Annotated in this window: 46 protein-coding genes and 3 pseudogenes (2 of these 49 only partly in view); 21 read left to right on the forward strand and 28 right to left on the reverse strand. The window is 70.7% G+C overall.

Annotation, left to right across the window (positions count from 1 at the left end; genetic code table 11):
• Positions 1-196 carry the 5' portion of a trypsin-like peptidase domain-containing protein gene (locus ACFW5B_RS20740; RefSeq protein WP_386441346.1) on the reverse strand. The gene continues 680 nt to the left of window position 1, outside the view, so the window shows 196 of its 876 coding nt (coding positions 1-196); it begins with the start codon at positions 194-196; the stop codon falls past the left edge of the window.
• A 247-nt stretch (positions 197-443) separates the two neighbouring features.
• Here ACFW5B_RS20740 and ACFW5B_RS20745 point away from each other — a divergent pair, with 247 nt between their 5' ends.
• Positions 444-1,793 (forward strand): M14 family metallopeptidase, encoded by a 1,350-nt coding sequence (locus ACFW5B_RS20745; protein WP_386441349.1) that lies wholly within the window; start codon positions 444-446, stop codon positions 1,791-1,793.
• 71 nt (positions 1,794-1,864) lie between these two features.
• On the opposite strand, the gene ACFW5B_RS20750 is transcribed toward ACFW5B_RS20745, so the two are convergent.
• Both ACFW5B_RS20750 and ACFW5B_RS20755 read right to left on the reverse strand, forming a co-directional pair.
• Positions 1,865-2,056 (reverse strand): hypothetical protein, encoded by a 192-nt coding sequence (locus ACFW5B_RS20750; RefSeq protein ID WP_386441352.1) that lies wholly within the window; start codon positions 2,054-2,056, stop codon positions 1,865-1,867.
• 10 nt (positions 2,057-2,066) lie between these two features.
• Positions 2,067-2,258, reverse strand: coding sequence for a hypothetical protein (locus ACFW5B_RS20755; protein ID WP_386441355.1), 192 nt, complete (start codon positions 2,256-2,258; stop codon positions 2,067-2,069).
• A gap of 19 nt (positions 2,259-2,277) precedes the next feature.
• Between ACFW5B_RS20755 and ACFW5B_RS20760 the strand changes: the two genes are divergently transcribed.
• A complete protein-coding gene (locus ACFW5B_RS20760) occupies positions 2,278-2,784 on the forward strand; it encodes an ATP-binding protein (protein ID WP_386441358.1) in 507 nt (168 codons plus the stop codon).
• On the opposite strand, the gene ACFW5B_RS20765 is transcribed toward ACFW5B_RS20760, so the two are convergent.
• The 4 genes from ACFW5B_RS20765 to ACFW5B_RS20780 form a co-directional block, all read right to left on the reverse strand.
• Entirely contained in the window at positions 2,768-4,282 is a 1,515-nt protein-coding gene (locus tag ACFW5B_RS20765) for a GntP family permease (RefSeq protein WP_386441360.1), read from the reverse strand. The genes ACFW5B_RS20760 and ACFW5B_RS20765 overlap by 17 nt on opposite strands.
• A 160-nt stretch (positions 4,283-4,442) precedes the next feature.
• A complete protein-coding gene (locus tag ACFW5B_RS20770) occupies positions 4,443-4,853 on the reverse strand; it encodes a RidA family protein (protein ID WP_386441362.1) in 411 nt (136 codons plus the stop codon).
• 5 nt (positions 4,854-4,858) lie between these two features.
• Positions 4,859-5,638 (reverse strand): IclR family transcriptional regulator, encoded by a 780-nt coding sequence (locus ACFW5B_RS20775; protein WP_386441365.1) that lies wholly within the window; start codon positions 5,636-5,638, stop codon positions 4,859-4,861.
• A 99-nt stretch (positions 5,639-5,737) separates the two neighbouring features.
• On the reverse strand, positions 5,738-6,844 hold the full coding sequence (locus tag ACFW5B_RS20780) for a sugar kinase (protein WP_386441507.1): 1,107 nt from the start codon (positions 6,842-6,844) through the stop codon (positions 5,738-5,740).
• Between the two features lie 264 nt (positions 6,845-7,108).
• On the opposite strand from ACFW5B_RS20780, the gene ACFW5B_RS20785 reads away from it, so the two are divergent.
• Both ACFW5B_RS20785 and ACFW5B_RS20790 read left to right on the forward strand, forming a co-directional pair.
• Positions 7,109-8,398, forward strand: a complete 1,290-nt coding sequence (locus tag ACFW5B_RS20785) for an amino acid deaminase (RefSeq protein ID WP_386441367.1) — start codon at positions 7,109-7,111, stop codon at positions 8,396-8,398.
• 170 nt (positions 8,399-8,568) lie between these two features.
• On the forward strand, positions 8,569-10,203 hold the full coding sequence (locus ACFW5B_RS20790) for an amidohydrolase family protein (protein ID WP_386441371.1): 1,635 nt from the start codon (positions 8,569-8,571) through the stop codon (positions 10,201-10,203).
• 24 nt (positions 10,204-10,227) lie between these two features.
• On the opposite strand, the gene ACFW5B_RS20795 is transcribed toward ACFW5B_RS20790, so the two are convergent.
• On the reverse strand, positions 10,228-12,105 hold the full coding sequence (locus tag ACFW5B_RS20795; RefSeq protein ID WP_386441373.1) for a P-loop NTPase fold protein: 1,878 nt from the start codon (positions 12,103-12,105) through the stop codon (positions 10,228-10,230).
• Positions 12,106-12,263: 158 nt separating this feature from the next.
• Between ACFW5B_RS20795 and ACFW5B_RS20800 the strand changes: the two genes are divergently transcribed.
• Together ACFW5B_RS20800 and ACFW5B_RS20805 are read left to right on the forward strand one after the other, a co-directional pair.
• The gene (locus ACFW5B_RS20800; protein ID WP_386441376.1) at positions 12,264-13,475 is read left to right on the forward strand and encodes a pyridoxal phosphate-dependent aminotransferase; all 1,212 of its coding nucleotides are present in this window, start codon (positions 12,264-12,266) and stop codon (positions 13,473-13,475) included.
• Positions 13,476-13,560: 85 nt separating this feature from the next.
• The gene (locus ACFW5B_RS20805; RefSeq protein WP_386441379.1) at positions 13,561-14,025 is read left to right on the forward strand and encodes a hypothetical protein; all 465 of its coding nucleotides are present in this window, start codon (positions 13,561-13,563) and stop codon (positions 14,023-14,025) included.
• Between the two features lie 178 nt (positions 14,026-14,203).
• On the opposite strand, the gene ACFW5B_RS20810 is transcribed toward ACFW5B_RS20805, so the two are convergent.
• Positions 14,204-16,039 (reverse strand): phosphoenolpyruvate carboxykinase (GTP), encoded by a 1,836-nt coding sequence (locus ACFW5B_RS20810; RefSeq protein WP_386441382.1) that lies wholly within the window; start codon positions 16,037-16,039, stop codon positions 14,204-14,206.
• A 239-nt stretch (positions 16,040-16,278) separates the two neighbouring features.
• On the opposite strand from ACFW5B_RS20810, the gene ACFW5B_RS20815 reads away from it, so the two are divergent.
• Together ACFW5B_RS20815 and ACFW5B_RS20820 are read left to right on the forward strand one after the other, a co-directional pair.
• Positions 16,279-16,995, forward strand: coding sequence for a hemolysin III family protein (locus tag ACFW5B_RS20815; RefSeq protein WP_386441385.1), 717 nt, complete (start codon positions 16,279-16,281; stop codon positions 16,993-16,995).
• A gap of 370 nt (positions 16,996-17,365) precedes the next feature.
• Positions 17,366-17,992: a TetR/AcrR family transcriptional regulator gene (locus ACFW5B_RS20820; RefSeq protein WP_386441388.1), complete on the forward strand. Its 627-nt coding sequence runs from the start codon at positions 17,366-17,368 to the stop codon at positions 17,990-17,992.
• A 75-nt stretch (positions 17,993-18,067) separates the two neighbouring features.
• On the opposite strand, the gene ACFW5B_RS20825 is transcribed toward ACFW5B_RS20820, so the two are convergent.
• The 3 genes from ACFW5B_RS20825 to ACFW5B_RS20835 form a co-directional block, all read right to left on the reverse strand.
• Positions 18,068-19,438, reverse strand: coding sequence for an amidase (locus tag ACFW5B_RS20825; protein WP_386441391.1), 1,371 nt, complete (start codon positions 19,436-19,438; stop codon positions 18,068-18,070).
• 95 nt (positions 19,439-19,533) lie between these two features.
• Positions 19,534-20,541 (reverse strand): zinc-binding dehydrogenase, encoded by a 1,008-nt coding sequence (locus ACFW5B_RS20830; protein WP_386441394.1) that lies wholly within the window; start codon positions 20,539-20,541, stop codon positions 19,534-19,536.
• A gap of 149 nt (positions 20,542-20,690) precedes the next feature.
• The gene (locus ACFW5B_RS20835; RefSeq protein ID WP_386441397.1) at positions 20,691-22,724 is read right to left on the reverse strand and encodes a thioredoxin domain-containing protein; all 2,034 of its coding nucleotides are present in this window, start codon (positions 22,722-22,724) and stop codon (positions 20,691-20,693) included.
• Between the two features lie 330 nt (positions 22,725-23,054).
• On the opposite strand from ACFW5B_RS20835, the pseudogene ACFW5B_RS20840 reads away from it, so the two are divergent.
• The 3 genes and pseudogenes from ACFW5B_RS20840 to ACFW5B_RS20850 form a co-directional block, all read left to right on the forward strand.
• Positions 23,055-23,475 (forward strand): annotated as a pseudogene (locus ACFW5B_RS20840) (IS701 family transposase); the annotation flags it as partial.
• Positions 23,476-23,588: 113 nt separating this feature from the next.
• Positions 23,589-28,349 carry an RHS repeat-associated core domain-containing protein gene (locus tag ACFW5B_RS20845; RefSeq protein ID WP_386441401.1) on the forward strand — a complete coding sequence of 1,587 codons (4,761 nt, stop codon included), beginning with the start codon at positions 23,589-23,591 and terminating at the stop codon, positions 28,347-28,349.
• A gap of 497 nt (positions 28,350-28,846) precedes the next feature.
• Positions 28,847-29,437, forward strand: coding sequence for a hypothetical protein (locus tag ACFW5B_RS20850; protein WP_386441404.1), 591 nt, complete (start codon positions 28,847-28,849; stop codon positions 29,435-29,437).
• Positions 29,438-29,486: 49 nt separating this feature from the next.
• Here the strand turns inward: ACFW5B_RS20850 and ACFW5B_RS20855 are convergent.
• Positions 29,487-29,788: pseudogene (locus ACFW5B_RS20855) on the reverse strand (IS701 family transposase); the annotation flags it as partial.
• Positions 29,789-30,182: 394 nt separating this feature from the next.
• On the opposite strand from ACFW5B_RS20855, the gene ACFW5B_RS20860 reads away from it, so the two are divergent.
• A complete protein-coding gene (locus ACFW5B_RS20860) occupies positions 30,183-30,851 on the forward strand; it encodes a LuxR C-terminal-related transcriptional regulator (RefSeq protein WP_386441407.1) in 669 nt (222 codons plus the stop codon).
• Between the two features lie 47 nt (positions 30,852-30,898).
• Here ACFW5B_RS20860 and ACFW5B_RS20865 read toward each other — a convergent pair whose 3' ends face one another.
• The 9 genes from ACFW5B_RS20865 to ACFW5B_RS20905 form a co-directional block, all read right to left on the reverse strand.
• On the reverse strand, positions 30,899-31,744 hold the full coding sequence (locus ACFW5B_RS20865) for a UbiA family prenyltransferase (protein WP_386441410.1): 846 nt from the start codon (positions 31,742-31,744) through the stop codon (positions 30,899-30,901).
• Between the two features lie 131 nt (positions 31,745-31,875).
• Positions 31,876-32,958 carry a hypothetical protein gene (locus ACFW5B_RS20870; RefSeq protein ID WP_386441413.1) on the reverse strand — a complete coding sequence of 361 codons (1,083 nt, stop codon included), beginning with the start codon at positions 32,956-32,958 and terminating at the stop codon, positions 31,876-31,878.
• 2 nt (positions 32,959-32,960) lie between these two features.
• Positions 32,961-34,256 carry an ATP-grasp domain-containing protein gene (locus ACFW5B_RS20875; RefSeq protein WP_386441416.1) on the reverse strand — a complete coding sequence of 432 codons (1,296 nt, stop codon included), beginning with the start codon at positions 34,254-34,256 and terminating at the stop codon, positions 32,961-32,963.
• 82 nt (positions 34,257-34,338) lie between these two features.
• Positions 34,339-35,817 carry an FAD/NAD(P)-binding protein gene (locus ACFW5B_RS20880; RefSeq protein WP_386441420.1) on the reverse strand — a complete coding sequence of 493 codons (1,479 nt, stop codon included), beginning with the start codon at positions 35,815-35,817 and terminating at the stop codon, positions 34,339-34,341.
• A gap of 35 nt (positions 35,818-35,852) precedes the next feature.
• Positions 35,853-36,539 carry a thioesterase II family protein gene (locus ACFW5B_RS20885; RefSeq protein ID WP_386441423.1) on the reverse strand — a complete coding sequence of 229 codons (687 nt, stop codon included), beginning with the start codon at positions 36,537-36,539 and terminating at the stop codon, positions 35,853-35,855.
• 41 nt (positions 36,540-36,580) lie between these two features.
• Entirely contained in the window at positions 36,581-38,347 is a 1,767-nt protein-coding gene (gene asnB, locus ACFW5B_RS20890) for an asparagine synthase (glutamine-hydrolyzing) (RefSeq protein WP_386441510.1), read from the reverse strand.
• Positions 38,348-38,352: 5 nt separating this feature from the next.
• A complete protein-coding gene (locus tag ACFW5B_RS20895) occupies positions 38,353-40,077 on the reverse strand; it encodes a non-ribosomal peptide synthetase (RefSeq protein ID WP_386441426.1) in 1,725 nt (574 codons plus the stop codon).
• A 4-nt stretch (positions 40,078-40,081) separates the two neighbouring features.
• Positions 40,082-40,930: a fumarylacetoacetate hydrolase family protein gene (locus ACFW5B_RS20900; RefSeq protein ID WP_386441429.1), complete on the reverse strand. Its 849-nt coding sequence runs from the start codon at positions 40,928-40,930 to the stop codon at positions 40,082-40,084.
• Positions 40,931-40,985: 55 nt separating this feature from the next.
• Positions 40,986-42,011: a hypothetical protein gene (locus ACFW5B_RS20905; RefSeq protein ID WP_386441432.1), complete on the reverse strand. Its 1,026-nt coding sequence runs from the start codon at positions 42,009-42,011 to the stop codon at positions 40,986-40,988.
• 301 nt (positions 42,012-42,312) lie between these two features.
• Here ACFW5B_RS20905 and ACFW5B_RS20910 point away from each other — a divergent pair, with 301 nt between their 5' ends.
• The 5 genes from ACFW5B_RS20910 to ACFW5B_RS20930 are packed head-to-tail and all read left to right on the forward strand — an operon-like array spanning position 42,313 to position 47,385.
• Positions 42,313-43,788 carry a PqqD family protein gene (locus ACFW5B_RS20910; protein ID WP_386441437.1) on the forward strand — a complete coding sequence of 492 codons (1,476 nt, stop codon included), beginning with the start codon at positions 42,313-42,315 and terminating at the stop codon, positions 43,786-43,788.
• Between the two features lie 16 nt (positions 43,789-43,804).
• Positions 43,805-44,782, forward strand: a complete 978-nt coding sequence (locus ACFW5B_RS20915; protein ID WP_386441441.1) for a DMT family transporter — start codon at positions 43,805-43,807, stop codon at positions 44,780-44,782.
• Positions 44,782-45,555, forward strand: coding sequence for an SDR family oxidoreductase (locus ACFW5B_RS20920; protein ID WP_386441446.1), 774 nt, complete (start codon positions 44,782-44,784; stop codon positions 45,553-45,555). Before ACFW5B_RS20915 ends, ACFW5B_RS20920 begins: the two co-directional genes overlap by 1 nt.
• A gap of 53 nt (positions 45,556-45,608) precedes the next feature.
• The gene (locus tag ACFW5B_RS20925; protein WP_386441451.1) at positions 45,609-45,857 is read left to right on the forward strand and encodes an acyl carrier protein; all 249 of its coding nucleotides are present in this window, start codon (positions 45,609-45,611) and stop codon (positions 45,855-45,857) included.
• A 19-nt stretch (positions 45,858-45,876) separates the two neighbouring features.
• A complete protein-coding gene (locus ACFW5B_RS20930; RefSeq protein WP_386441455.1) occupies positions 45,877-47,385 on the forward strand; it encodes a hypothetical protein in 1,509 nt (502 codons plus the stop codon).
• Positions 47,386-47,429: 44 nt separating this feature from the next.
• Here ACFW5B_RS20930 and ACFW5B_RS20935 read toward each other — a convergent pair.
• Positions 47,430-47,492 (reverse strand): annotated as a pseudogene (locus ACFW5B_RS20935) (thymidylate kinase); the annotation flags it as partial.
• Between the two features lie 160 nt (positions 47,493-47,652).
• Between ACFW5B_RS20935 and ACFW5B_RS20940 the strand changes: the two are divergent.
• Positions 47,653-50,931, forward strand: coding sequence for a tetratricopeptide repeat protein (locus tag ACFW5B_RS20940; RefSeq protein ID WP_386441460.1), 3,279 nt, complete (start codon positions 47,653-47,655; stop codon positions 50,929-50,931).
• A gap of 248 nt (positions 50,932-51,179) precedes the next feature.
• On the opposite strand, the gene ACFW5B_RS20945 is transcribed toward ACFW5B_RS20940, so the two are convergent.
• Together ACFW5B_RS20945 and mca are read right to left on the reverse strand one after the other, a co-directional pair.
• Entirely contained in the window at positions 51,180-51,431 is a 252-nt protein-coding gene (locus tag ACFW5B_RS20945; RefSeq protein WP_386441463.1) for a hypothetical protein, read from the reverse strand.
• A gap of 4 nt (positions 51,432-51,435) precedes the next feature.
• On the reverse strand, positions 51,436-52,308 hold the full coding sequence (mca, locus tag ACFW5B_RS20950) for a mycothiol conjugate amidase Mca (protein WP_386441466.1): 873 nt from the start codon (positions 52,306-52,308) through the stop codon (positions 51,436-51,438).
• A 149-nt stretch (positions 52,309-52,457) separates the two neighbouring features.
• Between mca and ACFW5B_RS20955 the strand changes: the two genes are divergently transcribed.
• Both ACFW5B_RS20955 and greA read left to right on the forward strand, forming a co-directional pair.
• Complete coding sequence (locus ACFW5B_RS20955) at positions 52,458-52,868, forward strand: DUF4307 domain-containing protein (RefSeq protein ID WP_386441469.1); 411 nt, start codon at positions 52,458-52,460, stop codon at positions 52,866-52,868.
• A gap of 334 nt (positions 52,869-53,202) precedes the next feature.
• Positions 53,203-53,700 (forward strand): transcription elongation factor GreA, encoded by a 498-nt coding sequence (greA, locus tag ACFW5B_RS20960; RefSeq protein WP_386441472.1) that lies wholly within the window; start codon positions 53,203-53,205, stop codon positions 53,698-53,700.
• A gap of 150 nt (positions 53,701-53,850) precedes the next feature.
• Here greA and ACFW5B_RS20965 read toward each other — a convergent pair whose 3' ends face one another.
• The 3 genes from ACFW5B_RS20965 to ilvA all read right to left on the reverse strand — a co-directional run bounded on the left by ACFW5B_RS20965 (position 53,851) and on the right by ilvA (position 57,368).
• On the reverse strand, positions 53,851-54,729 hold the full coding sequence (locus ACFW5B_RS20965) for an ABC transporter permease (protein ID WP_386441475.1): 879 nt from the start codon (positions 54,727-54,729) through the stop codon (positions 53,851-53,853).
• Positions 54,726-55,823 (reverse strand): ATP-binding cassette domain-containing protein, encoded by a 1,098-nt coding sequence (locus ACFW5B_RS20970; protein ID WP_386441478.1) that lies wholly within the window; start codon positions 55,821-55,823, stop codon positions 54,726-54,728. The genes ACFW5B_RS20965 and ACFW5B_RS20970 overlap by 4 nt, the downstream gene beginning before the upstream one ends.
• Before the next feature lie 273 nt (positions 55,824-56,096).
• Positions 56,097-57,368 carry a threonine ammonia-lyase gene (ilvA, locus tag ACFW5B_RS20975; protein WP_386441481.1) on the reverse strand — a complete coding sequence of 424 codons (1,272 nt, stop codon included), beginning with the start codon at positions 57,366-57,368 and terminating at the stop codon, positions 56,097-56,099.
• A gap of 207 nt (positions 57,369-57,575) precedes the next feature.
• On the opposite strand from ilvA, the gene ACFW5B_RS20980 reads away from it, so the two are divergent.
• On the forward strand, positions 57,576-57,671 hold the beginning of the coding sequence (locus tag ACFW5B_RS20980) for a MarR family winged helix-turn-helix transcriptional regulator (protein WP_386441484.1). Its footprint extends 405 nt past the window's final position; 96 of the gene's 501 nt are visible here — the first part of the coding sequence; its start codon is at positions 57,576-57,578; its stop codon lies off the right edge, out of view.

Here is a 57,671-nt window from a genome sequence, read left to right on the forward strand (position 1 = left end):
ATCCGGGCATCCGGACGATCGAGCCGGAGCAGTTGTTCAGCGCGACACTGCCGGCGAAGTCCACCGCCTTGGTCTTGTGCCGGGCGGGGTGCTGGACGCCGTCCTGCGGCGCGGCGTGTGCCGTTCCGACGGTGCCCAGCAGGGTTGCGGCGCCCATGACGGCCGTGGCCAGGGTGCCGACGAGAGGTCGGTTCATGTGGGGGTCCTCTCAGCGTCTGTCACCGAAGTCCTTGCGGGGAACTTCGGCTTTGTCGTGCGCATTGTTGGCGACTCGACACCGCCTGGCAATCAATTTCCGCCCCTCGGGGCGAAGTTGAGGGATTCGCCACTTCCGGTGACCGATTCCCGCGCACCCCACAAATGACCGTCAAACCCCTTGTCCCGGCCATGACATCGTCCAAAACTGGCGCCGTCGCTTCGCCTCACACCCCACAGGAGACCGCATGCGACCACATCTCCGCGGCGGACGCACCACCGTCCTCGCCGCACTCCTCTCCCTCGCGCTCGCCGCCCCGATCGCCGCCGCCCAGGCGCAGGACGCCCCACCTCCGGGTTCCGCCGCGGGTGCCGCCCAAAGCACCGAAGTCCCCCGCCAGTACGAGGTGACCGGCCCCGCCACCCGCGCGGAGCGCACCGCCCTCGCCGCGACCGGCGTCAGCATCGACGAGGTCCACGCCCGCGCCGTCGTCATCACCGCGACCCGCGCCCAGGCCGCCGCCGTGCGCCAACTCGGCCACACCCTGCGCCGGTTGCCGGCCCCGCCGACCGCGGCCCCCTCCCCCCACAAGCCCCGCGGCAAGGACTTCCCGGCCGGCTACACGAACTACCACACCTACGACGAGGCCACGAAGGAGATCGACGCCCTCGTCGCCAAGTACCCGGACATCCTGAGCAAGCAGGTCATCGGCACCTCTCATGAGGGCCGCAACATGCTCGCCCTCAAACTCAGCAAGAACGTCACCAAGGACGAGAAGGAACCCGAGGTCCTCTTCACCGCCCACCAGCACGCCCGGGAACACCTCACGGTCGAGATGGCCCTCTACCTCCTCAACGAGTTCACCTCGAAGTACGGCAGCGACGCCCGCGTCACCAAGATGCTCGACTCCCGGGAGATCTGGATCATCCCGGATCTGAATCCGGACGGCGGCGAGTACGACATCGCCTCCGGCGACTTCCGCAGCTGGCGCAAGAACCGCCAGCCCAACACCGGAACCGACGAGGTCGGCACCGACCTCAACCGCAACTGGGACTTCAAGTGGGGCTGCTGCGACGGCTCGTCGACCGATCCGGCCGACGAGACCTACCGCGGCGCCTCGGCCGCCTCCGCCCCCGAGGTCCAGGCCGTCTCGAAGTTCGTCAAGAGCCGCAACGTCGGCGGCAAACAGCAGATCAAGGCCGCCATCGACTTCCACACCTACAGCGAACTGGTCCTCTGGCCCTTCGGCTTCACCAACGACGACACCGGCCCCGGCATGACCCAGGACGACCACGACGCCTTCGCCACCATCGGCAAGAACATGGCCGCCACCAACGGCTACACGCCCGAGCAGTCCAGCGACCTGTACATCACGGACGGCGCGATCGACGACTGGCTGTGGGGCGACCAGAAGATCTTCGCCTACACCTTTGAGATGTACCCGTCCTCCGCGGGCGCCGGCGGCTTCTACCCGAAGGATTCGGTGATCCCGAAGGAGACGTCACGGAACCGGGAAGCGGTGCTGCAGTTCCTGGAGATCGCCGACTGTCCGTACCGGGCGATCGGCAAGGAGGGGCAGTACTGCAAGGGGAGCTGACCGCCCGGCTATGAGAGAGGGGCGCCCGGCCCGGATCGAGGCTTCGGGTGCCCCTTTCGCGTGCACGGGGGCTACAGCAGATGGTCGGCCTTGCCCGCCTTGATGTCACGGATGAGTGTGCGGAGGGCGTCGTGGGTGTCGGTCACGTAGGCGTCCTCAGCCCCGGCTACGGCGATGTAGGCGTTGCCGTCTTCGTCAGTACCGAGACGGAAACACGCCGAGCCTTCGGCGCAGAACGGCTCTTCCCAGCGGATGTCTCGCATGGCGACTCTCCTAGAGCAGGTGGTCAGCCTTGCCGGCCTTTATCTCGCGGATGAGAGTGCGGAGGGCTTCGTGCGTGTCGGTGACGTACGCGTTCTCGGCACCTGCCACCGCGATGTAGGCGTTGCCCTGATCATCGGTGCCTATGCGGAAACAGTTGTTTCCTTCGCCGCAGTAGGGCTCTTCCCAGTTGATGTCTGTCATGCGACCTCCCTAGAGCAACATGCACGCAGCCGTGACCGTCTGCCCACACCCGCTCGACACCCGCACACCCCGCGTACCGGAAAACCTGGCCTACAGCCTCACGCTGCCCGCCGCGCTCGCGAGTCCCGCCGTCGCGCGCTCTGCCACCCGCACGATCCTGGAGGCGCACGGCCTGTACGACGTGACCGCCGCCGCGCCCCAGGTGATCGGCGAACTCGCCGCCTGCGCCTGCCTGTTCACGCCGTCCGACAGTGTCTACCTGTCGCTGCGCTATCGCGACGACGCGCTGCGCATCAGCCTCTACGACGGGCACCCCCGCCATACCCACCGCCGGCTCGCCGCGGCCTGCGACGGCAGGCGGCGGTCGCTGCTCCTGCTGCTGGCCTGTGTGATGCATGCCTGTGACGGTGAGTGGGGATTCGGGGAGTCGCCGGAGCCTGGCGACGGGACGCGGTTGTGGGCCGTGCTGCCGGGCGCCCGGCTCCGCCACGTACAGCGGGGCACCAGCGCTATACGAAGAGGCTGACCACCCCCGCCACCGCGAACCCCACCACCGACAGCACCGACTCCAGCACCGTCCACGACTTCAGGGTGTCCCGTTCCGAGATGCCGAAGTACTTGCTCACCATCCAGAAGCCCCCGTCGTTCACATGCGAGGCGAAGATCGACCCCGCCGAGATCGCCATGATGATCAGGGCCAGATGGGCCTGCGGCATGCCCTGGCCCTCCACGAGGGGGACGACGATGCCGGCCGTGGTGACGATGGCGACCGTGGCCGAGCCCTGGGCCACGCGGAGGACGAGGGAGAGGAGGTAGGCGAGGACGATGACGGGGAGGCCGACGTGGTGGAAGGTGTCGGAGAGGGCGGTGGCGACGCCGCTGCCCTTGAGGACGGCGCCGAAGACGCCGCCGGCGCCGACGACCAGGATGATGTTGCCGACCGGCTTGAGCGAGGCGGTGGAGACCGTCTCCAGGGACTTGCGGGACCAGCCGCGGCGGAGGCCCAGCAGGTAGTACGAGAGCAGCAGGGCGAGCGTCAGGGCGACGAAGGGGTGGCCGAAGAACTCGATCACCGAGCGGCCGGGCGAGGGGGCCAGGGCGATGGAGGAGAAGGTCGCCAGGAGGATGAGGAGCAGCGGGGTGCCGATGATGGTGAGGACGGTGGCGAGGGAGACCGGCTTCTCGTCGGACGCGGCGCCCAGGGAGACCGGCGCCTCGTCGGACGTGTCGCCGGCCGCGGCCTTCTCCGCGGTGACCGCCGCCTTGGCCTCGTCCGCCGCATCGACCATGTCCTGGGGGACGGGGACGAAGAGCCGCCTGCCGATCCAGGTCGCGTAGCCCCAGGCGGCGAGCACCGCGGGGATGCCGCAGACCAGGCCCATGAGGATGATCCAGCCCAGGTCGACCGTGAAGAGGCCGGCGGCGGCGACCGGGCCGGGGTGCGGCGGCAGGAAGGCGTGGGTCATGGACAGGCCGGCGAGGAGCGGCATGCAGTAGAGGAGGATCGACTTGCCGGACCTCTTCGCCGCCGCGTAGACGATCGGAGCGAGGACGAAGATGCCGACGTCGAAGAAGACCGGTATGCCGAAGATCAGGCCGGTCAGGCCCATGGCGAGGGGTTCGCGCCGTTCGCCGAAGAGGTGACGCAGCCGGGAGCTCAACACCTCGGCGCCGCCGGAGACTTCGAGGATCGCGCCGAGCATGGTGCCCAGTCCGATGATGATGGCGACGTGTCCGAGGACGCCGCCCATCCCGGTCTCGATCAGCGAGACGGCGTCGGACTTCTGGACCGTGCCGAAGAGTTCGGTGACCGAGAGCCCGGCGGCCAGGCCCACCGCGAGGGAGACGGTCAACAGCGCCACGAACGGCTGCAACCGGACCTTGATGATCAGGACGAGGAGCAGGGCGATACCCAGGACGGCGACCGTCAGCAGGCCCGCGGTGCCCGGTATCAGGGCGAGCAGGCCACCGGTGGGGAGTGGCGCCGGTGGAGCGGGGGCGGCGGTCGTGGCAGCGAGGTGCATGGGTGAACTCCGTTGGCAGACAGCGGCTTTCCGGGCAGGGGGGACCGCGGCAGGGCGCCCCGTCGGTGCGGGGTGCCCTGCCGTGCGGCGGATGGTGCGGACGTTCTAACGGCACAGTGGTCGGCTCACCAGTCGGATCACTAACGGCACAGCGGGCGGCTCAGCTCAGGACGGCGAGGGCGTCGATCTCGATGAGGAGGCCCTGGGGCAGACCGACGTAGACGGTGGTGCGGGCGGCGGGGGCCTCCTTGAGGCCCTGCTCCTCGAAGTAGGCGTTGTAGATCTCGTTCATCTCGGCGAAGTGCGCCACATCGGTGAGGTAGACGCGGATCATCATCGCGTCGTCCCAACTGGCGCCTCCCTCTTCGAGGACGGCCTTGACGTTGGCGAGGGTCTGGAGGGTCTGTTCGCGCAGGGTGGGGCCGGCCGGGGTGGGGGCCTGGCCCTCGACCGCGGGCAGGAAGCCGACCTGGCCCGCGACCTGGAGGACGTTGCCCTTCCTGACGCCGTGGGAGAACCTCGCGGGCGGGGTGGTGTGGGTGGCCGGGGTGAGCGCGGTCTTCTCGGTCATGGTGTTCAGGCTTCCTGTCGGGGGCCGGTGGCTGACGGGGGGACGGCGGTTCCGGAGTACTCCCGGCTGATGGCGTCGGCGGTGCGGCGGACCAGCGGGAGCAGCCGGAGGAGTTCGTCGGCGCTGACGACGACATTCGGCGCGGAGACGGACATGGCGGCGACCAGGCGGCCGTCGGCGCCGCGGACGGGGGCCGCGACGCAGTTGATGGACTCCTCGTGGCCACCGAGGTCGGTGGCCCAGCCCTGTTCGCGGACGGTGGCCAGTTCGGCGAGGAACGCCGTGGCGTCAGGGGTTGAACGGGGCGTGTAGCGGGGGTAGTCGAGCTTCTCGGCGAGGGCGCGGCGCTCGGGTTCGGGAAGGTCGGCGAGGAGCAGCTTGGCGACCGCGGCGACGGTGATGGCGACGGGTTTGCCGATCCGGGAGTACATCCGGACCGGGTAGCGGCTCTCGACCTTGTCGATGTAGAGGACCTCGTTCTCCTCGTGGACCGCGAGGTGGACGGTGTGTCCGCACTTCTCGTTGAGTTCGACGAGGTGGGGGTGGGCGATCTCGCGTACGTCGAGGCTCTCGACGGCCTGCTGGGCGAGGGCGAAGAGCCGGGCGCCGAGGCGGTAGCGCTGGTCGGACTGCCGGTAGACGAAGCCGTGTTCGTGGAGGGTGCGCAGCAGCCGCAGGGCGGTGGACTTGTGGACGCCGAGCCGGTCGGCGACCTGGCCCAGGTCGGCGGGCCCCTCGGCGAGCAGCGGCAGGATGCTCAGCGCCCGGTCGACGGTCTGACTCATGCCGGAACCTCGCTTCGCTCGCTCATGCGGGTGCCTCGCTTCGTTCTGTCCCGTCGTCAGCCGGGGCACACCTCGCGGGGGTTCTCTCGCGTCGCTCGTTCACTGAGTGGTTACCTCCTCATGGGCCCTGCGGCCGGATGCGTCGGCGTCGGTCCAGCCGGGAGCGAGGTGCAGTCTCTCCCAGGCCGGGTCCTCCAGGGCGGCCAGGCGGTCGGCGTACGGCCGGCCCGGCGGGGTGGCGAGGTCGCCGGGGACGGTGAGGGCGGCGGCGGCCCAGAGATGGCCGTGCCGGAGCCGGGCGCGGTCGGGCAGACCGCGCAGGATGGCGGAGAGGAAGCCGGCGGCGAAGGCGTCGCCGGCTCCGGTGGCCGCCACCAGGTCGACGTCGAGGGCGGGGACGAAGGTGGTGGTGGCGGAGGCGTCGCGGCGGTCGTCCGGCTCCCCCGTACGAGGGAAGTCCGTGGCGTCGTCGCGGTGGACGAAGCCGGCGCTGCCGGTGGGCTCGTCGCGGCGGCCCCCCGGCTCCCCCGTACGCCGGAACACGGTGGCCCCCGTCCTGCCCTGCTTGACGACCAGGGTGTGCGGCTCCGGCAGCGCCCGGCTGATGGCTTGCGGGCCGTGCAGGCCCCAGGCGTCCCGGGCCTCGTCCTCGCCCACGAACACCAGGTCCGCGCCGCGCGCGAGGTCGAGCAGCACCCGTGCCCGCGCGGCGTCCGGCCACAGCCCCGGGCGGTGGTTGACGTCGAAGGAGAGGAGCGGGCGCCCGGGGCGGCGGGTGGTCAGCTCCCGCAGCAGGGCGAGGCAGTCCGCGGACAGCGCCGCCGTGATACCGGACAGATGCAGGATGCGGCCGGCGCGGAGGGCGGCCGGGTCCACATCGGCCGCCGTCATGGCGGAGGCGGCGGAACCGGCGCGGTAGTAGGCGACTTCATGGCCGTCGGTGGCGCGGTCGCCGGCGGTGCGGAAGTAGACGCCGGTGGGGCGCTGCGGGTCGCGCCGGACGTGGCGGACGTCGACGCCGCAGCCGGCGATGGCGTCAAGGAGGTGGTCGCCGAAGCCGTCGGCGCCGACCCGGGAGATCCAGCGGGTGGTGTGACCGGCGCGGGCGAGGGTGCAGGCGACGTTGGACTCGGCGCCGCCGATGGCGCGGTCGAAGGAAGGGACATCGGCGAGCCGCCCGGGATGACGCGGCAGGAAGGTGACCATGGACTCACCGAGGCAGACGACATCGACGTCCGGGACGGGCGCGCCGTCCGGACCGGTGGTGCCGCCGGCGTCCGAGGGCTGGATCACGATCGGTTCCGCTCCTTCGCTGCGGGGCGTGCCGGGCCGGGAACCGCGTGGTGATCCGGCCGTTTCCCGCCGCGTATCCCACCATTGACCGGGCAATGCAGCGGATGTTAGACAGCGGTTAGCGATACGCGCAATGAGCGTTGCAGATAGCGCAACACGATCTTCTGAGGAGGCCCCATGGCCGGCGAGCGGCTCGCGCAGGGACTCAAGGGACTCGCGGACGAACGGGTCGACCACCGCTTCAAGGGCCTCCCCCCGGACGCCGAGGGACGGACCGTCGGCGAGCTCGCCGCCGAGCGCCGCAACCTCTTCGACGGTGGCTTCACCACCCCGGTCCTCGCCCTCTCCGCCGAATCGGTCGAGCACAACCTCGCCCTGATGGAGACCTACGCCGACCGGCACGGCCTCGCCTTCGCCCCGCACGGCAAGACCTGTATGGCCCCGCAGCTCTTCGCCCGCCAACTGGAGCACGGCGCCTGGGGCATCACCGCCGCCGTCCCCCACCAGGTCCGCGTCTACCGCGCGTACGGCATCCAGAAGATCTTCCTCGCCAACCAGGTCGTGGACCCGTCCGCGCTGCGCTGGCTCGCCGCCGAGCTGGCCGGCGACCCGGACTTCCACCTCATCTGTTACGTCGACTCGCTGCGCGGCATCGAGCTGATGGACCGCACCCTGCGGGAGGCCGGCGCCACCCGCCCGGTGGACGTGGTCATCGAGCTGTGCGCCGGGGAGGGCGCCCGTACCGGCGTCCGCACCGAGACCGAGTGCCTGGAACTCGCCGACGCCATCGCGGGGGTGGACACCCTGCGCCTGGTGGGCGTCGCGGGCTACGAGGGCGAGGTGCCCGAGGCGACCCCGGAGCGGGTGACCGCCTATCTGCGCCGACTGGTCGCGCTGGCTGTGGAGTTCGACAAGGCGGGCCGGTTCGCCGACCTCGACCAGATCGTGGTCAGCGCCGGCGGCAGCGCCTGGTTCGACTCGGTCGCCGAGGTCTTCGCGGACCTCCCCGGGCTGTCGGCCCCCGTGCTCAAGCTGCTGCGCTCGGGCGCGTATGTCTCGCACGACGACGCCCACTACCGCCGGCTCACCCCGTTCAACCGCATCCCGGAGGAGGGCGCGCTGCACCCGGCCTTCCGCCTCTGGGCACAGGTCGTCTCCCGCCCCACGCCCGAGCAGGCGTTCCTCAACGCGGGCAAGCGCGACGCGGCGCACGACCTGGATCTGCCGCAGGCCCAGGTCGTACGGTCCGGCCGGGACGGCAGCGAGCGGCCGGCGGACGGCCTGACCGTCACCAAGCTGTCCGACCAGCACGCCTGGATCGCCACCGAGCGGGCCGGCGACCTGGAGGTCGGCGACTGGGTCGGCCTCGGGCTGTCGCACCCCTGCACCATCTTCGACAAGTGGCAGCTGATCCCGCTCGTCGAACAGGACGGCACGGTCACGGACTTCATCCGGACCTTCTTCTAGGACCTGCCCGGCGGGGCCGCCCCCGGCCCCGCCGGCTCCCCGGGCCGGAGTTCCGCTCCGCCCCCGGACGCCGGCGGTGCGCGCCGATCCCCCGCGGCGCGCGCCGCCGGCCCCATGTCCCCGAGGACCGAGGACCGAGGCTCCACGGCACCGAGAGAGGCAGACCCGTCATGGACACCGTGTTCCGCGACGTACGCGTCATCGACGGGTCCGGCGGCCCGTCCTTCCCTGCCGATGTCGCCCTGGCCGGCGGCCGGATCGCCGAGATCCACCGCGCGTCGGACGGCGGGCGACGGCCGGGCGCCGCCCGCGTGGTGGAGGGCCACGGCCTCGTCCTCTGCCCCGGCTTCATCGATATGCACGCGCACAGCGACCTGGCGCTGCTGCGGGACCCCGGGCACGAGGCGAAGGCCGCCCAGGGCGTCACCCTCGAAGTCCTCGGCCAGGACGGCCTGTCGTACGCACCGGTCGACGACCGCACCCTCGCCGAGGTCCGCGCCCAGATCACCGGCTGGAACGGCGGCGCGCCCGGCGACACCTCCGTCGACTTCAGCTGGCGCACCGTCGGCGGCTACCTCGACCGCCTCGACCACGGCTTCGACGGCCGTGGCATCGCCGTCAACGCCGCCTACCTCGTCCCGCAGGGCACCGTACGGATGCTCACCCTCGGCTGGGAGGACCGCGCGGCCACCCCCGAAGAACTGGCCCGGATGCAGCAGCTGGTCGCCGAGGGCATGGAGGAGGGCGCGGTCGGGATGTCGTCCGGGCTGACCTACACCCCCGGCATGTACGCCTCCGACGCCGAACTGACCGCACTCTGCCGGGTGGTGGCCCGCTACGGCGGCTACTACTGCCCGCACCACCGCTCCTACGGCGCCGGCGCCCTCCAGGCCTACGAGGAGATGCTGGCCCTCACCCGCGAGGCCGGCTGTGCGCTCCATCTGGCGCACGCCACCATGAACTTCGGCGTCAACGAGGGCCGCGCGCCCGAGCTGCTCGCCCTCCTGGACGACGCGCTGGACGCCGGCGCTGACCTCACCCTGGACACCTATCCGTACACCCCCGGCTGTACGACCCTGGTCGCCATGCTGCCGAGCTGGGCGAGCGAGGGCGGACCCGGGGTGATTCTGGCCCGCCTCCGGGACGACGCCGAGGCCGCCCGTATCCGGCACGTCATGGAGGTGGAGGGGGCCGACGGCTGTCATGGGGTGCCCATCGACTGGGACACCATCGAGATCTCCGGGGTCTCGCACCCCGAACTTGCGGACCACGTCGGCAAGACCGTCGCCCGCACTGCCGCCGAGCGCGGTGAGGAGCCCTGGCAGACCGCCCGCCGGCTGCTGGTCGAGGACCGGCTGGGCTCGACGATCCTCCAGCACGTCGGCCACGAGGACAACGTCCGCCGGATCATGCGCCACCGGGTGCACACCGGCGGCAGCGACGGCATCCTCCAGGGCGACAAGCCGCATCCGCGCGCGTACGGCACCTTCCCCCAGTACCTCGGCAGGTACGTCCGCGAGCTGGGGGTGCTGTCGCTGGAGGAGTGCGTGGCACACCTGACGGGCCGCCCGGCCGCCCGGCTGCGGCTCCCCGACCGCGGTCTGGTGCGCGAGGGCCACCGTGCCGACCTGGTCCTCTTCGACCCGGACACGGTCGCCGCGGGCTCCACCTTCGAGTCCCCGCGCACTCTGCCCACCGGCATCCCGCACGTCCTGATCGACGGCCGGTTCGTGATGGAGGACGGGCGGCGGACGGACGTCCTGGCGGGGCGGGCGGTACGGCGGGCGGGCTCGGGTCGGGGTTGAGGTCAGCCGGGCCAGGGGTCGAGGTCAGCCGGGCGAGGGCAGGTCCCCTTCGGCCACGCGCAGGACCAGCCGCTCGATCTCGGCACCGCTGCTCGTCAGGTGGGCCCCCAACTGCTGGGTCAGGGTGACCCGTTCCGGGGTGACCCGGCCCGCGTAGAAGGCGACCGGGCCGGTGAAGCGGCCCTCGCTCCGCAGCCGTCCGATGTGCTCCAGGCCCTCCCGCGGATTGGTTCCCCGGGCGATATCGGAGACGATCAAGGTCGGCCGCTCGACGGCGAGGGCGGCGTCCGCGGCCGCCGAGTCCTCGGCGATCCGCACCACGGCGCCCGCCGCCCGGAAGGCGTTGACCAGCGTCTCGTTGTTCCGTGGATGGTCGTCCACCCACAGGATGTGCACCCCGCGCAGCACCGCGTCCGGCTCCCGTTGCACCGCGGTCCCGGGCGGTGACTCCGTGGCGTACGGGCGCGGTGGGCACGCCTGGAGGTACGGCGCGGGCTCCGGCTCCACCGGGGCCGGGAGCGCGGCTCCCTCGCGCAGCCGGCGCAGCAGCTCCTCGGAGCGGGGCAGCGCCACCAGACCGTCGATCAGCGAGGTGAACTCCTGGTCGGTCACCATCTCCGGGAAGCCGCTGGGGAGATGGCGCTCCAGCCGGCTGAGCGTCTCGGTGCCGGCGGCCCCGGTCTGTTCCGGCAGGTCGTGTTCGCGGAGAAAGCGGTTGACGCGGGGCAGCTCGGCCGGGGGGACCGCTTCCGGTGACCGCAGCAGCCGGCGCACCTGCTGGTAGCCGCGGAACTCGGCGATCACATCGCCCGCGGCGGGCCCCTGCGCACCGGCCACCATCCGGTAGAAGTCGGGGTAGAAGTACTGCAGCAGCAAGGTCCGGACGACCGCCTCGGGCGGGAAGTCCTCCCACATCGGATTGAGCGTCGCCTCCAGCACGAAGCCGTTCACCAGCCGCTTGATGCGGCGCGGATTACGGGCCGAGCGCTCCGCGAGCAGGGTGGTCAGCCGCTCGTCGAGGAGCTGGTCGATCCCGACGGCGCGGGCGCACCGGTCGATGTACTCCCGGACACCCTGCTGGTCCGCGACCGGGATGCGGTAGCTGGTCTGGAAGATCTTTTCCATGAACGCCGAGGCGGCGGGCGACAGATCGCGCAACAGCCCGTTGGGCGCCAGCGCCGACCGGTCGCAGCCGATGACGAACGCCAGCCCCGGTACGTCCAGATAGACCTTCACCGCTTCGCAGACGGCGAGCACCGTCTCCTCGGAGCAGCGGTCGAGGTCGTCGATGAAGACGACCAGCAGGCGGCGCGGCCGGAATGCAGCGGTCTCCGACCACTCCTGCACCAGCGCGCCGATGGCCTCGCGCATCTCGTTGCGGGCCTGGGAGTTGACGGACAGCGTGCGCCACAGCTCGTCGACCAGTCCGGCCACCCCGAGCGGCCCGGCGGCAACCGTCGTCACGGCCCGGACGGCCCGCAGCAGCGCCCGCCGCTCGGAGACCCGCTGGAGTCCGCGCCGCAGCACCCGCCGGTCGAACCGCATCAGTACGGATTTGATCAGCCCCTCCAGCGCGTCGGCGCCGGTCGAGGTCCAGGCGTTGTACCAGACGGTGTGCACCTCGGGGGCGGCCGCCAGCTCCGCGTCGACCAGCCGCATCAGGCTGCTCTTGCCCATGCCCCACCCGGCGTCGACGGCGAGCGTGAAAGGGGTGGCATTCCGGGAGGCGACCAGGAGCCCGGCGAGCCGGCGGGCGGCCCGGCCGGCGCCGAGCAGATCCGCGCCGGGCTCGTGCACCGGTTCGTCGTTGAGCAGCGCGAAGGGGCGGTGCGACGGGGGTGCGTCCGGCGGGGGCACGGCCTGCGACGGTACGGCCGGGGGTAACGGTGCCGAGGGGGACATGTGCCGGAGCGTAGCGGCGCGGGCACCGGTCCGAGGGGGGCTCCGCGGAATCGGCATCACCGCCTCCGTCACCAGGCGTGAGGAAGTCCACACCGTCCGCCGACGAACGTGGGGAAAAACACCGGGCGGCCGCCGAAACACGCCCGTAAGGTGGCGACATGCAGGTGATCCAGTCAACGAAGCTCGCCAACGTCTGCTACGAGATCCGTGGCCCGGTTCTTGAGGAGGCGATGCGGCTGGAGGCTGCCGGTCACCGCATTCTCAAGCTCAACACCGGCAACCCGGCGGCGTTCGGCTTCGAGTGCCCGCCCGAGATCCTGGAGGACATCCTCCGCACGGTCGGGACGGCACACGGCTACGGGGACGCCAAGGGCCTGCTCTCCGCCCGCCGCGCGGTGATGCAGCACTACCAGACGCAGGGCATCGACCTCTCCGTCGACGACATCTACCTGGGCAACGGCGTCTCCGAGCTGATCCAGATGTCGATGCAGGCGCTGCTGGACGACGGCGACGAGGTGCTGGTCCCGGCCCCGGACTACCCGCTGTGGACGGCCTCCGTCTCGCTGTCCGGCGGCACCGCCGTGCACTACCGCTGCGACGAGCAGGCCGACTGGATGCCGGACCTCGCCGACATCGAGCGCAAGGTCACCGACCGCACCAAGGCCATCGTCGTCATCAACCCCAACAACCCCACGGGTGCGGTCTACGACGACGAGCTGCTGCGCGGTATCGCGGAGATCGCCCGCCGGCACAACCTGATCGTCTGCGCCGACGAGATCTACGACAAGATCCTCTACGACGGCGTCACCCACACCCCGTTCGCCTCGCTCGCCCCCGACCTGCTGACTTTGACGTTCAACGGGCTGTCGAAGTCGTACCGGGTGGCGGGCTACCGCAGCGGCTGGATGGCGGTCTGCGGCCCGAAGGCGCACGCCGCCTCGTACATCGAGGGGCTGACGATCCTCGCCAACATGCGGCTGTGCGCCAACATGCCGGCGCAGCACGCGGTCGCCACCGCCCTCGGCGGGCGGCAGTCGATCAACGAGCTGGTGCTGCCCGGCGGCCGGCTGCTGGAGCAGCGCGACACGGCGTACGAGCTGCTGACGCAGATCCCGGGCGTCAGCTGCGTCAAGCCGAAGGGCGCGCTGTACGCCTTCCCGCGGCTGGACCCCACGGTCTACAAGGTCAAGGACGACCGGCAGATGGTGCTGGACCTGCTGCGCGCCGAGAAGATCATGATCGTGCACGGCACCGGCTTCAACTGGCCGGAGCCCGATCACTTCCGCCTGGTCACGCTGCCCAGCAAGGACGATCTGGCGGATGCGGTCACCCGGATCGGCTCCTTCCTCGACGGCTACGGACAGTACTGACCCGGAGCAATTTTCTGTACAAGCCACAACTTTAGACAGCGTCTAAGCTAGGCTGGTCTCCTGAACGTGGTCAGGAGGCCGTCCCATGTACGAACCGATCCGCACCAAGTCGGTCCACACCATGGCCGCCGCCCCGGAAATTCCGCACCGCTCGCGCGAGCAGGAGCTGGACATCCGGCTCGCCGGACAGCTCACCGCGCTGCTCACCGTCACCGATGAGCTGCATGCGCTGGCGACCCGGGCGGACGGCGCTGCGGACCAGGACACCGGGCCGGACGGTGCCGCGCTGGACGGTGCCGCCCTGGCCGCCGCTGCCGAGCGCATCGCCGAGCAGGTGGCGCGGCTGAGCGGCGGCCACTATCCGCTGCGCGCCGAGCCCACCGAGGGTGGCACCCCGGCCCGCACAGACGCGCTCCAGCAGCGCGCCCACACCCTCGCCGGGAACGCCCTGGCGGTCGCCACCACCCGCGCCGACACCGCGGTGATGGAGCTGGCCGGGGAGCGGATGGCGGCACATGCCGCACCGCTCCGGGACCTCGCCACGGCGTGAGCCCTGGGCCGGGCGGGGCCCGGCCTCGGGCCACCGGGGCGGGCCACCGGGGCGAGCGCCTCACTCCACCGGCCCAGCCGGCCGCCCGGCACTTCGGAGCGCCCGCCGTCGCGGACAGCGACGGGCCGGGGCCCCGCACGTCAAGTGCGGGGCCCCGGCCCGTGTCCGATGCGGGTGCTCAGCCGAGCCGCTGGACCAGTGCGCGGTACTCGTCCCACAGCTCCTTCGGCGTGTGGTCACCGAAGGTGTTGAGGTGCTCGGGGATCAGCGCCGCCTCCTCGCGCCACACGTCCTTGTCGACGGTGAGCAGGAAGTCGAGGTCGGCGTCGTCGAGGCCGAGGCCCGTGGTGTCCAGCGACTCCTTCGTGGGCAGCACGCCGATGGGGGTCTCGACGCCCTCGGCCTTGCCGTCCAGCCGCTCGACGATCCACTTGAGCACCCGGCCGTTCTCGCCGAAGCCCGGCCACACGAAGCGGCCCTTGTCGTCCTTGCGGAACCAGTTGACGTAGTAGATCTTCGGCAGCTTGGACTGGCGTCCTTCCCGCGCGGCGTCGCTGCCCACCTTGACCCAATGCCCCATGTAGTCGCCCATGTTGTAACCACAGAACGGCAGCATGGCGAACGGGTCCCGGCGCAGCTCGCCGACCTTGCCCTCGGCCGCGGCGGTCTTCTCGCTGGCGACGTTGGCGCCGAGGAAGACGCCGTGCTGCCAGGTCAGCGACTCGGTCACCAGCGGCACGGCGCTGGCGCGGCGGCCACCGAAGAGGATCGCCGAGATCGGCACGCCCTTGGGGTCCTCCCACTCCGGCGCGATGATCGGGCACTGGCCGGCCGGGACGGTGAAGCGGGCGTTGGGGTGGGCGGCCGGCGTCTCGGACTCCGGGGTCCAGTCGTTGCCCTTCCAGTCGGTCAGATGGGCGGGCTTCTCCTCGGTCATGCCCTCCCACCAGACATCGCCGTCGTCGGTGAGCGCGACGTTGGTGAAGACGGAGTTGCCCCACATCGTCTTCATGGCGTTGGCGTTGGTGTGCTCGCCGGTGCCGGGCGCCACTCCGAAGAAGCCGGCCTCGGGGTTGATCGCGTAGAGGCGGCCGTCCTCACCGAAGCGCATCCAGGCGATGTCGTCGCCGATGGTCTCGACGGTCCAGCCGGAGATCGTCGGCTCCAGCATCGCGAGGTTGGTCTTGCCGCAGGCGCTCGGGAAGGCCGCGGCGACGTACTTGGACTCGCCCTGCGGCGGGGTGAGTTTGAGGATCAGCATGTGCTCGGCGAGCCAGCCCTCGTCGCGCGCCATGACGGAGGCGATCCGCAGCGCGTAGCACTTCTTGCCGAGCAGGGCGTTGCCGCCGTAGCCGGAGCCGTAGGACCAGATCTCCCGGTCCTCGGGGAAGTGCGAGATGTACTTGGTGGTGTTGCACGGCCACGGCACATCGGCCTCACCCTCGGCCAGGGGCGCACCGAGGGTGTGCACCGCCTTGACGAAGAAGCCGTCCTCACCGAGCTCGTCCAGGACCGCCTGCCCCATGCGCGTCATCGTGCGCATCGAGACGGCGACGTAGGCGGAGTCGGTGATCTCCACGCCGATCGCGGAGAGCGGGGAGCCGAGCGGACCCATGCAGAACGGGACCACGTACATCGTCCTGCCGCGCATCGAACCGCGGAAGATGCCCTGTTCGCCGGCGAAGATCTCCCGCATTTCGGCGGGGTCCTTCCAGTGGTTCGTCGGGCCGGCGTCCTCCTCCTTCTGGGAGCAGATGAAGGTGCGGTCCTCGACCCGCGCGACGTCCGAGGGGTCGGAGGCCGCGTAGTACGAGTTGGGTCGCTTGATCGGGTCGAGCTTCTTGAACGTGCCCTTGTCGACGAGCTCCTCACACAGACGCTCGTACTCCGCCTCCGAGCCGTCACACCAGACGACCCGGTCGGGCTGGGTGAGCGCCGCGATCTCGTCGACCCAGGAGATGAGCTCCTGGTGACGGGTCGGATGGGCAGAGGGAGCCGCGTTGTCGCGCGCCACGATCGCTCCTAGATGAGGGTATGGACAGATTTATGCCCGGTTTTGCCGGGAAAATCCGCTTCTTTAGATGTCTGCCCCTTGGGGGCCGCGACCCGGATGCTTCGTGACCGCTCATCCGGTGCCGACCGCACTCATTTGATCATCCGACCGATGTGGTGTTCTGTCCAGAGGGCGACTTCGTGACCGTCACCACTCCGCCACCGATCTGTAACTTACGGTCGCGTAGGTAGCATTGCGCCATGACTTCCGCGCCCGACGCCGCCGAGAGCCAGCACCCCTCCGCGCCGCCCGCGATCGCGGCCGTCGCCGCCGTGGCCGCCCCCCTGAAGCCCAGACTCCGCGGCTGGCTGCACGCCGGGATGTTCCCCGCCGCCCTCCTCTCCGGCGTCCTGCTCACCGCGCTCGCCGACAGCCCCCGCGGCCGCCTGGCCTGCGCCATCTACACCCTGACCGCCTGCCTGCTCTTCGGCGTCAGCGCGCTTTACCACCGCGGCAATTGGGGCCCGCGGACCGACGGCGTCCTGCGCCGGCTGGATCACGCCAATATCTTTCTGATCATCGCCGGCACCTATACGCCGCTGACGATGCTGCTGGTGCCCGGCTCCCGCGGTGAGGCCCTGCTCTGGGCGGTCTGGGCGGCCGCACTGGCCGGCATCCTCTTCCGGGTCTTCTGGGTCGGCGCCCCCCGCTGGCTCTACACCCCCTGCTACATCGCCATGGGCTGGGCCGCCGTCTTCTTCCTGCCCGACTTCCTGCGCACCGGCGGCGTCGCCGTCCTCGTCCTGGTCATCGTCGGCGGCCTGCTCTACAGTGCCGGCGGCGTCATCTACGGCCTCAAGCGCCCCAACCCCTCACCCCGCTGGTTCGGCTTCCACGAGGTCTTCCACTCCTTCACCCTGGCCGCCTTCGTCGTCCACTACGTCGGCATCTCCCTGGTGGCCTACACCCACGCCTGAGCCCCGCCCCGGCCCGAGCGGCCACGCCCTGACCTCCCCCGCGCCCCCTGGCCGCGGCCCCTCCGGCCGCGGCCGTTTGCGGTTTTCGGACCTTCATCGCGGATTCCCCCAACCCCTGTGCGTCACTTAACGTAACGATGCCCGTGACTCAGAGTGATACACGTGGGTGGCGGGGCGAAATGATCGGAGGGTGACCCCCCACTTCTTTCGGGGGTTCCGGTGCCCGGCCCGGCCGGGCACCTGCCTCGCCCCTGCCTCGCCGGGCAGCGCCGCTGACCGTCGCGCTTTCCGCCAACCCCCGTACGGGCGCCGGGCGCGCAGCGAGCCCGGCCGTGGCCTCCGGGGCGTCCGATGGCTGACAATGCTGCGCATGGTCTCCGCACGTACCTCTGCCAGCACGCCGCCCGGGACGCCGAAGCTCGGGCTGCGGGAGCGGAAGAAGATCCAGACCCGGCAGGCGATCCGCCGGGCCGCCTACCGGCTCTTCGAAGCGCAGGGGTACGACGCGACCCCCATCGACCAGATCGCCGAGGCGGCCGATGTCTCGCCGAGCACGGTCTTCCGCTACTTCCCGACCAAGGAAGACATCGTGCTCACGGACGAGTACGACACCGTGCTGGCGACCGGGCTGCGGGCCCGTCCCACGGATGAGCCGATGGTCGAGTCGATGCGGCGGGTCACGGTCGAGGCGCTGCGCGAGATCACCGCCGCGGACCGCGGGGAACTCGTCCAGCGCATCCGGCTGGTCCGTGAAGTACCCGCCATCCGGGGCCGTACGGCGGAGAACATCGCCCGGGACACGGCGCTGATCAGCGCGGTGCTGGCGGAGCGCACCGGCCGTCCGGCCGGGGATCTGGAGCTGCGGGTGATCAGCGCCGCGATTCTGGCCGCCCTCCAGGAGGCGATGCTGAGCTGGGTCGAGGGGGGCCAGAGCGCCGAGCTGGAGACGCTGATCGACCAGACGATGGATGTGCTGGCGCGGGGGCTCACGCTCTGAGGACGGGAGTGTCCGGGGCCGGGATGACTCGGACCGGTGACTCCCGCCCGCCCGGCGGCCGACCGCACTCCCCCCTCAGCGGTCCTCGCTCCGCCCGGCCCCGTTGAGTATCTGCTCGATTCCGGCCGCCCCTTGGAGCAGGGCTTCGTCCGCGCCGAAGCCGCCGATGAGCTGGAGTCCGAGCGGCAGTCCGTTGGTGTCGTGGCCCGCGGGCAGGCTGACGGACGGCAGCCCGGCGTTGCTCCACGGCAGGCACATGACCGAACTGCCGGTGGTGGTGAGACCGGCGGGCGCGGGGCCGGTGGCCGACGGGGCGATCCACAGGTCGATTCCGGCCGCGGCGCGGTCGGCCGCGAGCCGTTCGCGGAAGGCGTTGCGCCGTATGCGGGCCGCCTCGTAGGCGCCGTCCCCGATCGGCCGGCCCTCCAGGACGGCGGCCGTGGTCTCCTGGCGGTAGCGGTCGCCGAAGCGGTCGAACCAGTGCCGGTGCGCTCGGGCCACTTCGTAGCGGTTCATCGTGAACAGCTGCGCCACGATCTCCTCGAAGTCGGCCATCACCGGCACCTCGTGGACGGCATACCCGGCGCCCCGCAGCCGTCCCCGCTGCTCCTCGAAGGCGCGCAGCGCGGCGTCGTCGGCGCGCTCCAGGTAGGGGCCGACCGGGACGCCGAGCACCGGGAGCGACCCGCGCCCCGGCAGGGCCCCTCCCGGCGCGTTCCGAGCGGATTCGTCCCGGGGGTGCACCCCTTGCCACCCGTCGGCCACCACCGACGCCGCCAGGGCGACACCCGCCACATCCGTGGCGTAGCAGCCGAGGGTGTCGAAACTCGCGGCGTTGGGGATCACGCCGGCGACCGGAATCCGTCCGTAGCTGGGCTTGAAACCGACCACTCCGCAGTACGCGGCGGGCCGGATCATCGAGCCCACGGTCTGCGTCCCGATGGCCAGCGGCACCATCCCGGCGGCGACGGCGGCCGCCGAACCACTGCTCGAACCGCCGGGCGTATGCGCGGGGTTGTGCGGATTACGGGTCGGGCCAGGCGCCGTGACCGCGAACTCCGCGGTCACGGTCTTGCCCGCGATCAGCGCACCGGCGGCGCACAGCCGGTCGACGACGGTGGCCTGCCGGCCGCCGAGCACCTCGGGCGGCAGCGCCGAGCCCGCGCGGGTGGGCAGCCCGTCGACCCGCACGATGTCCTTGATGCCCACGGGGACGCCATGGAGCGCGGGCCGGCCGACGGCATCCCGGGCGGAGGCGGCCGCCCGCCGGGCCGCCTCCAGGAGCCGCGCCCGCCGCCCCTCCTCCGGAACGAAGGCGCGCACTTCCGGATCGACGGCATCGATCCGGTCGCACGTGCGGGTGACCGCGTCGACGGGGTCGTCCGTGCCGTCCCGCAGCGCCGCGGCTTCCTGAACGAGGGATCGCTTCCCCAGCAAGGTCGTCACTCCGTGAGGCTACAACCGGCCTCCGACAGGGGGATGTTGGCGCGCGTCCGGCGCGACGCACCGGCCCCCGGCTCCCGCGCCCGGCTCCCCCGGTCTCACAACTCCACGAGTACGGCGCCCAGATGGCGGCCCTCGGTCAGCTCGCGCAGTGCCCGCGGCGCCTGTTCGATGCCGTGCAGCCGGGTGTGCGGAAAGGTGAGGGTGCCGTTGCGCAGCCCCTCGCCGAACCGCCGGTTCCACTCCGGGATCACGTCCAGGTGGTCGTACAGGGCGACACCGCGCAGGGTGATGCTGCGGGCGAGCAGCGCGAGGGTGTCGATCTCGACCGTGGGGGCCGTGCCGTCTTTGGCCAGCTGGCTGGACAGCGCTCCCACGAGGGCGAGCCGGGCGCCCCGGTTGGCGACGGCGATGGCGGCCCGCAGCTGTTCGCCGCCCACGTTGTCGAAGAGCGCGTCGATGCCCTCCGGGGCCACCGCCCGCAACTGCTCCTCGACGGGGCCGCCGCCGCGGATCACCACCGCGTCATAACCGAGCTCCCTGACCAGCCGGTCCGCCTTCTCCCGCGATCCCGTGCTGCCGATGACCCGGGCGGCGCCGTGCAACCGGGCGATCTGGCCGGCCAGGGAGCCCACGCCGCCCGCCGCCCCGGTGACGAAGACCGTGTCCCCGGGGCGCACTTCGGCGCCGTGCACCACGCCCATCCAGGCGGTGGGCCCCTGGGAGAGGTAGGCGGCCGGGTCGGGCATCAGGGCGGGGTCGCGCCGGTGGACCCCGTCGGCGTCCAGCAGGGCGTATTCGCGCCAGCCGAGATGGTGCTCCACCAGGTCGCCGGGGGTGAAGCCGGTCCCCGGGGCGGCGACCACCTCGCCGAGTACGGGACCGCTCAGCGGCTCGCCGAGCCCGAAGGAGGGCATCGGCACGGCGCTGGTCTCGTCCATCAGCGTGCGCATCACGGCGGCGACGGCCATCACGGTGTTGCGTACCAGCACCTGGCCGGGGCCGGGTTCCGGGACCGGCGCCGCCACGATCTCGAAGAGATCATCGGTGACCGGCCCCTGAGGGCGGGCGGCCAGGCGGACTTCGCGGTGTGTGCGGTGTGTCATGCACCGAGGCTAGAACTTGACGCGCACCTCAAGGGCAAGCACGTATGCCGGGCCCCGGGACCGGGCTACGGCTACGGGAGCCGATGCATGCCCGGTGCCCGGTGCCCCTGGGACGGCCGTCACACCGGGCGTCCCAGGGGCCGGTGGGTTCATCCCCCGAGCCGCTCCGTCAGCTCCTCCGGCTCGGTCGTCGGCCGCTCGCAGGTGAAGTGGCGGCAGACGTAGGCGGCCGGCCGGCCGTCGACCAGGGGGCGGTCCTGGAGGAGCGGTACCTCGTCGGCCCCGGGGGCGCCCAGCGCGACGACCGCCCCGGGGGCGGTGCCGAGCAGCGCGGCACGGTGCAGCGCCGCGGTGGCCGGATCGCCCTGCGGCCCGACGACCGCGACCTCGCGCGGACCGTCCAGCGCGGCCTCGGCGACGGCCAGGCCCCACCCGATGAAGCGTGGGGCCCGGCCGGCCAGAGCGGTGACGATGCCCAGCGCCCGCTCCGCGGCGTCCCGGTGGAGGCCGCTGCCGGTGACCGCCGCATACGAGAGCAGGGCACCGGCCGCCGCGGTCCACCCGGAGGGCGTCGCATTGTCGGTCGGGTCCTGGGGGCGGCGGATCAGCGCCTCGGCGTCGGCGGCGGTGTCGTAGAGCGCGCCGTCCTCGGTGGTGAACTGGAGCAGCACGGTGTCCAGGAAGAAGCCCGCGAACTCCACCCAGACGCCCTCCCCGGTGACCGAGGCCAGGGCGAGGAAGCCCTCCGCGACATCCGCGTAGTCCTCCAGGACACCGGTGTTGGCGCCGGGGGTGCCGTCACGGGAGGTGCGGTGCAGCCGGGCCCGCCCGTCCATGTGGACACGGACCAGCAGGTCGGCGGCGTCGATGGCGGCCTGGACCAGGTCCGGCCGGTCGAAGTAGGCACCGGTCTCGGCGAGCGCGGCGATGGCAAGGCCGTTCCAGGAGGCAACGACCTTGTCGTCGCGGCCGGGGCGCGGCCGCTCGTCCCGCGCCGCGAGCAGCCGCCGCTTGACGGAGGCCACCCGTTCGGCGTCCACCAGCTCGTCGCCGTCCGGGAGTTGGAGGACCGAGGCGCCCTCCTCGAACGTGCCCTCCTCGGTGACGCCGAAGCAGCCGGCGGCGAACTCCGCGTCCTCGTCGCCCAGTACGGCGCGCAGCTGTTCCGGCGTCCACACGTAGTGGGCGCCCTCGACGTGCTTACCGGTGCCGTCGTCGCTGTCCGCGTCCAGTGCGGAGGCGAAGCCGCCCTGGTCGGTTCGGAGTTCGCGGACCATGAAGTCGGCGGTCTCCAGGGCGATCCGGCGGGCCTGCTCCGCGCCGGTGGCCCGCCACAGATGGGCGTAGGTCCGGCACAGCAGCGCGTTGTCGTACAGCATCTTCTCGAAGTGCGGCACGGTCCAGGTGGTGTCCACCGCGTAGCGCGAAAAACCGCCGCCGAGCTGGTCGTAGATGCCGCCGCGGGCCATCGCCGCGCAGGTCGCCTGCACCATTTCCAGGGCCGCGGTGGCGCCGGTGCGCGCGTGGTGGCGGAGCAGGAATTCCAGCACCATGGGCGGCGGGAACTTCGGGGCGCCGCCGAATCCGCCGTGCACCGCGTCGAATTCCCGGGTCAGGCCCATCAGCGCACCGTGCAGCTCCTCCGGGCGCGGCGGCCGCCGGTCCGCGGGCAGCGACGCGGTCAGCGAGCGCCCGGCGAGGTCGGCGACGATCCGGCCGGCCACCTCACCGACCTCGTCACGGCGGTCGGCCCAGGCGGTACGCACCCCCTCCAGGATCTGTCCGAAGGACGGCATGCCGTGGCGGGGCTCGGGCGGAAAGTACGTACCGAAGTAGAAGGGCTCCGCGTCCGGCGTGAGGAACACCGTCATGGGCCAGCCGCCCTGACCGGTGGCGGCCTGCACTGCCTCCATGTAAACGGCGTCGACGTCCGGCCGCTCCTCACGGTCGACCTTGACGGCCACGAAGTGCTCGTTGAGCACCGCGGCGGTGTCCGCGTCCTCGAAGCTCTCGTGCGCCATGACGTGGCACCAGTGGCACGAGCTGTAGCCGACACTGAGCAGCACCGGTACCCCGCGCCGGCGGGCCTCCTCGAACGCCTCGGCGGACCAGGGCCACCAGTCGACGGGGTTGCCGGCATGCTGGAGCAGGTAGGGCGACTGCGAGTGAGCCAGTCGATTCATGACGGCATCGTCGCACGTCCGAGACCGTCCCACCCAGCAATCGGGCCGCACACGGAGCAGGAAGTTGCGCATGCCGCCTATCCGACGAACCTCTGCCTACACCTTCTGACGAGCCGGATCCGATTAGATCCATGTCGAACTGCGAGGCGAGCCTTCGGCCGCACAGCCCCCCGGCAGAAGGGGCCCGCTTGCACCTGCCGGGCGGCCGCCGACCCGCCAGACGTCGGCGCGGAGCACGGTCAGCGCTTCTTGATCCCGCAACACCACCATCCCTGACGCCCACCAGCAGCGACACCGGGGAGCAGCTGCTTGCACGGGGTACCGCATCAGATCCGACGCAACCACACCACCGGAGAACTCGCCTACTACCGCTGCCATTTCACCGTGCCGGGTCCGTTGAACACCCTGGTCAAGACGACCGGCTCCAGGTGGCACGGGAGGAGACCTTCGAGACCGAGAAGGGCCTGGCCGGACTCGATGAACACCAGGTTCGCCGCTACCCGTCCTGGAGCCGCTGGGTCACCCTCGCCATGCTGGCTCACACCTTCCTTGCCGTCGTCCGCGCCGACGAACGTACGCGCCACGCCGGACCGGGCGACCTGGTCCCGCTGACCTGCAACGAGATCCAGCACCTGTTCCTCGCCCTCGCCACGACATAGCCCACCGGCTCGACTGGTCCGACTGGCGACGCCGCCACCAGGCACGACCACAATCCAGCTATTACCGGCGGCAAGCCGCGATCCAGAAATGAAGATCGCGACCTGTAGCCGGGTACTAAACGGACGAGATTTCGCCTTGAGGAACTGTTCGCCCAGTTGAGAGCGTCTGACCACCTGACACCGAACTACCGGGGGCGTGTTTCGCGTGGGTGTGGTGCTGCCTGACTGGGCGGATGAGCTGCTGGACTTGATCGGCGTCTCATGGCCGAATGTGGACGAGGACGACTACCGCGAGATGGCCAACGCCATGCGGGAGTTCGCCGACGACATCGACGAGGGCGCGAACGAGGCGCACACCGCGATCCAGAGCCTGGTGGGTTCGGCCGGCGGTTCGGTGGCCGTGGAGGCGTTGAACGCCCATTGGGGCAAGATCAACGGCAAGCACCTGAAGGGCCTTGCCGAGTGCGGCCGGATGGCGGGCACGGCCATGGACGGCGTGGCAGTGCTCATCGAGGGTGCGAAGATCGGCGCCCTGGTGCAGCTGGGGATTCTGGCGGCGGAGGTGATCGCCGCACAGGCGGCGGCACCGTTCACGCTGGGGCTGTCCGAGCTGGGGGCGATGGGGGCGACTCAGGCGACCCGGGTGATCCTCAAGCGGCTGTTCAAGGAGGTGTGCCAGCAGGTCGCCGAGCAGATCGTCAGTATTGCGCTGACCCCGGTGGAGGAGGCGCTGGGGGCGATGGTCGGGGATCTCGTCGTCCAGCTGGGCGCCAATGCGCTGGGTGTTCAGGACGGGGTGGACCTGGGCCATACGGCGAAGGCGGGCAAGGACGGCTTCACCCAGGGTGTGCAGAACGCCAAGGATTCCGCGAAGCCGGCCAACGGCGTCTCGATGGGCCTGCTGAGTGCTGGTGGCGGCTCCGGCAGCGGAGGCGGGGGGAGCGGATTCCGCTTCGACCAGGGTGAGCACGATGGCGTGGTGGCCGGGCTGGAGAGGGCGGGCGGCACCTTCCGCAACAAGGCCGGCGGCAAGCTGGGCCGGGCCCGCGGCCATCATGGCCGGACCCGCGGCAAGGACGCCATCGCCGATGCGGCGAACGTCATGCTGGACAAGGTCATGGACGGCATCGAGGACGCCGTCAAGAAGACCGCCAAGCACATGGACGACGGCATGGCCCGCGGCGTCAAGCAGATGGCCAAGAACCATCACGACAACGACCGAGCGCTCTCCGACCATTTCACCGGACTCGGCAAGATTGGCAAGAAGGATCCGAAATCACCCAACGACGGCGCCCGCACATCGTTGAACTCGAGTGTCAAGGACAGAAACAACTCGCGTGACCAGTTGGGCCGGAACCACCCCAATAACAACACGCGCACCGATAAGGCCATCAATGGCTGCGGTGATCCCGTGGATGTCGCTACTGGCCGAGTGTTTCTCGGGGGCAGTGACGTCACACTCTTCGGGAAGCTACCGCTGGAACTCACCCGGAAGTTCGAGTCTTCCTACCGAGTAGGCCGACATTTGGGGCCTTCCTGGGCTTCCACGCTTGACCAGCGACTGGAGCTGGATGACCAGGGCGTCGTCTTCGTCACCGACGACGGCATGCTCCTGAGCTACGACATTCCTGAACCCGGACAACACGCCCTACCCCAACACGGCCCTCGCTGGACTCTGACGCGTACTCCGCGCGAAGACTGGGCGGTGCACGACCCGGATACCGGCCTTACCCGCTACTTCTCGGACGCACCCCAAGCTGCAGGCCTGGCACTACTCGACGAGGTCACGGACCGCAACGGCAACCACATCACTTTTGACTACGACGACACGACTGGTGCGCCGCTCAGCGTTCGTCACTCTTGTGGCTACCAGCTGAGGTTGTCCAGCAACGAACGTGGCCAGGTGTCGGCGGTACACCTGGCCGGGGTTGCCGAGGACGGCTCGGACCTCTTGCTCGTCGCGTACGAGCATGACGCGCACGGCAACCTCACGTCGGTGACCGGATCCTGCGGCACTCCTACGCGCTTCGAGTACGGCGACTTCCACCGCATGACGGCGTGGACGGACACAAACGGCAGCCGGTACGAGTACACCTACGACCAGGACAGTCGCTGTACCGCTCAGGGAGGGCTCGATGGGCACCTTAGCTACCGCTACAGCTACAGCACCCCTGACCCCGACACCGGGCACCGCACCACTCAAGCCACCAATTCATTGGGGCAGACCACCCGGTACCTGGTCAACGAGCGTCTGCAAGTCATAGCTGAGACCGATCCGGCTGGCGCGACGCGTCGCACCACCTACAACGCCCTCGACAGAGTCACGTCCACCACTGACCCCCTCGGTCGCACCACTATCTACGAATATGACGACCAGGGACACCTCCTGACCGTCACACAGCCGGACGGCACTGCCGCGTATATGGAGTATGACGAACTCGGACTCCCCTGCGTGATCACCGATGCCGCCGGAGCCACCTGGCGTCAGAAACACGATGACCGTGGAAACCGCCTCGCTTTCACCGACGGGTGCGGAGCCACCACCCGCTACACCCGCGACAACCGCGGCAACCTTGTCTCCATCACCGACCCGACGGGCAGTGCCGTTCACGCCTCCTGGAATGCGGCGGGACTTCCCCTGACCGTCGTCGACGCTGCCGGAAATGCGACCCTACGAAGCTATGACGGCTTCGGCCGTGTCGTGGAGACGACCGAAGCCACGGGAGAAACGACACGGTATTCATGGACGCTGGAAGGCCTGCCCGCCAGCTGTGAACACCCAGACGGGACCGAGGAGTCCTGGACCTACGACGGTGAAGGAAACTGCCTCAGTCACACCGATACAGCCGGCCACATAACTCACTTCGAATACAGCCATTTCGACCAGCTCGTGGCACGGACCGATGCAGACGGGGCCCGCTACGAGTTCGCCCACGACACCGAGCTCCGTCTGCAAAAAGTGACAAATCCTCAGGGACTGACCTGGGTCTACCAATATGACGCAACAGGACGGCTGGTAGCCGAGACGGACTTCGATCAACGGACCCAGACCTACGCCTACGCCCCGGACGGTGAGCTGATCGCCCGCACCACAGCGCTGGGCGAAACGATTACCTACACCCATGACGCATTCGGTCGCCTTGCCGAAAAGCACGTCGGGAACGAGATCACCAGCTACGAATACAACGCCGTCGGTCACCTGATGTCCGTATCGAACGATGATGCGGTGTTGGAGTTCGCACGTGACGCGCTTGGACGCGTCACCGTCGAATCCGTCAACGGCCGAAAGCTGACCTCTGTCTACGATGCCAACGGCCGCCGGACCAGACGAACGACACCAAGCGGCGCCGTCAGTGTCTGGACCTACAACAGTGCCGGCGCCCCTGTCTCCCTCACAGCTTCCGGCAACAGCATCACGTTCCAGCACGACGCTTCCGGCCGCGAAACGGAGCGGCGAATGGGCCAATCCGTCAGCATGTCGACCGCGTGGGACAGCGTCGGACGCCTGGCAGAGCAAGCGTTGAGCACACCGCAGCACAGACACTCCCGCCGGTACAACTACCACCCCGACGGACATCTCTTCTCCGTGCACGATCAGTCGGCCGGCGAACGACAGTACAGCGTGGATGCCGCCGGCCGCGTCACCTCTGTCCGTGCGGACAACTGGACGGAGTCGTACGCCTATGACTCTGCCGGCAACCAGGTTCACGCCACATGGCCCACGAGGCACCCCGGCTCCGCTGCACAAGGCCCCCGCAGTTACGAGGGCACACGCCTTACCGACGCCGGTCGCTTCCGCTACGAGTACGACCCTCAAGGCAGGGTTGTCCTGCGCCAGAAAACCCGCCTGTCCCGGAAACCGGACACCTGGCACTACGAATGGGATGCAGAGGACCGCCTCACCCAGGTCACCACGCCGGACGGAACGGTCTGGCGTTACCGTTACGACCCTCTCGGGCGCCGCATAGCCAAGGAGAGGATGGCCCCGGACGGAAATGGCCACGTCGAGCGAGTCGACTTCACATGGGACGGCTACACCCTCGTCGAGCAGACAGCCACTTCGTCTGTCCAACCCCACGCAGTGACACTCACCTGGGACTACCAAGGCACTCGTCTTCTGGCGCAAACCGAGCGCAAGTCCCTTGCTCATGCACCGCAGCAAGAAATCGACCATCGCTTCTACGCAATCATCACCGATCTCATCGGCACGCCCACGGAACTGGTAGCCCCTTCCGGCGATGTCGCATGGCGCACACGGTCCACTCTGTGGGGATCGACTACCTGGAACGCGGAAGCCACCGCCTATACCCCCCTACGATTCCCCGGCCAGTATTTCGATGCCGAAACAGGATTCCATTACAACTATTTTCGCCACTATGATCCCGAGACGGCCCGCTACACAAGCCCTGACCCTCTCGGTCTCGACCCGGCACCCAACCCCACCACTTACGTAAACAACCCGCACACCTCTTCCGACCCGATGGGCCTTGCGCCCTGCATGCAATCACTGGAGGATATGGCGGCAAAGATTAACAATGTGATCACGAACCCTAGATCCCGCAAGGCGCAGACGGTTGCCGCTATCCACGTTGAGACGCCACACGGGCCTGTGATCGTCGTGGCAGGCACAAGTAAATCAAAGCTGACGCCAGCTCAGCGGAAGCTGGCAGAAGAGCTAGGCGCTTTCCCGCTGCCCAATGAGCACTACCTCCCACCCACAGACAAGGGGGTAAGGGGTGGGCACTCGGAACAGAATATTCTGCACTTCCTCAATAGAATGGGCAGCGACTGGAGCCCCACCCACGGAGCAGCCAGCAGAAGTGTCTGTACGGACATATGCTATCCAGTGGTCCGTGCGGGCGGAGCACTCATGCACGGACCGGTACATGAGGAAGACGTAGGGCACCAGGGAAGATCGACGAAACAGCGGCACTTCTACTGGCCTGGCCGTCACACCCCACAGTAGGCCCCGTCACCGTCGACGCATCGAACACACCTGGAAGCCACCCCCGGAAGGCGAGCAAATCCGTGGCACACACGACCATTACCGCAGAGCTAACTGCCCAGGCCACCTGCCGCGGCATCGAGGAAGCGATCGGCTGCGAGGACGGCTGGCAAGTCCGCGACGGAGCCCACTGGCTGGTATCTCGCGAAGACACCCGCATCGTGACGCGACGTATCGACGCGAGCCGAAATAGCCTTTTCAGCCAACAGCGAGCATGGAACTCTCCCTGCCCTGGCGTACGCGGATACGCTTCGCCTGCACGAGACGGTCTCCTTTTCTGCGGATCGGAAAGCCTTACTGCCCTGGGTGTCGACGGCAGAGTTCTCTGGACCCATCGGCACAGTGCTTGGCAGGATGATCTGGCTCAAGCCGCGTGCGCATTGACTCCCTCAGGTCAACATGTTGTCGCCACCATGCGAGGCCCTCTCAGGGATGGAGAATATGCAGGAGATGCGTGTGTGGCTCTTGACGCTTCCACCGGTCAACTCGTAGCGCAGACCATCCTTACGGCGTCATCAGCCGGATACATGCTTCAACAGCTCGCGAGCGCTTCCGGGCCGCTTCTGCTTTCCGCAGCGCAAGGGGAGGATGACTACCTCTCTCTGTTGGTCACCCTCGACGGCGAGAGTCTGACCGCAACGCCCTGCGGAACTTTCGACGACCCGTTCACGGGGAGTTCAAACAGCAGCGGAAGCTTGCTCAAGCTGTCGCTCGGAGGGGAATCACTCACTCGCTGGGATGTCACCCCCACGGGAAGCTACACAGAGGTGGCAGAGGTCAAGCCGGATGCACTCCCAATCTCCGGCCAACAGTTCGTCCTGCGCCCCGGTTACATCGACGACAACAAGATTATTGCGGCAGCTGCGGAAAAGGACGACTGGGCGCCAGAGCGGTCCACGCACTTCCTTCTCGACGCCCACTCACTGCGCGTCCGCGGAGAAATCTCCTACCCGTTTCCCGTATCGCCGGACCCTGTCGCGCTTGGCGATGGAACTTGGCTTACCGCAACGGGGGACGAGGTCTTCAGGTGGCAAGTCGCGACACCGTGAGGGCCCGTTAGCCGACAGCCCTTACTACTCCAGCTGTAGATCGTGATCTTCATGTCGGGGATGGGGCTTGCCGCCGGTGGTGACGGGTGCGTTTGATGGTGCTGGTGGCGGCGCCAGTCGGACCAGGCAAGCCGGTGGGCCGTGTCACGGATGGGCCGGACGACGAGCGCGATGAACAGGCGGCAGATCTCATTGCAGGACAGCGGGATCAGGTCGTCCGGCGTGGGTCGGTGCGCGTGTTCGTCGGCAGGGACGACGGCGAGGAGGCTTGGGCCAACATCGCAAGGTGACCCAGCGGACCCACGAGGGGTAGCGGCGGACCTGGTGCTCGTCGAGTCCGGCCAGTCCCTTTTAGCCGATACCGGCATCGTCGCACGCCGAGGCCGGACCGGGACAACTCCGGCCTTCGGTGGCGCCGGGTTTCCAAGGAGCGGAACGATCATTGCCACGTGGGTGTCCGCTGATTATGTTGTCCTCCGACCAGGGTCTGTCCGGCGTGTCAGGCTGGACTCGGTCACCTGTGACGACCGGTGAAGGCGAGCGGGGGGCCGGTCCGTGCAGCTGAGCCCGCCGACGATGCTCGCCTCGTACTCGGGCGTCGTGATTTGGAGGATGCGTGGACCTCGGCCCTAGTTCGCGGAGTCGTACCGCCGTCGCCGTCTCGGAATCCTCTGCCCGTGGGCAGTCCGGAGAGGACGAAGGGCACCGGAGCGCCGCGCAGGCATTACGGGCCGCCATACCCGAGGTGCTGGACACCTACCAGGACGGTCTGCTGCGGGTGGAGAGCGTCCTTGCCGAGCGGCCCGAGCTGTGGCAGTCGTGCCGGCGGCAGGCCGTGGCGATCCTGGAGGACTGCATCGCCACCCTTGAGAACGGGTGCCCGCCGGAGACCACGGAGGCGGAGGAGTACACCCGGCTTCTCGGCGCGAACCGGGCCCTGCAGCGGATTCCGGTCGCGGAATCGGTGCGGGCCACCGAGGTGTTGTGGTCCGCGGTTCAGCCTGCCGTGCACGCCGCCTCGGCGTCCGCGGCGCCGCAGCAGCGGGCGGTGATCTGGCAGAAGGTGAACGCGGCTTTCCGGGCCGCGGCTTCGGTGCGTCTCTACGCCGGAAGCCAGGGGTACGACGAGACCCGCGATCGCATCCTCGCCTCCGCCGACACCCTGCCCCGGGAGACACCGCCGCGCACCGCCCCCGAACCGGCGCGGGAGGACGAGAGCGACTCCCCGGAGGAACTGACCGCGCGTGAGCACCAGATCCTCGACGCGGTCGCGTGTGCCCTCACCAACCGGCAGATCGCCCGCAAGCTGGAGATCAGCGAGGGCACCGTGAAGCGCCACCTGTACAACATCTTCAACAAGCTGGGGGCGACGTCCCGTATGGATGCCGTTCTGAAGTGCGCGGAGCGACGGTGACCGCTGTTGCGGGCAGGGCCGCAACGGCCGGTGGAACGGCGCCCGCGTCACCACGCGGCCACCAGCGTCACGAGCATGACCGCGTTGGCCACGTACTGCGTGATCATGAAGGCCCGGTAGGCGTCGCGCCGCGCATGCCGGTCGCGGTGCTCGGCGCGACCGCCGCGCAGGCAGCGCACGATGACCCAGCCGGCTCCGAGAGCCAGCGGGAGGGTGGCCGGTAGGACGGCGGGGGCCCAGATCCACGCGGCCGTGGGGGCGCCGACGCCGACGGCCGTGGCCCCCGCGACCGCCAGGCGCCGGGCGGCGTGCAGGCCACGGGTGGCGGCGAGCGTGCGCCGCCCGGCCTCCGCGTCGCCCTCCGCGTCGCTGAAGTCCTTCACCACGGCACCGACCAGGGCCATCCATGCCGCCATGGCGGTGGCGAACACGACGGCGGGGGCGTCGAGGCCGTTGCCGGCCACGGCCGCGCCGCCCGCGTAGGACGTCCAGCCGAGGCCGAACACCACGATCGCGCACGGCAGGCTCGCCCGCTTCGCCGCCAGCGGCGGCGCGGAGTACACCCACCCCAGGGCCAGGAAGGCGAGGGTCCAGCCGAGCAGTCCGGTGGTCGCGGCGGACAGCAGCAGGGCGAGCAGGACGGCCGTCAGCGTGACCCCGGCGGCCTTCCGGAGGGAGAGGTCCCCTCGGGCGATGGGCCGGTCGGACCCGTTGCGGCGATCCTCCTCCACGTCCATCACGCCGTTGAACAGGTACGCGAAGACGCTCGCGCAGCACCAGGCCGATGCTCCGGCCAGGATCGACGGGAGGTCGGTGTCTCCCCGCGTCGCGAAGGCTGCTCCCGTCAAGAACCGTATGAGGAAGGCGATCTGGACGGTCGGGCGTGCTTCCATCCAGCACAGGTGAACGGCTCGCGCGGACTCATGAACCTTCGCCAGTCCGGGCGAACGACGACCGTCTAACATTCCGGTGAAAGCGATCATGTCTGGGAGAGTAAGAGGCCTCCGGTCGCGTCAGGGGCCTTCTACAACCAAGGTGACACGGGTTGACCGTCCTCGACGCGCCGCTCCGCACCTCCCTCTTGTGGGCCTTGGCGGCCTTGACCGACCTGCTGATCTTGTTGGCCTTGTTGGCCTGGTTGGCCTTGTGGTTGGACTTGTTGGACTTGTCGGCGCCGGGCGGGAGAGGCGGTCCCGTCCCGGGGCAGGGAGTGTTCGGCGCGGGCCACGGCGCTCGCCACCAGGAGCAGCAGCACGACGGCGACGATGCCCGGCACGCTGAGCGGGGAGCCGAGGGCGCCCTGGACGAGGTAGGCGAGGCCGGGCTGCGTGGCGAGCAGGGCCATGGTGACCGTGGCCGCGGTGCGCTGGGCCCCGACCTGGAGGGCGTAGAGCGGGATGACCACGCCGACGAAGGCGACCAGGGCGGTCACCCCCCAGCCCAGACGGGGCGGCTCGGCGAGCCGGTGGCTGGTCAGGGCCAGCGCGGCGAGCACGTAGGTCAGGTGGAAGCGGTGGGCCATCACGACGGACGGTGCGGTTCCGAGTTCCCCGAGCCGGCGGGAGAGCCGGGCGAGCACCGTGGCCCCGACGCCGGCGAGCAGGGCGAGTACGGCGCCGGCCGCGCTCGCGGCCGGACCGGACTGCCAGGAAGAGGTGTCCAGCAGGGAGGGCTGTACGGCTGCCGCGGTGACCAGGGAGGCTGCGAACAGGCCCACCGAGCGGGCCCAGTACGCGGCCGGCCGGGTCTCTCCCGCCAGGCGGGCGAGGGTGCTCGCGGCGAGGGGGCCGATGCCCGCCATCAGACTGGCCGCGAACGCCGCCGGGACCCACACCAGCGCCACGTACAGGCCGAGGAAGGTCACCGCGCTGGCCACATTGAGCGCGGCGAACAGGCGCCACGCCCCCGGGCCCGGCGACGGACGGACGGATGTGCCGTGCTTCGTCCGGCGCACGCGGTTGACCGTCAGGAAGAGCAGCGTGCAGCCGAGGAAGGCGAGCAGGGAGAAGCGAAGGCTGTCACCGCTGCTGATGCGGCCGGAGAGGAAGGCCTCCGCGGCGGCCTGCATCAGCACCGAGAACGCGATGAGGGCGTAGGAGGTACGCACGGTCAGGCAGCCGCTCCTTCCGGTTCCGGGGCGTGCCGCGGGTGGGCGGGGGCGTCGGCCATACGGTAGAACGCGTCGTCGTCCTCCAGGTGGTGGACGAACTCCAGCGAGCTGTGCAGCAGGTCCTCGTCCTCGTGGACGAGGTAGGCGATACCGGCGGCCCCGGTCGTCAGGGTCGGGTCGGGGATCGGGGCGCCGGTGGCGGGCAGCCGGTCGACGGAGTGGAAACCGGGCAGGCGGCGCAGGATGCGCGCGCCCTCCACGGAGGCGAGTACCCCGTCACGGAAGCCCCGCAGGAAGACCTTGGCGAGGGTGCGGCCACCGCCGTAGGGGAGGTCGAACCGGCGGGCGAACTCCTGGGGCCGCAGGAAGCGTTCGGCCACCAGATGCTGGTGGCTGTAGCCGAAGGCGGCGTGGTACGGGTCGGGGGCCAGGGACGGACCCATGACCCGGGAGTTGACCTCCACCAGCCGCGGTCCGGCGGCGGTGAGCATCACCTCGGTGTGCGCGGCACCTTCCTTGATGCCCAGGGCGTCGAGGCAGCGCAGGACGTAGTCGACGAGGTCGCGCTCGTGCCCGTCGAGTTGCGGGCGGGAGACGATGTGGCGCAGTACCGGGGCCCCGGCGATGGTGTCGATGCGTTCCCGGTAGACCTCCGTGAGCAGGTGCCGGCCGGCCATGCTGACCGTGTTGACGATGTACTGGGTGCCCGCCAGGTACTCCTGGAGCAGCAGGTCGGTGTTGGTCTCCCCCATGAGGTTGGACCGCAGCAGGGTGGCCTCTACGGCAGCCCGCGCCTGGGTGCGGCCGGTGACCACGGTGCAGCCGTCACTGCCGGCGCTGTCGCGCGGCTTGATCACCAGTGGTGTGCCGGGAGCGGTGTCCCACTCGTCGAGCGCCGCGTCGAGTGCGGCGACGGAGGCGACCGTGCGCGTGCGGGCCGCCGGTACGCCGGCGTCCTCCAGGGCGCGCACCATGAGCTCCTTGTCGCGGCGCGCGGCGGCCAGCCGGTGTTCGTGGTGCGGGAGTTCGAGCACGTGGGCGAGCTCGTCGGCGAACAGCACGCCCCGCTCGCTCGCGGCGATCACCGCGGCGACCGGTTCGTCACGCAGCATCTCGGCCGCCTCCTGCACGGCGCGGGCGCCGGTGTGCGTGAGCAGGTGGCGGTGCGGGGCGGTGTCGCCGGCGTGTTCCGCGTGCAGGGCGGCTTCGTAGAGGTGGAGGACGCGGGCGCCCTCCTCGCGGAAGGCGGCGGCGAGTTCACGGCCGGTGGAGACCGGGTCGACGAGTACGTACATGGGGATGCCTCTCGTAGCGGGGTGGTGCGTTTCGGGCGCCGGGTGGCCCGTGCGGTGCGGGCCGCGAGGTGGCCCGGCCGGGTCAGGCGGTGGCCAGGGTCCGTGCCACCACGTCGGCCTGGGCCGCCGCGGTCCACAGGTAGTTGACGATGGCGGTACGGGCTCCGCCCGCGGCTCCCACCATCCAGATCCGCTCCGGTCCGCCGCCGCCTGGAGGTGTGAGCCGCAGCCGGGCGTCGGTGGGGGGCGGAGCGCAGTCGGGAGAGCAGGCGGCCGCACCGAAGGCGAGGAGGGCGGGCCCGTGGGTGCACACGGCGGACGGCCGGTAGCCGGACGCCGCCACCACGTGGGTGTAGTGCTCGGCAGGCCCCTCGGGGAGCCACCGGGCGTGCCAGCCGCCGCCGGGCGCCGGAGCGAGCGAGGCGGGGGTCCCCCGCCGTACCACGAGGCGGCCGGCGACCCCGTGCTGCGCCAGGGTGCGGGCGCTGGCGACGGGAATGGCCGAGATGTGGCGGGCGATCAGCGGGCGGAAGCGGGTGAGCAGGCGCTCCCGGTCGCGGCGTGGCCACCCCTCGGTCCAGTCGTTCACCGCCTCGATCAGTTCGGCGATGACGGACTGCCAGGCGTTGGCGCCCGTCTCGGTCTGCCGCAGTTCGGTGCCGAGCCGCTGCAGGGCTTCGGGTTCGGTGCCGAACTGCTTGCCGAGGGCGGGCGAGGGCCGTGGGGACACGCTGCGCACGGCCCGGACCAGGAGCTTGGTGAACGCGCGGTCGAAATGCGGCGACCGGGGGTCCAGCGCGCGCAGCCCGGCGAGCAGGCCGGCCGGGCGGGCCGGCCGGCACAAGTGCTCCCGTACGGCGGGGAGTTCACCCGAGGGGGAACACAGGGTGACCTGCCGCTGTGCCGTGCACAGCACGAGAGCGGCGTCGATCGCGGACAGTTTGGTGCCCAGGATCAGTGGCCTGGCGTCCTCGGGCAGTGCCCGCAGGCGGCCGGAGGGGTAGGGGCCGGGCAGCAGATCGGGGTGGTCCGCGTGGGCACGCAGTTGTTCCGGCATGCGCGGCTGGTCACCTCCTACCGCCACCACCACGTCCGTGGCCTCCAGGGTGCTGCCGTCGTTCAGGGTCACGAGGTAGCCCCGGCCGGGCCCTGCGGCAGGCCGCACGGTGTCGACCCGGGCCGTCACGTGGCGCACCGCGCAGCCGCGTGCCGCCAGTGTCCGGCGCGTCTCGGCGAAGCGCTCACGGCAGTACTGGCCGACCAGTGCCCGCGGGACGAAGTCGGAGCGGCTCACCGGCCACCCCCGCCCGGCCAGGTAGTGCAGCAGGTCGGACTGACCGGCCCGGCGCAGTGAGGTGACATCGACGGAGGTGTTGCAGCGCAGGCGCGGGTCGGCGGTGCCGAAGGCCACCCCGAACCCGACCGGCCGGGGGTCGGCCACCGTCACCGAGTCGGGTCTGACGTCGGCGTACTGCGCAAGCTGATGGAGCACCGCGGTGGCGGAGGCTCCGCCACCGACGACGATCAGTCGTCCGCCGGTGCCCAGAGGGCGCCTGTCCACAGGGTGTGTCTCCTTTCTCTTCGATGGGACGGGTGTCACGTGTGCCTGGCGGCGGTGCGCAGCCAGTCGGCGAACGCGGCGGTGGTCAGCAGGTCGGAGTGGCCGCCGGGGAAGGTGCGGTGGGCACAGGGACCGGTGGTGGCGTCCGCCCACTCCCGTATGCCCTCACCGGAGGTGAGCGGGTCCGTCGCGCCACGGGCGGCGAAGACCGGGCATCGCGGATGCGGCGGCGGGGTGGTGCTGTAGTGCGCGAGCAGGCGCAGGTCCTGCAGGGCGGCGTCGAGGACGACGTCGTGCCATTCGTCGGACGGGTCCGGCAGCAGGTGGGGGTCGATGCGCTCCAGGTAGGCCGCCACGGCCGGCCGGTCCGACACCGCGTCCTGCGGGACGGTGAGCAGCCGCGGCGCGTTGGCACCGGCGACCACCAGCGCGTCGACGGGGATTCTGCGCCGCTCCAGTTCCGCCGCGGTGGCGTGCGCGACGTAGGCACCGAAGCTGTGGCCGGCCAGGATCACCCGCTCCGCGGGCAGCTTCCGCGCCTGGTCGGCGCAGGCGTCGACGATCTCGGCGAACGTCGTTTCCTTGCCGAAGTCGCGGCCGAAGCGGCCCGGGTACCGGGCGATCTTGGCGGCGGCCCCCAGCTCGTCCAGGAGCGGTGTGAGCTCGCTGCCGAACGATCCCGCCCCGGGCAGGACGAGGATCCCGGGTTGTTCCGTGGTCACTGGTGTCTCCTTTCCTCTCTCGGGCTTTCGGGCCTGCGGGATCAGAGGGTGAGGCCCAGCTCGTCCATGATCATCGCGATGCTGATCGCGCTGATCCTGAAGTCCCACTTGTCGGCCGCCGCCGGCCGGTCCAGGCAGCCCGGCGTGAACAGACCACTGGCCTCGACCAGGGCACACCAGTCGTCCCAGGTGCGGGAGTTCGTGCTCGACTGCAGGTCGTAGGCGGTGAAGCCGTGCTTTCCGCGCTGCAGGACGGACTGCGGGACGATGCCCTCGTAGGCCGATCGGAGGCACGCCTTGCCCTCGAAGTCGGCCATCTTCCGCTCGTCCTCGACCTGGAGGGCGAGTGCGACGACGGAGTTGCCGAGAAACGGGTAGCGGCCCTCGACGGAGTGGCGCATGAGCATCGCGTCCCCGTGGTCGCCGAGAAGGTGGCCGGACATCTGGACGTACACGTCGGCGATCGAGCGCAGCTGCATCCGGGAGAGCTGCTGCACTTCCTGGTCGGAGAACGGGATGAGCCGTGAGCGCCAGAACTCGTCGCCCGCCAGGGCCTCGCGCGCCGGGGGCGTCAGGAAGTCCTCCCGGCGGCGGGCGGCCTTGTCCCGGTCCACCTCCCATCCGAAGTCCGGCCGGCCCCATGCCTGTTCGTTCTCGGCGCAAGAGGTGCGGCGTGCTCGGGCCAGGCCGTCGAAGGCGTAGGAGTCGTAGCCGAAGAACAGCTCGTCGGCGCCCTCCCCGGACACGACTCCCTTGATTCCGGCGTCCCGTACGCCGCCCGCGAGCATCATCGCGGCGACGTTGTAGGTCTCGCGCTGCGGGTAGCAGCAGTGCCGGACCATCTCCTCGAACCGCGCGGTGATGTCGTCGTGGCGGCAGGCGATCTGCTCGTGCTTGCTGCCGACGGCCTGTGCCACCTCGCGCTGGAAGCGGCCCTCGTCGAGGCCGGGGTCGTCGAAGACCACCGAGAAGGTACGCACCGGCTGGGCGGAGAGGGCGGCCGCCTCCATCACGATCGCGGTCGAGTCGAAGCCGCCGCTCAGATACGCGCCGATCTCGACATCCGCTTCGAGGCGGGCCTTGACGGATTCCCGCATCGCCTCGCGCAGTTCCGCGCCGGTGACGGGTGCGGCCGCCGGGGCGAACTCACCGTAGCGCCAGTAGCGCAGCGTCCGGCTGCCGTCGGCGTCGAACCGGACGGCGCACCCCGGGGGGACCGCCCGGACCCCTGCCACGAGGGTGCGCGGAGCGACGATGTTGCCCAGGGAGAGGTACTGGTCGACGGCGCCCAGATCCACCTTCCGTGACCGACGGGCGCAGCGCACCAGCGGCTTGAGCTCCGAGCAGAAGTGAACCTGGGAGCCGTCCTGGGTGTAGTAGAGCGGGCAGATGCCGAAGCGGTCCCGCGCGAGGTAGAGGGAGTTGTCGGCGCGGTCCAGGACGACGGTGGCGAACTGCCCGTCGATCAGGTGCAGTCCCTCGAATCCGTGGCGCGCGAAGAGCTCCGGGACGACGGAGACATCGACGCCGTTGCCCCGCCCGTCGAGCCCCAGACGCTCCCGCAGCGCACGGGCGTTGTAGATCTCGCCGTTCGTCATGGCGACGTAGCGGCCGCCGCGGTCCTCCGCCGGCTGCCAGCCGTCGGTGAGACCGGTGAAGCCGAGGCGGCCGAGCTTCGCGCAGATCGACTCGGTGTTCAGTGAGTAGGTCTCGTCCGGCCCGCGGTGCACCAGCTGTGCGTGCATGGCCGCGGCAACGCTGCGGTCGGTCACGCCGGACGGGGAGTAGGTCCCGCACACACCACACATGTCGCTCACACCTCCCGTGTCCGCACGCGGTCGATCAGCACCTTCAGGTTCTCCGCCCTGAGGACGTCGCGTACACCGGCGTCCATCCAGCCGAGTGTCTTCAGCTTGTTGACGAGGAGGACCGTGGAGGCCGAATCGCCTCCCAGGTCGAAGAAGTTGTCCTCCGCGGACGCGTCGTCCACACCGGTCAGGTGGCCCACCAGGGCGAGGATCTGTTCCTCGGGCCCGGCGCTCCGCCCGGCCGTGCCCGACCGCTGCCGGCCGGCCCGCAGGGCGTCCCGGTCGACCTTGCCGTTGCGGGTGTAGGGCAGGGCGTCGACCTGGTGCAGCACCGAGGGAACCTTGTACGGGTCCAGCACCGCCTCCAGGTGCGCGCGCAGCTCGCGGGGGGTCGCCTCGCCCTGGTAGTGGCACACCAGGGCGTCGGCCGCCGAGGGGTCGGCACCGTCGTACGCCTCGGCGTCGACCGCCGCCTCGACGACGGAGCCGAGCCGGCAGGCCGCGCTCTCGATCTCCCCGGGGTCGAGACGGTAACCGCGGACCTTCAGCTGCCGGTCCAGACGTTCGACGAAGTAGTACTGACCGCCGCGGAACTCGACGATGTCGCCCGTGCGATAGACGCGGTGCGCGTCGTCGTCGAAGCGGCGCAGGCCGCCGGAGGTGAGGTAGCCGATGGCCACGCTCGGCCCGGTGATGAGCAGTTCGCCCCGGGTGGGGCCGGAGCCGGTCGCCGGCTCGCCCGCCGCGCCGGACAGCGGGACCACCTCCAGGCCGCAGTCCCCCACCACCGTGCCCAGGGGCACGGCGTCGGTGCAGTCGCCGGGGTCCAGCGGGGCGCTCAGGAGATTGCAGACGGTGCTCTCCGTGGTCCCGTAGGCGTTGTGGAAGCGCGCGTGGCCGGCCCATTTGCGGACCACCGCGGGACGGCAGGCCCCGCCGCCGTTGAGCACGTGCCGCAGGCTCATCGCCGCCGTCGGGTCCGTCGCGGTCAGGGCGTACGGCGTGGTCTTCAGGTGGGTGACGCGGTACTTCTCCAGCGTCGCCTGGAGGACGGCGCCGGGGCTGAGGTGTTCCTCGCCCAGGACCACCAGGCACGCGCCGGCACACAGCGTCCACAGGATCTCGGTGAGGCATCCGTCGAAGGTCAGCCGGGCGAACTGGAGCGTCCGGCACTCGGGCCCCAGTTCCAGGACACGCAGATGGTCCTCGATCACCCCGGCCAGGGGGTCGGCGCTGACCAGCACGCACTTGGGCTCACCGGTCGAGCCCGAGGTGTGGATGGCATAGCCGACCCGGTCCTGGGGCGGCACGATCGGTGTGCCGACCGGCCCGGAGCGGCCCTCGGTGGGGGTGCGCCACTGTGCGGGGGTGGGCACGAGCACGGGGGAGTCCGCCCCCTCGGAGGTCTCGGCGATCCACTCCACGGCGAGTGAGGAGACCTTGGCGTGGTTGGACGAGGCACTGTCGCGGGGGTCGAGGAACACGAACGGGCGCTCGGCCCGCAGCGCGGCGGCCAGGGCGATGACGGAGGCCGGAGTGCGCACGGCCTCGATGCCGATGAACTCGCCGGGCGACGAGAGCGTGTGCATCTCGTCGGCGAACTCACTGACCCTGCGGCCGAATTCACCGTAGGTGACGACGCCGTCCGCGGTCTCGATGGCGGCGCGGTCCGGGTGGCGTTCGACCGCCAGGAAGAGGGCCTCCGCTACGGAAATGCGCTGTGCGGTCACGGTCTCAGCCCTTCACGGAGTGGGAGAGGGAGCCGACGCCTTCGACGAGCGACGTGATGGTGTCGCCCGGCTCGATCAAGGCCGCCCCCGGAGTGCCGGTGCAGATGACGGTGCCGGGCGTGAGGGTGCGTCCGGCGCTGAAGTACTCGACGAGGTAGGCGAGGTCGTACTTCATCTCCGCCACGGGTGCGGACGCGACGACCTGCCCGTTGCGTACGGTGGAGACCCGCGTCGCCCGCAGCGCCTCGTCGTCGAACTCATCGAGCGTCACCAGCTGGGGGCCGACGCTGCAGAACGTGTCGAACCCCTTCGCCCAGGGGATGTACCGCGGGTTCTCACGGATGACGTCCTCCGCGGTCAGGTCCAGGACGGCCGTCACCCCCGCGATCACCGACCGCCACTGCTCACGCCGTACGTTCTTGCACTCCGTGCCGATGACGAGCCCGAGTTCCGCCTCTGCCGTCACCCGGTCGCTCTGTGCGGGGAGTTCGATCGGACCGCCGTTGCCGATGAGGCAGCCCCGCGGCCGAAGGTACGAGCCGGGGCCGGAGGCGGGCTGCTGGGTGCTGAGGTCCTGGGAGTGTCCCAGGTAGTTGAGGCCGGCCCCCCAGATGTCGCCGGTGTCGGCGATCGTGGCGGCCTCCTCCAGGTGCACGTCGAGCGCGTCGGCGTCCGTCGCCCGCTCGATGAGCCCGGCGAGTTCCTGCCGCTGCTCGGTGCCCAGCAGGTCGCCCAGACGGGTCGGCAGTTGCCGGCCCGCGGCGGCGGCCAGGGAGGAGACCGGTATCCAGCGGTCGCGGTGGGCCACTACTGTCCGTGGGCCGTCCTGGGTGTTGATGCGTGCCAAGCGCATGACGTTCCTCTCGAAGTGGGTCGATGAAGCTGTCGATGGAGCTGTCGATGGAGCTTCAGGCCGCGACCGCCTGCCGGGAGAGAAACTCCGCGGCGGCTCGCAGGTCGCTCTTTTCGGCGCTGTGCCGGGCCAGGCCGACGGCGGTCTCCATCAGCGGGGCCGGATCGACCGCGAAATCCCCGCAGAGCTTGTCGATGAGCGGGAAGTATCCGGAATGAATGCCGATGACACCGCCGAGGACCTGCATATTGCGGTCCTCCGGGAGGAGTTCCAGGCTGGTGCGGCAGAAATGCGCGAGCTGGGCCAGTTCCTTGTAGTCGAACCGGTCCTCGCCGAGGACGCGCATGATTCCGGCGAGCGATTCCGTCTCCGCATTTCCGGCACCGCGCCCGATACCGTCGAGCGTGCCGTCGGCGATCGCCGCGCCCGCCTCGAAGGCCGCGAGGCTGTTCGCGTTCGCCATACCCAGGTTGTCGTGCCCGTGGAATCCGACAACGGGGCAGATCTCCTTGGCCACCTTCACGTACCGGCGTACGTCGGCAGGCATCATCGAGCCGCAGGAGTCGACCACGTACAGACCTGCCACGTCGGGTATGTCGCGGAGCAGTCCGGGCAGTTCCTCGGCCGGGGTACTGCTGGTCTTCATCAGGTTGAGGTGGACCTCGCCGCAGATCTCGGTGGCCCGCTCGATGTAGTCGAGGTGCTGCTGGACCTTGTCGGGCTCCATGCCGATCCGTACGAATGACATGCCTTCGTTGCACAGGTCGGCGAGCGTCTCCAGCCGGCTGAAGCCGGGCTGGGCGAACATTCCCCAGGGCGTGGTGGACAGCTCCTGGCCGGCGATCTCACACCACTGCGGCAGACCGATGTTGCTCGCCTTGATTCCGGACCGCTCCGCCTCGAAACCGAGACCGTGTCCTACCTCCACCCTGTTGATGGGTGTCGACTCCAGCCGGCGCAGCAGCTTCCTGACGAACCTCTCGTCGAGCTGGAAGTCGACTGCGTAGGAACCGTCCCGCAGTGTCGCGTCGAGAATCTCGACCCTTTGTGCCGGGAACTGCGGGGCGCGGGATTCATTCATCTTCGTCCTCCGAAGCACTGGGAATGGGTCCGCTTGATCTCCACGGATATGACTCGACCATGCAGCACGCGGCGGCGTACCGGGGCGGCATACACCGAAAGGTGCGGGGCGGCTCCGCGCGGCCTACACCTTTCGTTGCAATTCCCGGTCGAGGCCGCTCAACCCCGCTCTTCGGCCTTTACGGTCCGAGTGTCGAATGAGCCGCTTCGCGAGGGGATTTCGCGTGTGGCGACGGACGCCCGGTGGCGTTCGCCCGGGCCCTTCGACCCCACCCGTTCACGTTGGAACCCAGGAGGGACAGATGCGCGCAACAGTGCTGGAGAACCTCAGGGGCGCACTGCCGGAACAGGACGTTCCGGCCATCGAGAAGTGCGTCACCGAACTGCACGAAGCCCTGCCGCACAAGGACGACCTCAGCCGGAACACCGTCATGGTCGCCTACGGCGGCGGAAAGGACAGCGCGTACGCGGTGGCGTTCGTGCGCGCGGTCCACCTGGCTCTCGCCGAGCGTCACGGGTCCACCTTCAGCCTGCGGGTGGTGACCATGCGGCACGGCGGCATGCCCTACCAGGTGATGCTCAACATCGACCGGACCTATCAGGCGCTGGGTCTGTACGAGGACCCGGACGCGGAGCTGCTGCTGATCGAGCGCGACAGCGTGGTCCCCTTCGACCGGGACCGGAGCATGCCGCACCGTCTGGTCGCCTTCAACCGGACCGACATGCTGATGTCCGGCCATCGCTCCTACGGCGACGGCCGGGCCACGTTCTGCAACGCCTGCAACCTGAACGTGGCCAGTTCGTTCGGCGTCGCCGCCGGCCACGGCACGGGCGTCGACCTGATCATCACGGGTGACTCGCCGCAGGAGCAGCGGGACTACGCCGTCTGGATCCGTCAGCTGTCCCGCGGCGCGGGGCAGAAGCCCGCCGACAGCAAGAAGCGGTTCCAGGGGACGCTGGAGACCCTCGACGGGCTGGCGCAGGCCTACTTCCAGGAGATCCACGGCCTGGGCAACGCCGACCGGGTCAAGGAGCGGGGCGTGACCTCCGATGTCCCCGCGACCCTGGAGTTCTTCTCCATCTACGACTACACCAGCTACGCCTCGGGGGCGCACTGGCGGCTGCTGACGGACTTCCTCGGCTTCGTCTTCGACGAGATCGCCTTCAACTTCACCGAGTCCGACTGTGCCAACCCGGCGCTCATGGCGCACCTTCGGGGCCTGCGGACCGAGCGCGCGTACCAGCGCAGCTACCGCGAAGGCATCGACCAGTACGTGGACTTCGCCCTGGAGCTGATGCGCAAGAAGCACTTCCCGGAGCACCTGGTCGAGGAGATCGCGGCCCGTTACCGTACCGAGGAGGGCGTCGAGCAGATGCGCGAGGCCGCCACCCAATACGGAGCGGACGCCTTCGGGGTGGACACCGAGCAGTTCGTCTGCATGGTGTACTCGCCCTTCGCGGGCCGTGCGGCGAACCTGCACGAGTACCTGGCAGGGGAGTGCGCCGAGCTGCTGCCCGAAGAGGACAGCATCCGCGCCCTGCTGGCGGGCACGGAGAACCGCGACTGGCTCGCCGCGCGTCTGGAGCGCCTGAGCGGGCTGAGCCTGACCGACCTTCGGGCGCTGCACGACGGGCCGCTGTGGTCACCGTTCGCCGACAAGGGCACACAAACGGGGGTCCTCCCCCTGGTCATGGACAGTGACCCGCACAAGAAAATCATCAACGTGAGGCGCGGCCCCGAGGGTGACGAGGTCCTGGACCGAGTCGCCGGCCGCTAGAAGCTGGGGAACAGTGATGACATCCGACGTTTCGCGTCCGGCTGCGGCGGCGGGCCCCGCAGCCGCTCCGTATCTGAATCTGCTCGTGACCATGGTGATGTTCGGCAGCGCGTTCGCCAGCTCCAAGGTGGTCGTCGACGTGATGCCGCACCAGATGGCCGCGGCGCTCCGGTTCGGCGGCGGAGGGGTGCTGCTGATCGTTCTGGCCGCCGTGCTGCGCCGTCAGTCCGCGCCTATCGGACGCACCGCCGCCGTCCGTGCGGGTCTGGTCGGCCTGCTCGGCGTGCTGGCCTACAACTTCTTTTTCTTCTGGGGCCTTTCGCTGGCCCCCGCGCTCGACGGGAGCATCATCGTGCCCGTGCTGAGCCCGATCCTGACCACCGCCACACTGCTGATACTGCGTCGCGAAAAGGCGTCGTGGGCGCGCATCGTGGGCCTGCTCGTCGGCCTGGCCGGCGCGGCGGTCTTCCTGCTCGGCGCGGGCGGAGACACCACGGGGACGAAACGGCTCCTCGGTGACCTCGTCTTCGTCGCGGGGGCGGCGTGCTGGGCCGCGTACAGCATCCTGTCGAAGTCGCTGCTGGCGGGCCTCGCACCGCTGCGGGCAACGGCCTGGGGAACCGCCGTCGGCGGGCTGGGACTTGTGGTGCTGGCGGCGCCGACGGCGGGCGACGTCGCCTGGTCCGCGGTCCCGGGCCCGGCCTGGGCGAACATCGTCTTCCTGGCGGTGGGACCGACCGCGATCGCCTATCTCTTCTACTACCGCGGACTGCGCAGCGTCAGCCCTTCCGCGGCCACGGTCATGATGTTCACGGTGCCGGTGTTCGGCACGTTCTTCTCGACGGTCTTCCTTGGCGAGTCGTTCTCCGGCGTACAGCTGACGGGCACGGTGGTCATGCTCGCCGGAGCCCTGCTGGCCGTCCTGGGGAACACGCTGATCGAGCGCACGAGCGGTCGGCGGCTGCCGGCCGGACGGGCCGGGGAGGCGTCCTGATGGATCTCGGCCTCACCGACCGCACCGCCCTCGTCTGCTCGTCCACGCAAGGCATCGGCGAGGCGATCGCCGCCGCCCTGGCCGCGGAGGGCGCCCGGACCGTCGTCAGCGGCCGGCGCGGCGCACGGGCGAAGGAGATCGCCGCGCGCCTCTCGCACGCCATCGGCGTCGAGAGCGACCTGCTGTCCCCTCACGGCCCGGAGGAACTCTTCCAGGCCACCGTCGACGCCTTCGGCCCGCCCGACGTTCTCGTGCTGAACGGCCCCGGGCCGAAGCCGGGGCAGGCGGCGGACCTCACCGTCGAGGACGTCGACTCCGCGATCGAGACGACCGTGCGGCCGCACATCCGGCTGATCTCACTGGCGCTGCCCGCCATGCGGGCGCGCGGCTGGGGCCGCATTCTCGCCGTGGGCTCCAGTGGTGTCGCCGCTCCCCTGGCCAACCTCGCCCTGTCCAACCTCGGCCGGGCGGGGCTGGCCGGGTACCTCAAGACGCTGGCCACCGAGGTCGCCGCGGACGGCGTGACGGTCAACCTCCTGCTGCCGGGGCGGATCAGGACCGACCGCACCGCGGCGGTCGACGCCGCGAACGCCGCGCGCACGCACCGCACCGTGGCGGAGGTGGAACGCGACTCGGTCGCCTCGATCCCCGCCGGCCGCTACGGCCACCCCGCCGAGTTCGGCGCCACCGCCGCGTTCCTGTGCGGCGCGCCGGCCTCATATGTGACCGGCGTCGCCCTTCGGTGCGACGGCGGCCTCGTACGCGCCCTGTAACGCCTCACTCCCTCCCCCGACTCCCCTCCCCTACCTACGAAGGAAGCCTCACCATGCCCTCCACCCGAGCAGAGGTCACCAGCGCTCTCGCCGAGATGGTCCACGAGATCACCGGGGTCCCCGTCGAAGACGTCCGCGACGACCGGTCCTTCGCCGACGACCTGGACGTCGACTCCCTGGCGATGGTCGAGATCGCCGTCGCCGCCGAGCAGCGCTTCGCCGTCACGATCACGGACGACCAGGTGAAGAACCTCAAAACCGTCGGCGACGCGGTCGACCACATCGTCGGGCACCAGGCCTGACCGCCCTCTGGAGATCTTCGTGAACCACCTCGCACTGCCCCTGCCCGACCCGCAGGCACCGTTGACGACCCTGCGCTGCCAGGCCCTTGCCGGACTCGTCGACCGGATGGCCGTCCAAGACGGCCGCACACGCGCCGCCGGCGGTCCGGCCGACCCGGCGGCCACGCTTGCCCGCATCGCCACCGCGGCGGGCCTGACGGGCCCTGCCGAGCCGTCGGAGCGGGAAGAGATCCGCTATGTGCCCACCCCGGCGGCCCGCGACCGGGTCGGTGCCGACCAGGACGGCACGTGGCCGCAGTCGACGGCCTCCCGCCACCGCAAGGCCCTGCGCCGGACCCGCGGCGCGGTGTTCACCTTCCCCCTGGAGGACCCCGGGGCGGCCGAGGCCGCACTGCAGGTCTTCACCACGGACTGGTCGCCGACGCCGGCCGGCTGCGCCGTGGCCGTGCATCCCGGACACCCGCTGAGTGACGGGCTGCCCGCCGGGCACAAGTCCGCCTTCACGGGCCGCTATTGCCGCCATCCGCTCACCGGGGACCTGCTGCCCGTATGGACCGCGAGCTGGGTCGCGCCGGAGTTCGGGACCGGGGCCGTCCTGGTCAACCCCGGCCACGACGCGACCGACCTGGCCTTCGCCCGCGAGGTCGGCCTGCCCGTACGCTTCGCCCTCCTCCCGGCCGGCCTGGAGGAGGACCCGGAGCACTGGCCGTCGCCTCCGGTGACCGGAGGCGGGCGCGCCGTCAGGACCGGGGCCACCGACGGGTCGGACGCGACCGCGGCCGGGGCGGAGTATCTCCGGACGGCCGCGGCCCGCGGCCTCGCCGCCGAGCGGACCGACATCGGCGCAGGGTCGTTCACCGTGGCCGTCTTCGCCCCCGACGGCCCGCAGACGGTCCACTGGGACCCCCGGCGGCGCACCGTCCCGGACACCGGCAGCGGCGTCCCTTTCCGGGTCGTCCCCTCCGCGGTCCTCGCCGCCGCCGAGCCGGCGGCGCGCCACGCTGACCTGTGCGTCGTCGCGCCGTCCTCGGGCGCCGAGTCGGACCTGCTGGCCCTGCGCCTGCTGCTCGCCGAACCGCACCTGGGACCGTTGCCGCCGCAGGCCCCCGAGGTGGTCCTGGTGGGACCGGTCGCGGGCCGGGCGGACGGCCTCGCACCGGACGTCCTCGAACTGACCGTACTGACCGGCGCCGACCCCCGGGAAACGCTGCCTCTCAAGCCTCAGCAGACCGACACCGCGCAGCGCTTCCTGCGCACCCACGCGGAACTGGTCGAGTCGGCCGAGGAGACACCGGGAGAGGCGGACGAGGCGACGCTGAAGGCCGCCGCCCAGATCAAGTCGGCGCTGCGGAACCGGCACGTCAAGCAGGCGTTCACGCTCCTGTACCGCATGCAGAAGTCCCTGGCGAAGAGCCAGGCGCCGGTCAGCGGCGCCCTCTCCCTCTACGAGGCGCTCACCCACGTCCTCGCAGGGCTGCCCGGCCGGCGGAGCGAGACCCGGCGCGACCGGGCGTGGCAGCTCGTCTGACACGGCCGTGCGGCCTCGGACGAACGCGACGGTGAACCACGGCACGGCCACCACTCGGCGGGGTCTTCGGCGTGCTGGAGCAGATACGGGGAAGTCTCATGGGCCAGGCGGTTCGGCGTGCGGCCGTCCGCTCCTCATGGGGGCCGGTGAGGCGGGAGCGGAGGGAGTTTTCCACAGCCCTGCCGGAATCCGTGCGGACGCGGAACACTGTTGCGTGCGGCGACGATCACCGCTGGAGACTGCTGGAACTGCTGGAGGGGGATGGGCATGCCGGGCTCACTGGCTGCGCTGCGCGAAGGCCACCGGGCGGAAGCGGAAGCGCTGTTGACCAGAACGGTCGAGGAGGAGGTCCGGCGCTCGGGCGGGCGGCTCGACGGGGACACGCTGCTCAGCAGGGCGCGCTCCGCGCTGGAGGAGCTGGCGGGCAGCGCCGCCGAGGAGTACACCGCGTATGTGCGGGCGCTGGACGAGGCGGCCGCCGGCCGGCCGTCGCTGGGCCGGCGGCTGTCCCGCAAGGAGCTGGGGACCCCGGCGGTGGCGACGGCGGTGGCCGCGATGGCGGCGTTCAGCACGGACCTCGCGTACGGCACGGGGCCGGGCCCGGCGCTGGCCGTGGGGGCCTCCGTGGTGCTGGCGGGCGCGACGGCCACGGTCCTGAAGCTGACCGCGGGCCACCTGCCGGCGGCCAGCCAGGAGGCCGGGAAGCGCGGCCGGCCGGGCGGCGCCCAGCAGTTGCGGCTGCAGTGGCTGACGGCCCTGGAGGTGCGGGGCATCCGGCCATTCCTGGACCAGCAGCGGATGCTGACGGCGGCGGCCCGCGGCGGCACGGCGGCCAAGCCGGCTGCCGCGACGGCCGGCCGTGGCCCGCAGTTGCGCGGCGCGGACCGCAGCGCGGCGGCCCGTCAGCGGTCCGTGCTGGAGCACTCGTTCGCCCAACTCCCCCGTCCGGACGGCCCGTTCGCCGGGCGCCGGGCGGAGCTGGCCCAGATCGCGCAGTGGGTGCAGGCGGCCCGTGCCAGCACGGAGACCAAGCCGACCGTGGTGGTGCTGCACGGTGAGCCGGGCTCGGGCCGGACGGCGCTGGCGGTGCGGGCCACCCATCAGCTGCGCGATCAGTTCCGTGGCACGTGCGTGGTGGATCTGCGCAGTGACACCCCCGGCGAGGTGCCGCTGCCGACCCGGGACGCGCTGCTGCATCTGCTCAACCGGCTGGGCGCCCCGCGCGAGCAACTGCTGTTCCGTGAGCGCCCGTCCCAGGAGCAGCACGTCAAGCGGCTCACCGAGCTGTACCACCACCATCTGACCGGCCTGCCGGTGACGGTGCTGCTGGATGACGCCGCCGATCCGGAGCAGGTGCGCGCGCTGGTACCGGAGCGCTCCGACAGCCTGGTGCTGGTCACCTCCCGTACGCCGCTGGAGCTGCCCGAGGACCTCCAGGCCTGGGTGCTCCAGCTGCCGGTGGGGCCGCTGGACACCGCGGGCACCGAAGAGCTGCTGCGGGCCGGCGCCACGGGTGGCACCGAGGCCCCGGCCGCGGCGGGCCCGTATGACGCACAGGCGGTCGAGAAGATCTCCGAGCTGTGCGCGGGGCTGCCGCTGGCGCTGCGGGTGGCGGGCTCCTCGCTCGGGGCGCGCACCGCCACCGAGCTGGCCGCGGACCTGGCCGCCCATGAGGAGCGGTCCCCGGTGGAGCGGGCGCTGTGGCTGCGCTACTCCGACCAGCCGGAGCCGGCCCGGCAGTTGCTGCGCCGACTGGCGCTGGTGGGCCGGGCGAGCCTGGGGGCGGCGGCCTCGGCGGCGCTGCTGGGCGTCGAACGGGCCGAGGCGGAGCGGCAGTTGACGACGCTGGCCCGCGCCGGCCTGATCGAGCACGTCCGCGGCGCGCGCTACCGCCTGCACACCCTGGTGCACCGTTTCGCACACGACCGGCTGGTGGACGAGGAGGAGCCGGGCGAGCGCGGTGCGGCCCAGGAGCGGCTGATCCGCGGCTACGCCGAGCTGGCCGACTCGGTCATCCGGCTGGTCGACGGCCGTACGTCCACCCGTGCCGACCGCTTCGGCTCCCACGGCTTCACGTCCCTGGACGCGGCCCTGCAGTGGCTGGACGACGAGACCAGCTTCATCACGGCCGCACTGCGCCATGCCGATCACGGGGTGGACCAGGCGGCGGTCTCGCATCTGCTGGGCGCGCTGGCCGACTACTGCCTGCTGCGCGGCGACCTCTACCGGCTGGGCGAGCTGAGCGAGCTGACCCGGGCGGCCGGGCAGGGGCCGCTGGTCCGCTCGGTGCAGTGGCGCACGGGTGTGGCGGCCCGGCAGCTCGGCGAGCTGGACCAGGCGCGGACGACCCTGTCGTCGGTGGTCGACCTGTATTTCGAGGCGCAGCATCCGGCGGGCGCCGCCAGTGCGCTGCGCGATCTGGGCATCACCCTCCAGCAACAGGGCAATCTCACCGAGGCCTCGGCCAAGCTCCGTGAGGCGCTGGAGCTGCAGTCCGGCGCGGACATGCACGGCGACCGGGCGTGGACGCTGCACGCCCTGGCGGCGGTGGAGCGGGACCGCGCGCGGCTCGCCGAGGCCGTCGCCATGCTGCGCGAGGCGCTGGAGCTCCACGAGGAGAGCGAGAGCGTGCACGGCCAGGCCTGGGCGCACTTCCAGCTCGGCCAGGTGCATCTGCGGCTGGGCGATGTACCCGCCGCGGAGCGCGCCCTGCAGGCCGCGATGGAGCTCTACGGCCGTACGCACGACGAGCGTGGTGAGGCCTGGGCGATGACGCAGCTGGCGCGCGCCCGGCTGGTGGACGGCGATCCGGGGCCCGCAGTGGACCGGCTGCGGCAGGCGCTGCCGCTGCACCACCAGCACGAGGACGCCCGCGGTGAGGCCTGGACGATGTACTACCTGGGCCAGGCGCTGGAGGAGCGCGGCGAACAGGACGCGGCGCTGCGGCAGCTGGAGCGGTCGCGGACGATGTTCAGCCGGATGCAGGACGCCTACGGTCTCGCCTGCGCCCGGCACCATTCGGGACGGGTCACCCGCGATCTGCGGGCGGAGCAGACCGGCTCGCTGCGCAACAGCGGCTTCGCCCGGCAGCTGCTGCAGGACGCCCGTAAGGACTTCCAGCGGATCGGGGTGCCGCACGGGGAGGCGTGGTCCTGCCTGGAGTTGCTGATCATCGACGCCGGTAACGGCCGGGCGGCGCAGGCGCTGGAGCTGGCCGACGAGGCGGCGCGGCTCTTCGCGGGCTACGGCGACCGGCGTGGCGAGGACTGGGCGCGGTTCCTGCGCTGCACGCTGCTGCCGCTCGCCTCGCCGGGCGGCTCCGTGGTGGGCACCGCCGTCGCCCAGGAGGAGCTGGCGCAGCTGATCCGGGAGAAGCACCCGATGCGCGATTCCAGGCTGGAGGACTGCGCGGAGGCGTTCGCACTGCTGCTGGCCCGCGGGGTGGAGCCGGAGTCGGGGTGGCAGCCATGGCGGCTGGGCATGGTGCCGAACCGCCATGCGCGCGAGGTCATGGGGGTGCTGATCGAACCGGCCGGCACGGAGTGACGGCCGGGCGGACACGCCTCAGGGACGGCGCGCGGTGCGCCGGAGGTGCCGAGTGTGCCGGGCGCACCGCCGCGACCGTGCACCGGCAGCGCCCGACGGCTCCCGGGCCCGGCTCGTCCACCGCTCGGGCCCGGCTCGCCGGCCGCTTGGACCGACGAGCCGCCGGGCCGGTCAGCCGGCCGTGTCCATCGGCCGGCCGTCGACCGCCACCCGGTCTGCGGGGACCCCCGGCCGGGCCGGCCCCGCCCTCAGCTGGTCTTCGGCTCGGTCGCCGGCGCGGCGGCGGAGGCGGTGGTGCCTGCCTCGCCGCCCGTCGGCTGCTCCTCGAAGTCCACCTTCTTCATGTGCTTGTTCATGGACTTCATCAGCAGCCACACGGCACCGCCGATGACCGCGAAGACGATGAAGCCGAGGACGCCGGGGGTCACCTTGTCCTTGTCGAAGCTGTCGGCAAGGGTGACGAAGTGCGTCAGGGCGAGGGTGCTGGTCGCGCTCATCATGGGGTCAATTGTTGCGGATGCCCGCGAAGAGGTCGTCCTCGGGGAGGGAAGTGTCCACGAGCGACTTCGCGAGCTCGTACTCCTCCGTCGGCCAGACCTCGCGCTGGATGTCCATCGGCACCCGGAACCACCCGCCGTCGGGGTCGATCTGGGTGGCGTGGGCGATCAGCGCCTTGTCACGGATCTCGAAGAAGTCGGCGCACGGGACATAGGTGGTCAGCGTGCGCTCCCGCTGCTCGAACTGCTTCCAGCGCTCCAGCCACTCGCCGTAGGGCGACTCCATCCCGCGCTCCAGTAGCGCCTCGTGCAGCGCGACCGTACGGGGGCGGTTGAAGCCCTGGTTGTAGTAGAGCTTCCGGGGCTGCCAGGGCTCACCGGACTCGGGGTACTTCTCCGGGTCGCCGGCCGCCTCGAAGGCCACCATCGTGATCTTGTGGGTCATGATGTGGTCCGGGTGCGGATAGCCGCCGTTCTCGTCGTAGGTCGTGATGACCTGCGGCTTGAACGTCCGGATCAGCCGGACGAGGGGCTCGGCCGCCGCCTCGACGTCCTGCAGCGCGAAGCAGCCCTCGGGCAGCGGCGGCAGCGGGTCGCCCTCGGGCAGCCCGGAGTCGACGAAGCCCAGCCACTCCTGCTTGACGCCCAGGATCTCCCGGGCCTCGTCCATTTCCTTCTTCCGTACCTCGTGGATGTTCTCCTCGATGTACGGGTCGCCCTGGAGTTTGGGGTTGAGGATGGAACCTCGCTCACCGCCTGTGCAGGTGGCGACCAGCACGTCCACCCCCTCGGACACGTACTTGGCCATGGTGGCCGCACCCTTGCTCGACTCGTCGTCGGGGTGGGCGTGAACCGCCATCAATCGCAGCTGCTCAGTCAAGACTCGATCCTCAGTGAAGGGCCGGAGAAGATGCCTCCTATAGTGACCGAAGCGAGGGGGCGCTGTATTCCCAGGGCGGGGACCCCATTCCCAGGGGCGGGCCCCGCGGGGGTTCCTCGCCGAGGGCCCCGTATCCAGGAGGACTGATCATGACCGCGGTGCGCGAAGGGCTCCCCGACGGACGCTACGGCCGCTCCGCGGACGAGCGCGCGGACCGCAAGCTCAAGATCATCGGCGCGGTGCTCGGCGCCGCGCTGCTGGGCGTGATCGGCTGGTCCGGCATCTCGTACATCTCGGGGGAGGACCTCAGCGGCCGCGTGATCGCCTGGGACGCGGTCTCCGACCACGCCGTCAAGGTCCATCTCGAAGTCGTCAAGGACACCGGCGCCAAGGGTGTCTGCACGCTCCGCTCACAGGCCGAGGACGGTTCCGAGGTCGGCCGCAAGGACGTCACCGTCGACCAGCGCTCGGGCCAGGTGGACACCGAGGTCACGCTGCGGACGACGAAGCGGGCGACCAATGCCGTCCTGGTCGGCTGCACGGCGTCCGGCACCGGCTGACCCCACCGCCACCGACGGCCGGCCCTCACGAGCCACCAGCGACCGCCCGCCCCCACGAGCCACCCCACCACCCCACGCCACCCCTCGCCCCACCGGCCCGCGCTCTCACCTACCGTGTCAACCGCACCGCCCGCACCACCGCGGGCCCGAGCCCGCACAGGGCGTGTCGCGACCGCCTCTGAGCAGGGACGATGCTCTGCTGTGCGGTCGCTGTGAATTTCCTCTTCCCCGTTTTGTGCCGGAATTGTTAGGCTCGTGGTTTCGCCCACCCGTGAAGGCGCAAACCTTCCTGGTAGGGCGTTTGATTTATCCCCAGTACCGACGAGGAGCACCTGTGACCCAGACCAGCGAGAACGTCACCTGGCTGACCCAGGAGGCGTATGACCAGCTCAAGGCCGAGCTGGAGCACCTGTCTGGTCCCGCACGCGCCGAGATCACGCAGAAGATCGCCGCGGCCCGCGAGGAAGGTGACCTGAAGGAGAACGCCGGGTACCACGCGGCCAAGGAAGAGCAGGGCAAGCAGGAGGCGCGCGTCCGCCAGCTCACCCAGCTGCTCCAGTCGGCGAAGGTCGGCGAGGCCCCGGCCGCCAACGGCGTCGTCGCTCCCGGCATGGTCGTCACCATCGCGTTCGACGGGGACCCGAACGACACTCTGTCGTTCCTGCTGGCCTCGCGGGAGTACGCGAGCTCGGACATCGAGACCTACTCCCCGCAGTCGCCGCTGGGCACCGGTGTGAACGGCAAGAAGATCGGCGCCGACGCCGAGTACGAGCTCCCCAACGGCAAGAAGGCGTCCGTGAAGATCCTCGACGCCAAGCCGTACAGCGGCTGAGCCCGCGACACCACAGACAGCGAAGCGGCCCGGAGCATCACGCTCCGGGCCGCTTCGTCGTGCCGTACGCGGCCGGATCCGTCCGCACCCGCGAGGCGCGGGCCGTCCCGGCAGCTCAGGCCACTCGGGTCGGTCGGACCGCTCGGCCCCTCAGACCGCGGCCGACCGGTACTTGCGGACGGCCAGCGTCCGGAAGACCGCGATGATCACCAGCGACCAGATCACCGAGGCGATCACCGGGTGCTCCATCGGCCAGGCACCGGTCACCGACTTCGGCACCGTGGTGATGGTGTTGCCGAACAGCTCCCGGGCGGCGGCCACCGTCGCACTGAACGGGTTCCACTCCGCGACATGCTGCAGGAACGTCGGCATGCCGTTGACCGGCACGAACGCGTTCGAGATGAAGGTCAGCGGGAAGAGCCAGATCAGCCCGCCCGAGGTGGCCGCCTCCGGCGTCCGCACCGAGAGGCCGATGAGCGCGCCGATCCAGGAGAAGGCGTAGCCGAGCAGGAGCAGCAGACCGAAGCCGGCCAGCACCTCGACGATGCTCTCGTGGGTGCGCCAGCCGATCAGCAGTGCGACCACCGCCAGCACCACCAGCGTCAGCGCGGTCTGCACGAGGTCGGCGAGGGTCCGTCCGGTGAGCACCGCGCCGCGGGACATCGGCAGCGACCGGAACCGGTCGATCAGGCCCTTGTGCATGTCGTCGGCGATCCCCGCGCCGGCGCCGGCCGTGGCGAAGGTGACCGTCTGCGCGAAGATCCCCGCCATCAGGAACTCGTGATACGCCTGGGCGTTCCCCACCGGGGCGCCGGGGATGTTGATGGATCCGCCGAAGACATACGTGAACAGCACCACGAACATGATCGGCTGGATGAGCCCGAAGATCACCACTTCGGGAATGCGCAGCATCCGGATCAGATTGCGCTTGGCGACCACCAGGGAGTCGCGTACGGACCGGCCGACGCCGCTGCGCGCCCGGGGGGTCCGGACGGGGGCGCCGCCGGCCGCTTCGCTCACCGTGGTCACTTCACGCCCTCCTTGTCTATCGTCACGTCCGGGTCCAGGGCGTTGGCCGCCGTCCCCGCCTTGCGGCGCTTCTTCTGCCTCCCGACGGCGCCGTCGCTCCGGCCGGCGTCCGCGCCGTCCGCCGCGTCGCCGCCCGCGCCGTTGCCGTCCTCGGCCTCCGCGGCATGGCCGGTGAGCGAGATGAACACGTCGTCGAGGGTCGGGCGGCGCAGCCCGATGTCGTCGATCTCCACGCCGCGCAGGTCCAGTTCGCGGATGACCTCGGCGAGCAGCTTGGCGCCGCCGGTCACCGGGATCGTGAGCTTGCGGGTGTGCGGTTCGACGGCGACCTCGCCCTTGCCGAAGCCGCGCAGGACCTCGTCGGCGACGGTGAGGTGCTCGGGGGCGTGCACCACGACCTCGACGCGTTCGCCGCCGGTGCGTGCCTTGAGCTGGTCGGAGGTGCCGCGGGCGATGACCTTGCCGTGGTCGACGACGCAGATGTCGTGGGCGAGGCGGTCGGCCTCCTCCAGATACTGCGTGGTGAGCAGCAGGGTCGTGCCGCCGGCGACCAGCTCCTGGATGACGTCCCACAGACCTTGGCGGTTACGGGGGTCCAGGCCGGTGGTCGGCTCGTCCATGAACATCACGGGTGGGCTGACGACCAGTGCGGCGGCGAGGTCGAGCCGGCGGCGCATACCGCCGGAGTAGGTCTTGGCGGTGCGGTCCGCGGCGTCGCCGAGATGGAAGCGTTCCAGCAGTTCATCGGCTCGCCGCTTGGCGTCGCGTCCGCTCATCTGGTAGAGCTGCCCGACCATCATGAGGTTCTCGCGGCCGGTCAAGTACTCGTCCACGGCGGCGAATTGGCCGGAGAGGCCTATGGAGCGCCGCACTTCGTCGGGGTGGGCGAGTACGTCGATCCCGGCGACCACCGCCTTGCCGCGGTCGGGCTGGAGCAGGGTCGTCAGGACCCGTACGGCGGTGGTCTTGCCGGCACCGTTGGGGCCGAGCATTCCGAGGACTGTTCCTTCGGGGACGTCGAGGTCGACGCCGTCCAGTGCCCTCACATCGCCGAAGGTCTTGACCAGGCCTTCGGCGTAAATGGCGCCTGGCATAGGGGTACTCCCATGGCTTGGGTCAGTTCCAGGTCGAATATTACGGTTGGCGGCCTATGCCTGCTCTGCGGCATTCGTCCGCAACGGAACGCCATGACGCACCGGCACCCCGCAGCCGCGAGGCTACGCCCGAACGCGATACATCGCGACTCGTTTTCCTCGGGGGGCGCGCACGACGGAAGGGAACAGAGGTTCGCGAACGCGTGTGGGGCGCCACCGTATACCCGCCACACCCCGTGGCCCCATCCCCGTGCAGCAACTCCCGCGGCGGGTTCACTCCGCGACCGCGTACCCCGCCTCGCGCAGCGCCGCCCGCAGCTCATCGCAGTGCACCGGCCCCTTGGTCTCCAGCTGCAACTCCACCTCGACCTCGGTCAGACCGAGCCGCGGATCCGTCCGCACATGCCCCACGTCGAGGACGTTCGCATCGGCCACCGACAGCACCCCCAGCAGCGTCGCCAGCGCCCCCGGCCGGTCCGTCAGCCGCAGCCGCAGCGAGAGATAGCGCCCGCCGGCGGCCATCCCGTGCCGCAGGATGCGCTGCATCAGCAGCGGATCGACATTGCCTCCGGACAGCACCGCGACCACCGGCCCCTCGAAGGACGCCGGGTCGGCCAGCAGCGCCGCCACCGGGCTCGCCCCGGCCGGCTCCACCACCAGCTTCGCCCGCTCCAGGCACAGCAGCAGCGCACTGGAGAGCTGGTCCTCGGTGACCGTACGGACCTCGTCCACCAGCTCCTCGACCAGCCCGAAGGTCACCTCGCCGGGCCGCCCGACCTTGATGCCGTCCGCCATCGTCGACAGCCCCTCGACCGACACCGGACGCCCGGCCGCCAGCGACGGCGGATAGCAGGCGGCGCCCGCCGCCTGCACCCCGACGACCCGCACGTCCGGCCGCAGCGCCTTCACCGACACCGCGATCCCGGCCACCAGCCCGCCGCCGCCGACCCCGACGACGATGGTCCGCACCTCCGGGCACTGTTCGAGGATCTCCAGCCCGACCGTGCCCTGCCCGGCGATGATGTCGTGGTGGTCGAAGGGGTGGATGAAGACCGCGCCGGTCTCGCGGGCGCAGTCCTGGGCGGCGGCCAGCGTCTCGTCCACGACATGCCCCTCAAGCCGCACCTCCGCCCCGTATTCACGGGTCGCCGCGACCTTCGGCAACGGGGCGCCGACCGGCATGAACACCGTCGAGCGCACCCCCAGCAGGGACGCCGCCAGCGCCACCCCCTGCGCGTGGTTGCCGGCGCTCGCGGCCACCACACCGGCCGCCCGCTCCTGCACCGACAGCCCGGCGATCCGTACGTACGCACCGCGGATCTTGAAGGAGCCGGTGCGCTGGAGGTTCTCGCACTTCAGGTGCACCGGCGCGCCGACCAGCCCGGAAAGATAGCGGCTGCCCTCCATCGCGGTGGCCCGGGAGACACCGGAGAGCATCTTGTGCGCCGCCCGGATGTCGTCGACCGTGACCGCGGCCGCCGGACCCCCGGCGGAGCGGGCGGACGCGGCGGTCCCGTGTGGGGGACGCGGCGTGTGGTCGGCCATGTCGCCAGTCTGGCAGTTCGTCCGCCGACGGGCCTTTTCTGCCCATGGGGCGATCAGGTCCGGGGCGGGCGGCGACACGGCCGGACCCCCGCGGGCGAAAGGGGTTACGGGGCGTTATCGGAATGGACGGACAGGTACGCTCCGCGCCGGGTCCGCGTACGCTGTCCTCTCATCCATACGCACTTCCATCGAAGCGAGCTCCCGGCCATGCCCACCTCTTCGGACATGACGACCCACACCGACTCCGCTCTCCTCGACGCGCTGCAGCACCAAGTGGCCGTCTTCGCCCGCCGCGCAGAACAG

Source organism: Streptomyces sp. NPDC058773 (assembly GCF_042746015.1).
In the GTDB taxonomy this organism is placed as follows: Bacteria; Actinomycetota; Actinomycetes; order Streptomycetales; family Streptomycetaceae; genus Streptomyces.

Coding starts and splice junctions, on each gene's coding strand:
- ACFW5B_RS20745 (WP_386441349.1), top strand. CDS start 444: ATGCGACCACATCTCCGCGGCGGACGCACCACCGTCCTCGCCGCACTC.
- ACFW5B_RS20750 (WP_386441352.1), bottom strand. CDS start 2,056: ATGCGAGACATCCGCTGGGAAGAGCCGTTCTGCGCCGAAGGCTCGGCG.
- ACFW5B_RS20755 (WP_386441355.1), bottom strand. CDS start 2,258: ATGACAGACATCAACTGGGAAGAGCCCTACTGCGGCGAAGGAAACAAC.
- ACFW5B_RS20760 (WP_386441358.1), top strand. CDS start 2,278: ATGCACGCAGCCGTGACCGTCTGCCCACACCCGCTCGACACCCGCACA.
- ACFW5B_RS20765 (WP_386441360.1), bottom strand. CDS start 4,282: ATGCACCTCGCTGCCACGACCGCCGCCCCCGCTCCACCGGCGCCACTC.
- ACFW5B_RS20770 (WP_386441362.1), bottom strand. CDS start 4,853: ATGACCGAGAAGACCGCGCTCACCCCGGCCACCCACACCACCCCGCCC.
- ACFW5B_RS20775 (WP_386441365.1), bottom strand. CDS start 5,638: ATGAGTCAGACCGTCGACCGGGCGCTGAGCATCCTGCCGCTGCTCGCC.
- ACFW5B_RS20780 (WP_386441507.1), bottom strand. CDS start 6,844: ATGGTCACCTTCCTGCCGCGTCATCCCGGGCGGCTCGCCGATGTCCCT.
- ACFW5B_RS20785 (WP_386441367.1), top strand. CDS start 7,109: ATGGCCGGCGAGCGGCTCGCGCAGGGACTCAAGGGACTCGCGGACGAA.
- ACFW5B_RS20790 (WP_386441371.1), top strand. CDS start 8,569: ATGGACACCGTGTTCCGCGACGTACGCGTCATCGACGGGTCCGGCGGC.
- ACFW5B_RS20795 (WP_386441373.1), bottom strand. CDS start 12,105: ATGTCCCCCTCGGCACCGTTACCCCCGGCCGTACCGTCGCAGGCCGTG.
- ACFW5B_RS20800 (WP_386441376.1), top strand. CDS start 12,264: ATGCAGGTGATCCAGTCAACGAAGCTCGCCAACGTCTGCTACGAGATC.
- ACFW5B_RS20805 (WP_386441379.1), top strand. CDS start 13,561: ATGTACGAACCGATCCGCACCAAGTCGGTCCACACCATGGCCGCCGCC.
- ACFW5B_RS20815 (WP_386441385.1), top strand. CDS start 16,279: ATGACTTCCGCGCCCGACGCCGCCGAGAGCCAGCACCCCTCCGCGCCG.
- ACFW5B_RS20820 (WP_386441388.1), top strand. CDS start 17,366: ATGGTCTCCGCACGTACCTCTGCCAGCACGCCGCCCGGGACGCCGAAG.
- ACFW5B_RS20830 (WP_386441394.1), bottom strand. CDS start 20,541: ATGACACACCGCACACACCGCGAAGTCCGCCTGGCCGCCCGCCCTCAG.
- ACFW5B_RS20835 (WP_386441397.1), bottom strand. CDS start 22,724: ATGAATCGACTGGCTCACTCGCAGTCGCCCTACCTGCTCCAGCATGCC.
- ACFW5B_RS20865 (WP_386441410.1), bottom strand. CDS start 31,744: ATGGAAGCACGCCCGACCGTCCAGATCGCCTTCCTCATACGGTTCTTG.
- ACFW5B_RS20875 (WP_386441416.1), bottom strand. CDS start 34,256: ATGTACGTACTCGTCGACCCGGTCTCCACCGGCCGTGAACTCGCCGCC.
- asnB (WP_386441510.1), bottom strand. CDS start 38,347: ATGTGTGGTGTGTGCGGGACCTACTCCCCGTCCGGCGTGACCGACCGC.
- ACFW5B_RS20900 (WP_386441429.1), bottom strand. CDS start 40,930: ATGCGCTTGGCACGCATCAACACCCAGGACGGCCCACGGACAGTAGTG.
- ACFW5B_RS20905 (WP_386441432.1), bottom strand. CDS start 42,011: ATGAATGAATCCCGCGCCCCGCAGTTCCCGGCACAAAGGGTCGAGATT.
- ACFW5B_RS20910 (WP_386441437.1), top strand. CDS start 42,313: ATGCGCGCAACAGTGCTGGAGAACCTCAGGGGCGCACTGCCGGAACAG.
- ACFW5B_RS20915 (WP_386441441.1), top strand. CDS start 43,805: ATGACATCCGACGTTTCGCGTCCGGCTGCGGCGGCGGGCCCCGCAGCC.
- ACFW5B_RS20920 (WP_386441446.1), top strand. CDS start 44,782: ATGGATCTCGGCCTCACCGACCGCACCGCCCTCGTCTGCTCGTCCACG.
- ACFW5B_RS20925 (WP_386441451.1), top strand. CDS start 45,609: ATGCCCTCCACCCGAGCAGAGGTCACCAGCGCTCTCGCCGAGATGGTC.
- ACFW5B_RS20940 (WP_386441460.1), top strand. CDS start 47,653: ATGCCGGGCTCACTGGCTGCGCTGCGCGAAGGCCACCGGGCGGAAGCG.
- ACFW5B_RS20945 (WP_386441463.1), bottom strand. CDS start 51,431: ATGATGAGCGCGACCAGCACCCTCGCCCTGACGCACTTCGTCACCCTT.
- ACFW5B_RS20955 (WP_386441469.1), top strand. CDS start 52,458: ATGACCGCGGTGCGCGAAGGGCTCCCCGACGGACGCTACGGCCGCTCC.
- ACFW5B_RS20970 (WP_386441478.1), bottom strand. CDS start 55,823: ATGCCAGGCGCCATTTACGCCGAAGGCCTGGTCAAGACCTTCGGCGAT.
- ilvA (WP_386441481.1), bottom strand. CDS start 57,368: ATGGCCGACCACACGCCGCGTCCCCCACACGGGACCGCCGCGTCCGCC.